Genomic DNA, 55,800 nt, shown 5'->3' with positions numbered 1-55,800 from the left:
CCGGCTTCATCACTCCACAGCACTGACGACCGATCCGACAGCACACATCGGCCGAGGTCCGGAAATCAACCGCGCGGCAGCGCGTTGTCGTCACCCGAAACCTCGCACAGTCGGCTCGCAGAGCCAGACACCCGTCCCGATAGCGGCGATGTCCGTCGCGTGTGTGCTGAGTTCACCGCGGCGGCGCACGAGCGTGGCTGGAACGTCGATTCTGTTCAGGGCAGCGAGCCCTTCTGCCCTCTCCTCGTTCACGTACCCACTCGAGGAATCGCCGCGCGCAAGGTGGTCGCGTTGTTCGACCGTGCGGCCGCGCGCGACTTCGTCGAGGTCTACGCGCAGAGTCGGACGTCCGCAAGACCGACCTGCTCGACCAGCCACAGCTGGCGCCCTTTCCGGGCCCGCGGTTCGGTTCGCGTCGACGGCGGTTGCAGCGCGAGCGCCACGCGGGGTAGCAGTGGCGTGGATAGCTCGCCCGGCGCGGCGGCCGTTGATCACGCGCTGCAGGGTGGCCGCCGCGTTTAGGGTCACTTTCTTTTGCCCGCGGTTCTGATGCCGTCGATGAGGATCTCGAACATGGGCGTTGTGCCGTCGGGGTCGGGGGCGTCCTCGTTCGCGAGCAGGATTCCGAGCACCAGTCGCAGGATGCGTGACAGTCCGACGTCGGCTCTAATCTGGCCGCTGGCTTGCGCACGTCGCAGGAGAGTCTCGCCTGCTTCGTGCATCGCGGCGTGCTTCTGCTGGATTGAGGAGCCTTCCTCGTGGCGCATGTTCATGACCGAGGCCCCCATGCTCCGCCCTCGTGCGCCGTATTCGAGCTGCAGGCGCAGCCAGCGGATCAGCGTCTCCGCGGGGTCAGGATCGTCGCGCCAGTCCTCCGCGCGCTGCCTCAGCTCGTCCGCGTCGTCGGCGAACAGCGTCTGAAACAATGCCTGGCGGGTGGGGAAGTGGTTATAGAGCGTGCCGATGGCCACCCCGGCGTGTCGGGCGACCTCCTCCAACGCCAGGTCCCGGCCGTGGTCGTCAATCAGGATCCGCGCCGCGTTCAGCAGCTTCTGTCGGTTTCGCCGGGCGTCCGCGCGCCGCGGCAGCCTGTCGATTGCCTCGCTCATCTGTGCTCCAGTCCTTGACCCGCTATCAAGCCTTGCAAAATGAGGCTACCTCACTCTATGATGTTGAGGACGCCTCAACTTAGGGCGGGTTCATTTCATTCGTTTAGGAGGACGCAAAATGACCAACTCAATGAAAGACCGGGTCGCCGTGGTGACCGGGGCGCAACGCGGCGTCGGGTACGGCATCGCGCAGGAGTTCCTGGCTGAGGGCGCGACGGTCGTGTTGACCGACGTCGACCAGGACGGACTCGATGACGCGGTGGCCCAGCTTGGCCCGCACGCGAGCGGGCTGGTCGCCGACGTCACCAGCCTCGATGACATGACCAACCTTTACCGCACAGTGGTCAAGCGGCACGGGCGCCTGGACGCCGTCGTCGCCAACGCTGGCGTCGGCGACAGCTCACCGCTGGGCTCCATCACCGAGAAGCAGTTCGACTTCATCTTCGGGGTCAACACCAAGGGCGTGCTATTCACCGTCCAGGCTGCGTTGCCCCACCTGTGCGAGGCGGCCACGGTCGTCGTCATCGGCTCGACCGCCTCCATCCAAGCGCTTCCCGGGATGAGCCTCTACGGCGGCTCCAAAGCCGCGATCCGCCAGTTCGTGCGGGCCTGGATCCAGGAAGTGCACGGCGCCGGGATCCGGATCAACGTCCTCAGCCCCGGTGCAGTCGACACACCCTCGCTGCGGATAGCCCTCGCAGGGGCCGCCGGAGCCGACCAGGTCGATGCCGAGGTCGCGAAGATGGGCGAGGGCAACCCCATCGGCCGCCTGGGCGACGCCCGCGAAATCGGCAGGTCCGCGGTCTTTCTCAGCAGTGACGCCTCCAGCTTCATCACCGGCGTCGAACTGTTTTGCGACGGCGGAATGGCCCAAACCGGATGAGCGCCACCCTGAGCGCCACCAGAGTGACCGCATCTGACGAGGCGACGCGGTCTGCCGCGCCAACACTTCGCGACAAAGTCGTCGTCGTCACCGGAGCTGCCGCGGGGATCGGCGCCGAAACGGCGCGGGTCCTCGCCGGTGGCGCGGCGAAGGTCGTCCTAGCTGACCGGCACGCAGAGGGTCTGCGTGTCCTCGCCGAGGAGATAGTGGGCGCTGGTGGCAGTGACCTTCCGCGAGACTGACGTCACGCACCGAAAGGACGTGGCCGCACTTATCCAGCACGCCAAGGACACCTACGGCAGGGTCGACGTCCTCGTCAGCAACGCCGGCGTCGGCCCGATCTCACCCCTCGACGACCTGCGCGTCGAGGAGTGGGAGCAGATGATCGACGTCAACATCAAAGGCCTCCTCTACGGCATCGCCGCGGCGTTGCCCCTATTCCGTCAACAAGGCTCCGGACACTTCGTCAACCTGGCCTCGACCGCCGCCTACGTCACGAGCCCCAACCAGGCGGTCTACTCCGGAACCAAGCACGCCGTCGTGGCCATCTCGGAGGGATTGCGTAAAGAGGCTGGACCGAACCTCAAAGTCACCATCATCTCGCCCGGTTTCGTGCAGACGGGGTTCGTGGAAAGTGTCTCGAACCCAGAGGTGCGCGCCGAACTCATGACATCGCGGGACACCTTCGCGCTCCCACCGCGGGTGATCGGCCGGGCCATCGCCTTCGCCATCGAGCAACCCGACGACGTCGACGTCAACGAGATTGTGATCCGCTCGACGGCTCAGAGCTGACCGGTGGTGCCACGACCCCCAGACGTTGGCGCTGAGGGGGAGCGACGCGTTTGGGTGGTCAGGTCAGGTCGTGTTCGTAGGCGAAGACCACGATCTGGACTCGGTCGCGTAGCGCGAGTTTGCGCAGGATGCTGCCAACGTGGGTCTTGATCGTTGATTCGCTGAGAAATATGCGCTGGCTGATTTCACTGTTGCTCAGTCCTCGGGCGACCTCGCCGAGGACTTCGCGTTCTTTAGCGGTCAGGGTCAGGTACCGAGAGGTGGGTGCCGCTCGCGAATGTCGGCGGTCAAGCAACGTAACGAGTTCGTTCGGAGCGATCACAGCGTTGCCGGCGTGCACGGTCCGGATGCAAGCGGCGAGAAAGTCCGGCGTGGTGTCCTTGAGAAGGAAGCCGCTGGCGCCGAGCCGGATCGCGGTCGCGGCCTGATCGTCGAGGTTAAACGTCGTCAACACGATCACGCGGGTGGCGCGGCTTCGAGCAGCGATGCTGCTCGAAGCAAAGATGTGGCGCGTTGCCTCGACACCGTCCATGACGGGCATTCGGATGTCCATCAGCACCACATCAGGCTCGAGTTCGGCCACGAGCGTGACCGCTTCTCTCCCATTCGCCGCCTGAGCCACGACGTCGAGATCGGGCTGGGCGGATAACGTCGCCGATACTCCCGAGCGGAACAGGGCTTGGTCATCGGCGACAAGGACGCGGATCGGCGCCGTCATGAGCTGGCGCGAAATTGGATCAGCGGGATGCAGGCGGTTGCCGTGAACAGGCCAGTGTTTCCGTCGTCGGGTGGGCTTAGAAGTAGCGTGCCGTCCATTTCCTTCAGGCGGGAGCGCATACCCTCCACGCCCATTCCGTCGCTGTCCGTGGTGAGCGGCTCGTCCGGGGCGAGCCGGGGGGAGTTGACGACCCTAAAGGAGTATGAGGTTGCCGACCACGTGTGTACGAGTCCGATGCGACGTCCAGGCTGGCCGTGCTTGATGGCGTTGGTGAGCATTTCTTGCAGCACTCGATACAGCGTGTCCTGGGCTTGCGGAGTGAGCTCGACCGGTGCGCCGACGGTACTTTCCCGGATGTCATGTCCCGCGGCCCGGGAGCGATCGACGAGGTCGTTCAAGTCGGGGCTGGGAGTGCTAATGCTGGTGCGTTCGCGGGTGTCCTGGAGCACCTGGCGCACTTCGCCGAGGGAAGTGCGCGCGACGGCGGCGATGTTTTCCAGCGCCGCCTGGACCGGGCCGTCGCGGTCTCCGGCGCCGATCTGGGCCGCATCCGCCTGAGCGATGATCACGGCCAGCGAGTGTCCCACCATGTCATGGACGTCTCGGGCGAGTCGCACCTGCTCTGAATGCAATTGCTCGCTGAGCTCGGCCTCTGCGGCCCACGTCTGGGCGCGTTCTCGTTCCACCGCGGTGCGGCGATACCGGGCGTTGATCCGCACCACGAGCCCGAGCGTCCAGGGGATACCGAGACCCGAGGTGCCGAGCAGGAAGGCGCTCGTCAGGCCGACGCCGGTGTGACGTAGCAGGGGAACGGCGATGTCGATGGCGGACGGAAGTACGGTGCTGTGACTCAACACGTAGTACTCGATCAGTGCCGCGCCGACGGGCACAGAGATGCCGCCCAGCCAGATCGTGAGTCGGCGCCCGTACCGGGCGGTCCCGTAGGCAACCAGAAGCACTCCAGCTTGAGCCCCGAGCAGATCGCTGACGCTCAGCGCCTGGACGCCGCCGGCTATCCACACCAACGCCAGCGCCACCGCCGGGGCGCGGCGAAACAGACCAACCCCCGCGGAGGTCAGAATCACGATTGCCGATACCGCCACGCTGTCCGTTGAGCTGGCAGCGACATTCCACAGCCCAACCCCGGCCCAAGCCAGACTGAGGGCAGCGTCGGGCAGGTACCGCAAACCGCGGCGCTCCGACTGTCGTTGCCCGCCCACAGAACTACAGCTACCACAGATGGCGACCGCCACGACGGGTTCTCGACCGCGAGTGGAATAGGGCGGCACTGCAGGAGGAGTAGCGCGGTACTTGCGGTCGATTCGACCGGGTCTTGTTCCTGCGATCGTGACTGGTATGGATCACGCGCAGTTTCGGGCACATCCGCCTCGGGCCCCTGACATCTCGTCCCGGCACTTGTCGCACCCGCTCGTCCGGGCGGTTGTGATGGCAACAGTCGCAGGCCTTCTGCTGGGGCCTGTGGATTTGCTGGCCCAGACCACGCTGCCTTACCCGTGGGCGAACCTCGCCAACTCCGGCGCTGTTTGGGCCCTGGCCGCGTTCGTTCTGGGAGCAACGCTGCGACCAGCCGCGGCGAGCGCGGCCGCCGGAATCGTGCTACTGCCTATCGCAGTCGAGAGTTACTACCTTGCGGGCGTGATCTTCCGCCACGACAGCACAAGCACGTTGTGGAGTTCCACGACTGGACTGTGGCTGGTCCTCGCGGTCATCGTCGGCTCCCTGTTCGGCCTTGCCGGGAGTGTCGTGCGTAGCCCCCGGCGCGCCGCCCGGTTCGCAGCGGCGGCCAGTGCTGGCTCCATATTCCTGCTAGAAGCACTCGCAATACTCGCTCGTTCACGCGCCGACGGCGGCTCGAACCATGCCGGACAGACCGTCGTCATCGAGATCGCGCTCGCCCTTGCCGTCCCTCTGATCACACTGGCCCTGACCCGACACCGACGGTAGGCCGCACCAACACGGGCTGGTGTCGAGCGTCAGGCAGGACGGAACGAGAGTTCGGCGGGCTGTGACGGCGATAGTTCGCAGCGGTCGGTCGACGCCGCGACGAGGTCAGCCGGCGCCCCGCGGGCCGCCTGACCCATCAGATGGTGAGCCCCGATCCTGTTCGCGGGGTGCCGCCTGGCTGGTACCAGCAGGGCTAGCCCCGGTACCTCAGGAGGACGCGCGGCAGACCGCCGCCCTCATACCTTTCGCCTATGACGCTACTGATTGGCGACCCGGCGGTGGCCAACATTCCGGTGTGCGACAGCGGTGAGCCGCTTGTCGTACTGGAGCGCGGGCTCTCAATTGGCGGGCGTGAGGGAATTTGCGTCCGTTCCGGGATCGCCGCTCGGTTGGGGCAGGCCCGCGCCCTTCTTCCGCCCGGTTACGGATTGGCGGTGGTCGACGGCTTCCGCCCAGCCTCACGTCAGCAGGCCATCATCGACGCCTACACCGATGAGCTTCGCCGCGGTGATGCAAGTTTGCCGGGCGCGATGTTGGACCGGTTGGTGAGCCGTCATGTGGCGCCTCTCGCCACCGCACCGCATGTGGCGGGCGCCGCGGTTGACCTCACGCTGACGCTCGACGGCGAGCCGGTCTGGATGGGTTCGGAACTGGATGCGACCCCGGAACAGAGTGACGGGCGCTGCTTCACCGACGCGCCGGGCCTGGACGACGTTGTGCGCGGCCGGCGCAAGGTGCTCGCGATCGCCCTCGTCGGGGCCGGGTTGGTGAATTATCCGACTGAGTGGTGGCATTGGAGCCACGGTGATCGGTACTGGGCGGCGGTGACGGGCGCGCCGCACGCGGTGTATGGACCGGTCGTGCCCGAGTATGCGAGCGGGCCGATGTCGGCGTGACTGCCGCCCGACCCGGTCGACGGCTCGTGCCGCGCATGAGCGCGTCGTGCCTGCAGGTCGACCTCAACGCCATCACCGCCAACGCCGTGTTGCTGAAGGCGCGCGCTCGGGGGGCGCTGATGGCCGTCGTTAAGGCCGAGGGTTTCGGACTCGGCGCCGTGGATGTCGCTCGCGCGGCGCTGGCGGGGGGAGCCTCTCAGCTTGGTGTGACCTCGGTCGAGGAGGCGTTGGATTTGCGACGGGAGGGTCTGACCGTGCCGGTCCTGTCGTGGCTCAACCCCGTTGACGCCGATTTCGATGCCGCGATTCGCGCCGGTGTCGCGCTCGCAGTTCCAGGACGCCAACACCTTGACGCCGTTGTCCGCGCGGGACGTCGGTGCGCTCGGCCCGCGGTGGTGCACCTTCACGCCGACTGCGGCTTGGCCCGCGATGGCGCCCCGCCCGAGATGTGGTGGTCGCTTGCTAGCTCGGCCCGGCGCGCACAGGTCCGCGGCGAGGTCCGCGTCGCGGGCGTCATGGGCCATCTCGCGCGGGCCGACACCGGACCTGACAACGCGGGGCGAGCGTCGTTTCAGCGGTTCGTCGACGTCATTAGCCGAGCCGGGTTGGGACCGGTTCCGCGGCACCTCGCGGCAACATCGGCCACGCTCACGGATCCGGCGAGCCACTTTGACGTGTGCCGGGTGGGCGCTGGCTTGGTCGGAATCGACCCGTCGGGTTCCACGCAGCTTCGGGCCACTGCCCGCTGGACGGCGAAGGTCGTCGCCGTGCGCGACGTACCCGAAGGCACCGGGATCGGATACGGCCACACCTTCACAACCTCAGGCCCGACCCGGCTGGCGAACTTAGCGATCGGGTATGGCGACGGCGTCCCCCGCGTTGCGTCTGGGCGAGCGCAGGTCCAGCTCAATGGACACCGATGCGACATTGTGGGGCGGGTGTCGATGGACCAAACCGTCGTGGACGTCCGGGACGATCTAACCGTCAAGATCGGAGATGAGGCGATCGTTTTCGGCGCGGGCGAAGACGGTGAGCCCACGCTGTCCGACTGGGCCGGGTGGGCCGACACGATCCCCCACGAAATCCTCACCGGCATCGGCTCTCGGGTGCCCCGCATCGCCACACGAGTGGCCGCGGCGACCTGGTGAGCACCCGCGTCGCGGTGATCGGCGGCGGCCGCAGCTCCGAGCACGAGGTGTCACTCGCCTCGGCGGCGGGCGTCGCCGACGCCCTTCGCGAGGGCGGGTTCGACGTCGTGACGTTGACGGTCGCCCGCGACGGGCTCTGGTGGCACGACGGTGCCCAGCTCGGGACCACGGTGGCCGCCACGGTGGCCGCCGCAGTGCTCGTGCTGGGCGCGGTGGACGCAGTCGTGCCGATGGTCCACGGTCGCCACGGCGAGGACGGCACGCTTGCGGCGCTGTGCGACCTAGCCGGGCTGGCTTGCGTGGGCTCCCCGCTGCGGGCCGGAGCGCTTGCGATGGACAAGTGGGTCACCAAGCTGGTGGCGCATGCGCTCGGAATCGACGTCGCGGCGGGTCGGCTGATCACCCCAGCCGACGTCAACACCGTGAGTTGGACTGCTCCTGTGGTGGTGAAACCGGTTGCGGCCGGATCCAGCCACGGGGTCTCTCTCGTCACGACGGCGGACGGACTCGCACCGGCGCTGGACCGGGCCTTCGCCCTCGATGACCGGGTGCTCATCGAGCAGCGCGTGATCGGCCAGGAGGTGGATGTCGCGGTATTCCGCCGCGCCGACGGGACACTGCGGGCCAGCGCTGCGTTGGAGATCCTCACCGCGGGGGGTGTGTTCGACACCGAACGCAAGTACGGCGCTGACACGGTGTTCCGGTGTCCTGCCCAGATAGATGAGGATGACGCCGAGGCGCTGAAGGAGGCAGCGAAGGCGCTGTATGCGGCGCTGGGCTGTGAGGGTGTCGCGCGGTTCGACTTTTTCCTTACCGACGCCGGCTCAGTGCTGAACGAGGTAAACACCACGCCCGGCGCAACCGCGAAGTCTCAAGTGCCAGTGATGTACGCCGCCGACGGGCTTGAATTTCCGAACCTCGTGACCGCGCTGGTCGCGACGGCCGTCATGCAGCACGAGGTACAAAGAACTTCCCACAGGCCTACCTGACGGCGTCGTTCTTGCCTTCCCGCAGAGTGTGACCAGCTAAAGCAAGCCTTGCCCGACTGAGCGGCGATTGGGAGTCCCTGGTGGCCTCGGCTGTGGTCGCGGCTCAACTGGGTTGGGCTGGCGTCGTCCTTGGCTTCACAGCGCGAGGGTCTGGATGCCGGTGACGCGGAGAAGTTCGAGCTTGTCGGCGTCGGGGCTGCCGGGGCGTGCGGTGTAGACGACGATGCGCAGATCGGAGCCTGATGCCGTGAGGATGTCGCAGTCGACGGTGACGGGACCGACGGTCGGCGACCGGATGGTCTTGCGCTCCGAGGCCTGCGGGGCCACGGTGTAACCGTCCCAGAGTTCGGTAAACCGGTCGCTGGTCGCTGGTCGCTGGTCGCTCGGAGGTCAGTGATCATGCTGGCCAGTTCACGATCGCCGGGGTACCGGCCGGCGGCGTCGTGTAGATCGGAGACGATGCTCCGTGCGAAGTGGTCGTTCTCGAGATCGCTGCCGAGCACGGCGGATAGGTCGTCGAGGAAAAGGCGCCAGATCAGGTTGGCTTTACGTGCGGTTCGTTGTTGCCGCTCGTTGAACAGGGCCTGCCAGAGCGGGTTCGCGAGAAGCAGATCCCAGCTGGCGGTGTACACGCTGACCGGGGAATCGGCCAGCCGGTCGATGATGCGCTCCGACTCGTCGCGGCCCGCGGAGTCAGGGGCAGCCGCTGCCGTAGCACTGGTCGGGGTGGTTGCCGCTGATCGTCGTGTTCTTCGCCGTCACCTTCTCGGAGGCGTACAGCCCGCCGCCGAGCGCCTTGCCGTCGCCGTGCACTGAGAGGGAGTTGCCGGTCACCTTCACCCCGGTGAGGCGCAGCTGCACGGGCGGCCCGGAGAGGAACACACCGTCCCAGATGCCGCCGCCTTGAGCATCGGCCTTCGGCCCAGCCGCCACTCCTGAGTTCTTCTGCACGACATCGTCTTTCATCGTGAGCAGGCTGTTGTTGAAGACGCCGACGCCGACGACGAGAGCCTGCCCCTTCGGGCTGTAGGCGTACGCCTTGTTGCCGCTGATCGTCGTCCCGGTGACCGTGACCTGCCGCGGGTCGTTGAAGAAGTCGTAGACCGCCAGGCCCTCGGTCACCGAAGCGATGGCGTCCTTCGAGTAGCCGACCGTGATGGCCGCGACGTTGTCCACGATCCGGCTGTTCGTGAGCGTGCCCGGCCCGTCGAATTCCATCGCCGTCCCGCTCGGGCCCGGGTCGCTCGAGTCGGACGCCCGCGCGGTGACGACGTTGTGAGCCACGGTGATTTCGTTCATCGTGGCATCGCTGTTCCCGACCGTCATCGCGCCGTCGAAGCCGTAGATCTCGCCGTTGATGTCGTCGGCCGTCACGAGGTTGCCGGAGATGTCGGTCCGTTCGAGGACAGCCGGGCTGACGTTGTCGCCGATGTGGATGCCACCGCCGCTGGCATGCAGGTCGAGCACCGTGCCGTCGACCTTCGCCGGATAGGACGTCGTGAGGGCGGCGAGGTTGCCGTCCACCCGGCTGTCGCGAATGACCACGCCGCCGCTGAACACTCCGATGCCGCCGCCCTCGGAGGACCGGCCGATGTCGAGCGGATTGGCGATGTTTCCGGTGATGGTGCTGTGCTCGACCGTCAGCAGGCCCACCCCGCTGAAGATGCCGCCGCCGTCGGACTCACTGGCGTGGCCGGTGGCCGAGTTGTGCGCCACGGTGACGTGATCGAGGGTCAGGTTCCCGTCGTTCTGGATTCCGCCGCCGTAGGCGCCCGCGTAGGGACACGGGCCGTCGGGGCATTGGGTGTCGTCTGAGGGAATCGTCTTTCCGGGCATGACCTTGTTCCCGGACACAACGACATCCCGCAGGGTGACGGTCGCTCCGGGCGCACCGGTGTCGGGCTCCGGGATGTAGATGCCGCCGCCCAGACCATTTTCGTCGCCGGTCGTGACGCCGCCGGTCACGGTCAGCCCTTGGATGGTCACGGTGGTCGTCGACGACACGATCTCGATCACCGGTCCGCCGCCCCTCACGATCGAGCGGCTCGCTCCTTCGCCGACCAGCTTCAGGTCTTTGTTGATGATCACTCCGCCGGCGAAGACGCCCGCGTTCAGGTGCACCGTCGAGCCGGCCGGGGCCGCGCCGATCGCCTGCGCCAGCGTGGGGTAGCAGCCGGGACCGCCCACGCACGGATTGCTGCACGCCTGCGCGGCAACTGCCATGGACGTCAGCAACGTCATTGCAGCGGTCGCGGTCAGGACCACCAAACCGAATCGCTTCATGATCATCCCCAGTCGTCGTCGGAAACCCGTGGCCACGTTAGGTTTCGTCGACGCTTGCGCACATCAGTGCCCGCGCGGGTTCACGTCAGTGCAGGCACCGAAAGTCTCTGGGCGATAGGGAAGTCGCAGGGCTTTGTGGGACACCGCTAGCCGCGGATGTAGGCGAGCACAGCCCGCACGCGCCGGCTGCTGTCCGGGGACTCGGTCAGCCCCAGGTGCAGGAAGATGCTTCGCACGTGCGACTCCACGGTCCGCTGGCTGAGGTTCAGCAGTTCGCCGACGTAACCGTTCGAGTGCCCCTCCGCCATCAGCGCGAGGATCTGCCGCTCCCGCTCGGTCAGGTCGTCGAGCGGCCCCTTCACCCGGCTGCGGTTCATCAGCTTCGTGACCACGGCCGGATCGAGCACGCACTCACCCGCCGCCACCCGGCGCAGAGCGTCCACCAGCACTGCGGGGTGCGCGACCCGGTCCTTGAGCAGGTAGCCGCACCCACCCGGCGAGGACTCGAGCAGCGTCGACGCGTACCGCCCGTCCAGGTAGCTGGACAGCAGCAGGACGGCGCAGTCGGGGTGCTCCGACCGGATCTGCAGCGCGGCCCGCAACCCCTCGTCCGCATGCGTCGGCGGCATCTTGATGTCGACCAGCGCGACGTCCGGGCCGGTCGCCGCCACCGCTGCGAGAAGGCTCGCGGCGTCACCGGTCTCGGCGACCACATCGACGCCTTCGACGGTCAGCAGCTGCGCCAGCCCGGCCCGCAGCAGCAGCATGTCCTCGGCGATCACGACCCGCACGGCGCCCACCCCTCCACGACCAGGCCGGCCGCACCGGCGCCCGCGTCACCCGCCATACCTGAGAGGACGTTCAGGTCACCGCCCGAGGCGACGAACCGGTCGCCGACGTGCATCACGCGCGCCCGGAGGTCGGCGGCATCCGTCAATGCGGTGGTGAGCGTGATCCGCGCGGGCGCCGACTCGCCACCGTCCAGTTGGACCGCGAGGGCGGCGTTGGCGGGGTGCAATTGAACGACCTCGCCGACCAGGGTGTACGCGGCCATCCCGAAGGCGGCCGGGACGGCGCCCGCCAACCGGTCGGACACGACCAGCGGGCACGGGGTGCTGTCCCCGAGCTCCCGCAGCGCGGCGCCCACCCCTCCGTCTTGGAGGCTGGCCGGGAACAGTCCGTGGGCGACGTCGCGCAGCTCGTCGAGGGCGGCGTCGAGCTCCGCGTGCTCGGCCTCGAGCACGACTCCGGTCGCAGCCGAGGAGACGGCTAGCGACATGCCGAGCGCGATCAGACGCTGCTGCGCGCCGTCGTGCAGGTTCCGCTCGAGACGGCGCCGCTCGGTGTCGCCGTCGGCCACGATCCGAGCACGGACGGCGGCGGCCGTCCGCAGCTCGGCCCGCAACCGCGCCCGGGCGGCCAGGTACTCCAGAGCCAGACCGGCCGCGGCCGCCGACGACCTGACCAGCCAGGCGGACGTGGCCAGCCGCGGGTCGTAGCGGACGTCGGCGAACACCACCCCCTCGCGGCTCAGCAGGAGCGACGTCCGGTCGGCCGGCGGGACAGCGGGGCCGCCGTCCAGGTCCACGAGCGAGCCGTCGGCCCGGACGAAGGCGACCGCCAGGCCCGGGTCCGCAACCGCGTTCCGCAGCGACGCCAGCACCTCGGCCGGGTCGGGAACGGCACGCAGCACGATCCGGGCCATCCGCCGTCCTGCCGTGGCCTGCAGGTACAACGCGAACAGCGCCCCAGCGGCCAGCAGCGTCACGAAACCGGCCTGGACCAGCCAGATCCCGTGCTGCTCGGGATCCGCCTCGCCGAGCGGGAGGCCCAATCCGTGCACCGCGCCCACGAAGCTCAGCGCGGCGATCCCGGCGCCGGCCGCCAGCTGCGGCCACGAGAGCCGCCGGGCCAGCTGGGACGCACGCCGGCGGCGAGCTAATCCCACCCCCACGGCGACGGCTGCCCAGACCAGGGTCAACACCTGCCCCGCTCGCTCCAGCGCCTCGGCTGCTCCGTCGGCGGCGTGCACCTCGACTAGGTTCGCCGGGCAGGCGTAACAGCCGGCCCGGACCGGATCGAAGAGCATTGCCGGCAGCAGGCCGCCGACCACGACCACACCCACGAGCGCAGTCGTGATCGCCGCCGTCTCGACCCGATGAGACCTGACGAGCGGCCAGCTCACCCCGGCGGTCGCGGCGAAGAGGGGGGCGAGCCCGCCGAGCAGCAGGGACGCGGTGAGGACGAACGCGGACGACGGTTGCTCGACATCTACGAACGGGAGCGCCGCCGCTGCTGCCAGCAGCAGCCAGCCGCTGACCCGGGCCACACCGCGAGCGAGCAGGACCAAGCCGGCGACGGCCGCCGACAGCGCGGCCGCCCCGTCCGCCAGCACGGACCAACTGATCGACCAGCTCATCCCGGCCCCCACTCCGGAATCGGCCCCATCCCCATCTCGGAATCGTCGCAGGCATCGACGTGGTGTACTCCGCGCCATGGCGAATCGGCGCCCGATGTGGGGCATCGCGCCCGGCGTCGCATACCTCGCGGGCGCCGTCATCCTGCTGGGTGGCGTGGTGGCCGAGGTGTCCGCCCGGGACTCCGCCCCAGCGAAGCTCACGGATTGGGTCGTCGGCGCGGCCTTCGTCATCGCCGCCCTGTGCTCAATGACCGTACGGGGCTCAATGACGGTACGGGGCCCAATGACGACACGGGGCCCAATGACGACACGGGACCCGGATCACCCGGTCGACCCACGCGCTGTGCTCCTCGGCCTCGCCACCGCGACGCTCTGGTTCGCGGCCACGGCGGCGTCCTCCGCAAACCTCCCCACCGGGTGGCAGCGCCTCCTGGAGGTGGTCACCCTCGCCTACCGCGGCCCGCTGCTGCACTGGCTGCTCGTCCACGCCTCGGCCAACTCCTCGCCCAACGCCTCGTTCGATGTCCCGGGGCGGCCAGCGGACCGAGCCCGGCGCCGGGAGCGGTCATGGGTCGAGCGGGCAGCCCTCGGCTGCGGGTACGTGACAGCTCTGGTCGGCACCACAGGCGCCGTGGCCGGAACCGTTCTCGCCGCAGCGGTTCTCGCGATGCTCCTGTGGGCAGACGCCCTGCCGGCGGCACTTCTCGCCGTCCTGCTCGCCGTCTCGTGGACCGTGGCGGTGACGGGTCTGGCGCCCAATTCAGCGGCCGAGGGACTGACCGCGGTCGCCGCCATCGTCACCGCGGCCTACTTGTCCCGCTCGGCCCAGGATGGCGCCCTGGCCTCGGCCATCGACAACCTCGTGCTCGAGCTCGGTCCGAGGGACGGTCCGCAGTACCCCGTCTCGGCGTCATTGGCCGGCGCGCTGTCGGACCCGGAGCTACGCATCCGGGTGTTTGCGCCGGGCAGCGGCTGGCGCGACGAGATCGGTCGTCCGGTCGCTGATCCCACCGCGATCGCGGGTCAGCTCACAGCCGTGGAGACACCGGCCGGCGGGCGTGTCGTCCTGGTGCACGGCAGCCCGGGCGCCGCGGGTACCGGATTCTCCCGGGCCGCCGCCGCGGCGGCCGCCCTGGTCCTGGAGCGGGTCCAGGTCGAGACCGAGGTGCGCACCCGGGCGGACGACGTCCGGCGCTCGACGCTGCGGCTGCTCGGGGTCGACGACCGCGAGCGAACAGCGCTGGCCCGGCGACTCGAGGCTGGCCCGATCGCTCGGCTGGAGCGCCTCGGCGAAGCCCTCGCGGCTCGCGGCGGGCCGAACCTGGCGCCAGTCCGGGAAGAACTGCGCGCCGTCGTCGCTGAGCTGCACCGGCTGGCCTCGGGCCTGAACCCGGTCGTCGTCACCGAGGGCCAGCTCGAGGCGGTCCTGCACCGGGTGGCCACGAATAGCCCGCTGCCCGTGGCGCTCTCGGTGACGGGCGAGCTGGCGCGACTGCCGGAAGAGCGAGCGGCACTGGCTTACTTCCTGGTCTCCGAGTGCCTCACCAACACGATCCGCCACGCTCGAGCGAGCAGCGCTCGCTGCCTGGTCGAATCGCGCGCCGACACAGGCGTTCTCGTGGTCGAGGTGTGGGACGACGGGTGCGGCGGCGCATCCGTCGCGGCCGGTCGCGGGCTGCGTGGTCTGGCGGACCGGGTGGGCGCCGCGGGCGGCACGTTGGAGGTGAACAGCCCGGTCGGCGGCCCGACGTCCGTGCGAGCCGCAGTCCCGCTGATGACGGAAGGTCCTACAGCTCACGAGACCTTGCGCCAGGGGTAGGCGTAGATCGCCATGGAACCCTGGTCCTGGACCGACACGATCGTGAAACGCAGCACCCCCTTGTAGTAGCTCCACCGGGTCACCTCGTTATAGACCGTGGGGTCGGTGCCTATCGTGTAGATCAGCGTCAGCTCGTCGCCCTGGGCCTTCCAGGTGCCGATCGCCACCCCCTGGTCGGGGTAGTCCGGCTTCTGGGTTTGCTTCATCTTCCCGTCGCCGGTGAACGTCCAGGTAAAGGTGACGGTCTGGCTCCAGTCGCGCCCGGTGAGTCCTTGCGCCGCAAACTCTTCCGCGGTGACGGTGACGACGAAGGTGCCCGTCGGGAACGCGCTGCCGGCCGGAGTGCTGGTCTTTGCGCTCGGCGCCTTGTGGATGGCCCGGGCCTGGGCAGCCGTGGTCGCCACCTGGCAGTCGGCCGGCACCGATATGGCCATCGGCTCTACCCCCGCGCCGTTGATCTGGGTGGAGATCTGGCTCGCAGCCTTGCGCCCGGCGGCGTCCTGCGGGGTGGCCGACGCCGCCCGGGTGGCGATCGCCTGCAGGGCCGCGGCGCTCGGCCGCACGATCACTGCGCCAGTGCGGCACAGGTTCGTCAGCTCCGTCTGCTCCTGCGCCTGGACGTCGCTGAGGGCATGCGTCCTGGCGTCGGCCGCTGCGGCCGTCAGAGCGCGCCGGTCGGCTGTGCTCAGCTTCGCCCAGACCGCCGAATTGGCCATCAGCAGCTGGACCTTGGGGAACAGCCCGAACGAGGTCAGGTAGGGCGCGGCACCGGCGTAGTGGTTGTGGCTGATGTAGCTGGGCGACGTCTCGACGCCGTCCAGGGTGTTCTGGTCCAGACCCGACCCGGTCTGCCCGGACGTGAGCCCCGGAACTGGCGTTGCCCCGAGCGCGGATATCAACCGGGCGGTCTGGTCGCTCGCGTTGATGCGGATTCTGAGGCCCTTGAGGTCGTCGACGCTCAGGATCGGCTCGCGCGTGAGCAGCCGGCGCACCTCGTCGGGCACGAGCGCCAAACCGACCGTGCCGTAATGCGCCAGGTCGGCCAGCACCTTGCGCCCGATCGGGCCGTTCGCCAGCTGGTCGGTCGCCTCGGTCGTCGTGACGGCAAACGGCGCCTGCATCGCCTCGACGTCCGGGTCGCCGACGGCGGCCCAGTCCCGGGACGGCACATAGGCCAGCGGCACCTTCCCGCTCCGCACGTCACCGGCCAGTTTCGCCTCAGCGCCCGGGATGTCGGTGTAGTACGTGGTCTTGTCGACGTCGACCCGAATCCGGTGCTGCGAGATCCGGTCCACCGCCTGGACGAAATAGGCCAGCTCCGGGTCGACGGGATCCGCCGCCCCGATCCGCAGCACCGTGACGGACGGCGCCGGCGTGCCTGTCTTCGTGACGGCGCCGCAGCCGGCGAGCGTGATCGCGACCGCGGCCCCCGCGGCGATCAACACAGTCATCTTCATGCACCGCAGGGTGCCAAACCCGGAACCCTGGCACATCAGTGCGGGCACGCAACCAACTTGGCGCGAACGTCAGCGCCAGTTCGAAGTGCAATCTATCGTCGGTGTCAGGTCAGAGCGGCACGCGCGATGCGGTCCGCTGCCTACGTGCCCCGCGACTGCTTGCAGGTCGCGATTAGTCAGGAGGTTCGCGGTGCCGGACACAACCTGCCACATGTCCATCTCGTTGGACGGCTTCGTCGCCGGGCCGGATCAGAGCAGGGAGGACCCGCTGGGCAAGCGGGGACGCGAGCTGCACGGCTGGCACATCGGCGACCCGCGAGCCAACGACGCTGACAAAATCGCGACCGAGTGGCTGATGCGTCCCCGCGGTGCGTATGTGATGGGGCGGAACATGTTCGGCCCGATCCGCGGGGACTGGGATGCGGACTGGTCGGGCTGGTGGGGCCCTGAGCCGCCCTATCACGCGCCGGTGTTCGTGCTGACCCATCACCGCCATGAGCCGATCCAGCTGGACGGGGGGACGACCTTCCACTTCGTCACCGCGGGCTTCGACGCGGCCTACTCCGCAGCGTGCGAGGCCGCCGGGGACAACGGGGTGGACATCGCCGGTGGGGCATCGACCGTCCGGCAGGCGCTGGCGGCCGGGGTGATCGACGAGCTCACCCTCGACATCGCGCCCGTCCTGCTCGGGTCGGGCGAGCGAATCTTCGACGGCGTTGAGTCCTTCGGCTTCGAGCCCGCCGAAGTGCTTCACTCACCGCTGACCACCCACGTCCGCTATCGCCGCGTCGGCTGAGCAACCCCGCGCAGCACGGTCACCTGGGGTGGCCATCACGCCAATCGTGATGCCGCGATCCTCGCCGTGATCACATCGGTCCTGGCGACACGCCGCGCTTGCGAGCGCAAGCGGTCACTGGCCGCGCTCCGCGGCGATGACGATGCTGCGTAGCGCGTTGCCGACGGCGGGGATCTGACTGGGGGCGAGGTGCGCGAAGACACGCCTTCGCGCGCTGGCGAGGTGGCTCGGATATGCCTCGCGCAACCGGGACAGGCCGAGCTCGGTCAGCACGGCGACGAACCCCCGGCCGTCTCCGTCGCATCGTTGTTTGGTGATCAGCTCTTGCTTCTGGAGACGGTCGACGACGCGGGTGATCCTGCTGGCAGACATCCCCGTCGCCGAGGCCAGCTCCGCCATCCGCAGCTGTCGGTGCGGCGCCTCGGACAAGTTCATCAACGCGCCGTACTCGGTCAGCGACAGTCCGGTGTCCTGAAGAAGGTCCGCATCCAGGTCGCGAGGCAGCGCGATGGCGAGCCGGGTCAGCGCTCGCCAGAGGAGTTCCTCCTCGACGTCGAGCGGGGCCGGCGCGTCCATGACTGCAGTGTGACCCACATAGCTTGCGCAGGCAAGCACGATGCGTATAGCTTCTTGCTTACGCAAGGAAATGAGAGCTACTCGATTCCTAACCCGCAACCAAAGGATCGGCATGACCACCTCGACCACCGCAGTCCACATCCCGGCGACCGGCACGTACCGCGTCGACTCCGCCCACTCCGCGATCGGGTTCAGCGCCAAGCACATGTTCGGCACCGGAACGGTCACCGGCAGTTTTGCCGTCACCTCCGGTGACATCCGCGTCGCCGACCCGGTGACCGACTCCCAGGTGAGCGCCACGGCCGCCGCGCAGAGCTTCGACTCCGCGAACCCCAAGCGCGACGCCCAGGTCAAGTCCAAGAGCTTCCTGCACGCCGACGCCCACCCGCAGATCTTGTTTCGCTCCACCGGCATCACCCTGGCGGACGACCAGTTGATCCTTCGAGGCGAGATCACCGCCAGGGGCGCCGCGGCGCCGGTCGACCTGACCGTCATCGAATCACGCAGCGATGCCGCTGGCCTCACGCTGCGCGCGACCGGCAAGGTCGACCGCTACGCCCACGGGATCACCAAGATGAAGGGCATGGCCGGCCGATACCTGAGCCTCGACATCTCGGTCAGCGCCAGCCGCGTCTGATCGCCAGGTCCAGCCAAGGGGACGCGGACAGCTGCGGAACTCGGCATCGTCGCCGCTCCACCTGCACTCGCGGCCCCCAAGCCAATTCCTTGCTAACGCAATCACATAGATGCTAGCGTCCTTGCGTAAGCAAAAGCATTTCAGATCCCGAGTTCTCCCCGAGGACCCGGCCCCAGAAGGAGATTCCATGACCAAGATCGCGATCATCCTCGGCAGCACCCGCCCCGGACGCAACGGCAAGGCCGTCGCCGACTGGGTGTACGAACTCGCCGCCCAGCGCACCGACGCCCAGTTCGAACTCGTCGACCTGCTCGACTACAACCTGCCGCACCTCGACGAAGCGATCCCGCCGTCGATGGGCAACTACCAGAACGACCACACCAAAGCCTGGGCGGCGAAGGTCGCCGAGTTCGACGGCTACGTCTTCGTCACACCCGAGTACAACCACGGCACGTCCGGCGCGCTGAAGAACGCAATCGACTTCGTCTACGGCGAGTGGAACAACAAGGCCGCCGGGTTCGTGTCCTACGGCTCGGCCGGCGGGGTTCGGGCAGTCGAGCACCTGCGCCTTGTCGCCGCCGAACTGCAGATCGCCACCGTCCGCGCACAGGTGTCGTTCTCGCTCATGACGGACTTCGAGAACTTCTCCACCTTCGCTCCCAACCCCTACCACGCGCAGCCTGCGACCTTGATGCTCGACCAGCTCGTGGCCTGGAGTAATGCGCTGGCCTCACTCCGCGCCTGACCTGCACCACCGAAAAGGGCGGACTCAGGCGTCCACGTCGATCAGGCGTTCGGCATGTCCGAGAGGGGCGAACGGCGCGTCCGCGGCCCTACACGATCCGCGGCGGACATCGACGAACCCCGACGAAGCATCGAGGCCTTCACCTACGACGGCTTCTACCGGTCTGGCGATCTCGCAATGAAGCTGCGCGTCGGGGACGAATCCGGTTACGTCCTCGCCGACGCCGCCTTGGTCGCGATGCCCGACTCGCGGCTGGGCGAACGAGCGTGCGCGTTCGTCGTCGTCCGAGACAGGTTGGCCTCCCTCGTCGCCGAGACCAGCGAGTCGGTCGCGGAAAAACTCGCGACGATCCACCAGGCAAGACCCTCGACAGCACCACCCAGCTGCGCGAGATCACCGCGGCGCTGGTCACCGAACGGCTCGAGTCGCGAACGGTTCCGGCTGCTCGAGCGCTCAGAAGACTTCCTTCCCGAGCAGATTGGCCGCCAGCACCGCGCTGCCCGTCGCGCCCGTGCAGATTTCGGCGCTTCGGCTTACCTCGGCCCCCGCAAGAAGTCGCCGCACGTTTGCGAGAACCGCCTCGTGCGGGCTGTTCGGTCTGTGTGGCGATCGCGTGATAGCTGCGTGAGCGTCGCACTTCGCGGCGACCAGCGCGCTCACACTCGGCGGTGCGCTAACGCAATCGATGAGAGGCACCGCAGTGAGCACGGCACGCGTTGACAGGGTGGTGGTCGGTGTTACCGGCAGCCTCGGAAATCTCGCAGCACTGCACGCCGCGGTGGCCGAAGCGCGGCGGTGCGAGGCGCCGCTCGTCGTCGTGAACGCGTGGACGCCACCGGGCGGTGAAACCGGCTATCGCAGAGCCCCGTGGCGCCCGCTCCTGGACCTGTGTCGAGAGCAGGCCGCGGCGATCGTCGAGACCGCGATGTCCGACGCGTTCGGCGGCCCGCCCCCGGGCGTCACCATGTCCACGGTGCTGGCCCGCGGTCAAGCCGGCCAGATGCTCGTGCAGTTGGCCGGCCAGCCCGGGGATCTACTCGTCGTCGGCGCCGGCCGACGCGGCCGGTTCGCGCGGTTACGACACGGTGCAGTGGCCCGTTACTGCCTGACACACGCGTCGCGCCCGGTACTCGCCGTGCCACAGCCGGACCTGCTGCGCGCGCTGTCTTCCCGACCGCGGTTGCAGCCCTTCCGCGCCGCTACCGACCAACTTCGGCCGTGACCTCGACCGACGATGTGGTGTTGATGAGCCGGGCGACGTTGCGTCGTTCGAGGTTCGATCTGGAGTGTCAACGGTGACTCTCGCCGACCTGATCCCGTCACTGCGTAGTTCGCTGCCGCGACGCCTGGAACCAGGCTTGTGGCCGAGTTCTGCGCGTCACCTGCCCGGTGGCGACGTCTCATTCGGCGGCGTCGGCCTGCGCGAGCTCGCAACCCAGCGCCGCACCCCGACCGTCGTCGTGGACATGGCCGAACTTCATGCCCGCTGTCAGGACTTCCGCAGGGCGTTTCGCGACATCGACGTCATCGTCACCGGCGGCTCGCTTCTCGCCGAGGACACCGCCGCCGTGGTTCAGACGGAGGGGATGCGGCTCGGCATCTACTGCGAGGCGCAGCTGGCCACGGCAGTCGCTGCCGGGTTCCCTGTCGATCGCATGATCGTGCACGCCGCCCAGGGACGGCCCGCGGCTGTCCGCCGGGCCGCGTCGCTCGGCGTCGGTAGCGTTGTCATCGACAACCTCGAAGAGATCGACGCCCTGGCCAGGGCGCGGCCTGGCTTGTGCCCGCAGCGCGTGCTCGTGTCGATCAGGACCGGCACGGTCGACGGTGTCACCGACCTGTCCGCGCATCGCCGACCGACGCACGGGTTCTCGGTGGCGTCCGGCGAGGCCGCGGAGGCGGTGCGACGCGTTCTCGCCTGCCCTGGGTTGCAGCTTGTCGGCGTCCACTGCCGAGTTGAGTCTGCGTTCACGACTTCGACCCCGTTCGTGCATGCGTGCCGCGAAGGTCTCGACTTCCTGATGAATGTGCGGGTCGTGCACGGCGCCGAACTGTCCGAGATCCATGTGGGCGGCGGGCACGACGCGGTGGATGACCGTCACGCTGAGCCGGCTTCCTGCCAGACCGCGGCGGCCCTGCGACGTATCGTCGAACGGGTCTGCGCCGACCTCGGGGTTCCAGTTCCGCACGTCAGCGTCGAACCCGGCAACGCGCTCACTCGGACGGTGGCGACCACGCTGTGCCGGGTGACCGGAGTGCACCGCGTCGGCGAACTGATCCGCGTCGAAATCGATGACTGGGCAACTGGCTCGACACCGCTGGAGCGCCGTCAGGAGTCCCGGTCGGCACACCTGCTGAACCGCCTGTCAGCGCGGCCGGACGTGCACGTCGAGGTCGTCGCGGCCGACTGCAGCGATGCTCACGGCGTCACCCGGGTGATCGTCCACGACACGCTGCTTCCGGCCGACATCGCCGCCGGCGACTTGCTCGCCGTGCCGGGCACGGGGAACGATCCGCATTCCGCGCTGGCGCACCGCATTCCTCGGCCCGCGCTCGTCGCCGTCAGCGAAGGCGAGGCGTGGCCGCTCACCCCGCGCCAGCACGGCCAAGCCGCCCGGCTACACCACGACGTGGGCTGAGGAGCGGTGGTGACGACTACCTCGACGCACCACCTGGCCGACGCCGACGCCGGTGCCGCGCCCGAGCCCGCACCCGAGCCCGCACCTGAGCCCCCACTTGAGCCGGGGGTGGTTCCGCTCGAACCGGGAATCTGGCCGGCGTCCACTCGGCGCCTTTCGTGCGGCGACCTGTCAGTCGGCGGCGTTGGTCTGGTCGACATCGCCGCCGAACACGGCACGCCTGCCAACGTGCTCGACCTTGCTGAATTCCGGGCGCGCTGCGAGAACTATCGCCGTGCCCTCCCGGACACGGAGATCGCCTACGCCGGCAAGGCCCTGCTCACCCGAGCCGTCGTCGCGCTCGTGCATGAGCAGGGACTCGCGCTGGACGTGTGTTCCGAAGGCGAACTCGCACTCGCCGTCTCCGCCGGTTTCCCCGTCCAGCGGATCATCCTGCACGGCAACGCGAAGCCACCGACTTTGTTGTCGCTGGCCACCAAGCTGCGGGTGGGCCGCATCGTCGTCGACAACCTCGACGAGATCGAGATGCTCGCCCGTGCGGCACACCGAACGGCGCCGCAGCCCGTGCTGGTGCGGATCACTCCCGGCGTGGACGCCGGCACCCACCGGGCGATCACCACCGGCACCGAAGATCAGAAATTCGGTCTGTCGATCAAGTCGGGCGCCGCGGCTGCGGCGGTTCGCCGGATCCTCGCGCTGCCCGCCCTCCGGCTGGTCGGCCTGCATTGCCACATCGGGTCCCAGGTCTCGGCCGTCGAACCCTACGTCGAGGCCGTCCGTCGCACGGTGAATTTTCTGGCCGCCGTGCGCGACGAGCACGGGGTGACGCTCGAACAGCTGAACATCGGGGGCGGCCACGCCATCGCCTACACCCCGGCCGATGCCGAGATGCGCATCGATCGCCTCGCGTCGGCGGTGCGCGGCGCACTCGGCCATTCCTGCGCGCAGCACGACATGTCCGTGCCGCGGCTGACCGTCGAGCCCGGCCGAGCAATCGCCGGCCCGAGCGGGGTGACCGTCTACACGGTGCTCAATGTGAAGCACGCGGGCGCTCGCACCTGGGTCGCCGTCGACGGCGGGATGAGCGACAACCCGCGCCCCGCGCTCTACGGCGCGCGATACATCGCACGCCTCGTCGGAAGGGTCTCGAGCGCCGCAACCGAGCCCGTCACCGTCGTCGGCCGGCATTGCGAATCCGGAGACATCCTCATCGACAGCGTCCGACTCCCGGCCGACGTTCACGTCGGCGATCTGCTCGCAGTCCCCGCTACCGGCGCATACCAACACGCCATGGCGTCCAATTACAACCACACTCCACGCCCGCCCCTGGTCGGGGTCGACAACGGCCGAAGCCGAGTGCTCGTCCGTCGCGAAACGGTTGCCGACCTCCTGTCGCGCGACGTCGGGTAAAGGCGTCGTGCGGGTCGCCGACGGAACCGGCCGGCCTACCCGTCGCCGTAGCGGGCCACGTAGTCCCGGTTTCGCGCAGGATTGCCGTCGCGTACTTCGTGACCGTCCCGGTCGACGACGAGGACGGGACACCACGCGTGCTGGGTGAACCAGCTTGCCGCCGGACGCGAGGCACGCTCTCCTGAGGCGGCCGGCTGGTGGTCGTCGCCGGCGCCGAGCACGAGCAGCCCGGCAGTCCCGGTCTCACGCGTCAGATGGGTGTAGAGGCTGCCTCGTGCCAACCGGGTGTCGATGTCGATCTCTGGCGCAATGGACCTTGCAATGGAGGTGTAGTCGTCGAGCACACTGCGACCGAGGTGCTCGCCCGCCGCGACCAGTTCCTCGAGCGGCCTCGGGTCCAGGAGCCAGTCGACCTCGCGCACGACACGTACGATGCGCAATCGACGACGACGTGCCTGGGCGATCTGCGCCGCCCGCCGCAGGGCCTGATATCCGCTGATCCCGTATTCGGCGCCGACCACGATGTCACCGGCCGACAGGTCATGTCTGACCAGGTCGAGTTCGGCGAGCAATGCGGCGGTCCACGTGGACTCGTCGCCGTCAAGCTTGATCGACATGCGCATTCCCGAGTTCGCTGCCGGTCGTCATCTCTGACGTCGCGTCGTACCGGTCCGCCGGCGAACCGCATGCGTGCAGCTCGTCCGCCCAGCATCGTCCCGTAGTCGTCTCGACGGCTCTCATCGGGCCAGAGCGTCACACGATCCGCACGAGTTACTCACGGTACGGGACGGCGGATGAGTGTCACGCAGCTTCTGCGATCCGGTGTCGGCATCCGCACTCGGGCGCCGCCCTGGCCGCAAAAGGACCAGGATGGAGGGGTGACTCTTGATCCCGAGGAGCTCTTCGACCTCGACGCCGACCGGCCCGAGCTGTCTGGCGTGGTGCTGTTGCACGCTCTCGATGGCTTCGTCGACGCGGGCGCGGCGATGCGGCTGGCTCGTATGACGCTGCTGGCTGATGACGCGCCGGTAGTGGCCCGATTCGATGTCGACCAGCTGTACGACTATCGCGCGCGGCGTCCGATCATGCGCTTCGACGTCGATCGTTGGAGCGGCTATGACACGCCGCAGTTGGCGGTGCGGCTGCTGCACGACAGCGACGACACGCCCTACCTGTTGCTTGCCGGGCCGGAGCCCGACACCCAGTGGGAGCGATACGCGGCCGCGGTCGCGCTGCTCGTCGAGCGGCTCGGAGTGCGGCTGGTCATTGGGCTGGACGCGTTCCCGATGTCGGTGCCGCACAGCCGGCCGACGCCGATCATTGTGCACGGGTCACGGCGCGAGCTGTTTGCCGATCACCGCGCCTGGCTCGGCCAGATCGTGGTTCCGGCCAGCGCCTGCCACCTGGTCGAGTACCGCCTCGGCGCTGCCGGTGTCGACTCGCTCGGGATCGCCGCTCCCGTGCCGCCCTACTTGGCTCAGACCGAGTACCCGGCTGCCGCGCTCGCGCTGCTGCGTGAGGTCGGCGCGCGGGCCGGACTCCGCTTCGACACGTCCACACTCGAGGACGCCGAACGCGTGAACCGCCAAGTGATCGAGCGTGAGGTTGCGGGGTCGGAGGAGCTGCAAACGCTGATCGCCGCCCTCGAGCGGGATTACGACGCGGCGGCCCAGACCGCGCTCGCCCACGGCGACCTGCCGTCTGCCGAGGAGTTAGGCGCCGAGCTGGAGCGCTTCCTCGCCGACGAGTCCCGCGGCGAGCAAGGGTAGCGCCGGCTGGCCGGGTGTCGGCGGACCACCACACCGCTAGCCCACGCGGAGCGCCCGGTTCGGCTGCAGCACGCGAAGCGCGGGGCGGGCTGCCGCCGCCGCGGCCGGATCGAGCCCGGCGGCCAGCGTGAACGCGTTCACCCGACCGTCGCTGGACCCGATGTAGAGCGTCCCGTTCGCGACAGTCGGCGCCGCGAAGAAGTACGAGTCTCCGGCTGTGTACGTCCACAGGATCCCGCCGGACGAGGCGGCGAGGGCGTACACCTGGTCTGCGTAATTGCTCGCGTAGACCACGCCGTTGGCCACCGCCACCGACGCCCCGACCGAGCCGCCGGTCGTGGCGTCCCAGACGATGGCGCCGGTGCTCGAGTTCAGGGCGTACACGTGGCCGTTGCTGGCCCCGACGTAGACGACTCCGTTCGCCACCGCCGGCGAGGCGTACACGGTGGCCCCCAGCGCGTTGGTCCACACCAGGGCGCCGGTTGTCGCGTTCAGCGCGTAGAAGTTCGCGTCGTCCGAGCCGACGTAGACGACCCCGTTGACCACTGCGGGCACGCTCTCGACGATGCCGCCGGTCAGGTAGCGCCACACCAGCGCGCCCGTGGTCGCGTTCAGCGCGTAGACGTAGTCATCGTTCGAACCAACGTAGACGATGCCGCTCGACACCATCGGGGACGAGTAGATGGCCCCGCCCGTCGCGTAGGTCCAGACGAGGGCCCCGGTCGTCGCGTTCAGCGCGTAGATGCTGCTGTTTTTCGAGCCGAGGTAGACGATGCCGCCGGCGACCACCGGCGACGATGTCACCTCGGCGCCGAGCGCGTAGCTCCATTTCAGTGCGCCGCTCGTCGCGTTCAGCGCGTAGACCGTCCCGCTGTGCGTGCCGAGGTACACCAGTCCGCCGGACACGCTCGGGGTGCTGAGGCCACCGCCGGCCGCGGCGTAGGTCCAGCGCACCGCACCGGTGGTGGCGTCTACCGCGGACAGCCCCGAGGCATACGACAGGATGTAGGCCAACCCGCCGGACACTGTCACCGAGCTCTCGATGGCCGATCCGGGCGAGTAGCTCCAGGACCGACCCAGGCCCCCGACGTTCGAGGTGTTCAGGGTGTTCTCGTAGGCGTTGTAGCGCCCGCCGCTGGCCTTGTAGCCCAGCTGCGCCCAGTTGGTTCGGACGAGGAACGACGCCTGCGCCCCGATGCCGGAGTGCCGGCCCTCGGCGCTGATCCACGACGTCCCGGGTTGCGCCGACGCGGGCACGGCGAAGCCGCTGTAGGTGAACGTGCCGGTGGCGGTCGTGGCGACCACCGCGACGTCGGTCAGGCCGTAGTACAGGTCGACCAGTTCGTTGGCGCCGAATCCCGCCCCGTAGACGGTGGTGGTGGACGTCGGCGGTCCGGACGTCACCGTCAGCAGCAGGCTGGTGGTGACCGTGAACGTTCCCGCTGCCACTGTCGCGCCCGCCGAGGTCACCGTCACCGGCCCGGTGCTCGCGCCGGCGGGAACGGACACCGTGAGCTTCGCCGCTGACACCACGGTCGCCGGGGCCGAGACGCCGTTGAACTTGACGGTGGCCGGCGCGGTGAATCGCGCCCCGTTGATCGTCACCAGCGTGTGGAGCGGCCCGGAGGTCGGCGAGATGGACGAGACGGTCGGGGTCACCGTGAATGTGCCGGCGGCGACGGTCGAACCGGCCGAGGTGACGTTGACCGGCCCCGTGGTCGCGGCAGCCGGAACTGGCGCCGTGAGCTTCGTCGCCGACACCACGGTCGCGGTGGCGGCGGCCGCCCCGGTGAACGTCACGGTCGACGGCGAGGTGAAGCCGGTTCCGTTCACCGTGACCACCGTGCCCGGCGGGCCGGAGGTGGGGGACAGCGAGGTGACGGTCGCGGCGACAGCCAAGGGCTTGGGACTGGTGGCTTGCGCACTCGCCGAGGCGACCGTGACCCGCCCGGAGGTGGCCGTGGCTGGGACCACTGCCGTGATCCGTTTCGCCGAACTGACGGTGAAAGTCAACGGAGTCGTGCCCAACCTGACGCGGGTCACCCCGGACAGGCCGGTGCCGGCGATGGCGATCGTCCGGCCGGCGGCGGTCTGCACCGGCGACACCGACGTGATCGTCACCGCGGGAGCTGCAGCCACCGCTCTGGCATCGACACCGATGGCGGCGATCACGGTCGCGGCCACCATGACAACCCGCCGCACACTGTGCGTCCCTGCGCGCATCGCACGCCTCCCAATCCCCCGACTTGGGCAGAGGCTTCCACAGGTCTCGCTGTCTCTGCCAGCCAGCAGACGCGGTCCTGGGACAGCGCGGGATCAATCCGGGACATCGCTCGCGAAACGGCTCGAATTTCAGGCTTTGGTCATCACCTGGAGGCGTGTGTCGCGAGCCGAGCGGGACCAGTGACGTGCACCGGGCGCGATTCCGGACGGCCGAACAGCCAGCCCTGACCCAGATCGACGCCGAGGTCCCTCGCGGCCTGCGCCTGCTCGAGGGTCTCGACGCACTCGGCCAACACCAATCCGCCGTAGCTGTGGGTCATCTGCACGATCGCGTCGATCACGGCCCGGCTGACCGAGTTGGGCAGCGCCTGGACGAGTTCCTTGTCCAGCTTGACCACGTCCGGTCGAAGCAGCACGAGGTTGTTCAGCGACGAGAAGCCCGAGCCGAGATCGTCGAGAGCAACCTTGCAGCCGCGCTCGCGGTAGTAGTCGAAGACGTTGGACAGGTGGCCGATGTCGGCAATCTGCTCGCTTTCGGTGACCTCGAACACGAGTTGTTCCAGGCGAAGTCCTGCTTGCTCCGCTGCCTGTTCGGTCGTGCGCAGGCACACCTCAGGACGGTAGATCGAGGTCGGCACGAAGTTCACGAAGAGCTGAGAGGCGCCGAGCCAGTCGGCTGCGCCGCGCAGCGCCGACGTCCGTCCCACTCGATCCAGGATGGGCAACCATCCCGCTTGAGCCGCGGCGGCGAACATCTGATCGGGCATCACCGGCCCGTCAGGGGTGGTGGCCCGCAAGAGCGCTTCGTAGCCGATCACCGCGTTAGCCGCGCCGGCGTGCAACGAGACTATTGGCTGATACACCGAATGAAACGCGGTGAATTCGTCCGCTAAGAGCGGCACCAGGTCTGCGTGCTCGATCCGAGCGCTGGATTGCGCCAGCGTCGGCGCCGTGAGCGCGGCCGAGAGCAGCGCGTCGGGGTCCTCATCGACGACCACCATGGCGCGGATCTCGGCGGCCTCGACGCTCGACAAGGCTTGGCGGGCGGCCATCAGCAGAGCGGACGGGTTCGTCGTGTAGACCTCCAGCAGCCCCGGAGCACGTTGGGTGACCGACGCGCCCGCGTCCCTCAGCAGCGACCGCAACGTGGCGAGGCTGTGGCTGACCCGGGTTGCGAACAACATTCGATTTCCGACGGCGTTCGCGACGACGGTGCACGAGCAGCCGATGCAGGCGTGCGTCTTCGGTTCACTGTGCTGCGGCGAAGCTGAGCCGACCTCCGCCATGACCACTCCTTCTCGGCTGGCCTGAATGAGCGTGTCGGCCGCCGAGATTCCTATCGGCCGAGTCGCCGGAAAGCTGAGCGACGCAGCACGCAGACGTCTGTTTGACGGTGATGCTGGCGGGTTGACGTTGATCAGGATCATGTGCGTCGGGCAGAAGGTGACGACGACACGGTCAACCGCCGCGGCGGACGAGTCCGCTCTCGTAGGCGGCGATGACGGCTTGGACGCGATCGCGGACGTCGAGCTTGGCGAGCACCTTGGCGACGTGGGTTTTGACGGTGGCGGGGGACAGGTGCAGTTGGGCGGCGATCTCGGCGTTTGACAGGCCGCGCGCCAGGGCGATGAGCACGTCGACCTCCCGTTCGGTCAATACGTCCAACACGGCAGGCCTGGCGCCGGTTGGTGCGGGGCGAGCGACGAAGTCGTCGATGAGGCGTCGCACGATGCCTGGTGCGAGCAGTGCTTCACCGGCGAGAACGGTGTGGACGGCGCGGACGAGATCGACCGGCGACACGTCCTTGAGCAGGAACCCGCTCGCACCGGCGCGCAGCGCGTCGTAGACGTAGGTGTCCAGGTCGAAGGTGGTGAGCATCATGATCTTCGGACCGGCGCCGACAGCGGTCGAGAGCAGCGCGCGGGTCGCGGCGATCCCATCCAGGCGGGGCATCCGCACGTCCATGAGCACCAGGTCCGGACGCAACCGCCGGCCTAGGTCGACCGCCTCCTCACCGTCCGCGGCCTGACCGACGACCTCGAGGTCGGGCTGGGCGTCGAGGATCATGCCGAACCCGCTGCGGACGAGCGCCTGGTCATCAGCGATCAACAGCCGGATCATGGCCTGACCGGCAGTTCGGCCGTCACACGCCAGCCGCCCTCGGCCCGAGGCCCGGATTCCAGGCGACCGCCGTAAAGCGCCACCCTCTCGCGCATGCCAATCAGACCGTGCCCGACCGGGCCCGAGCCGCCGACGCCGCCGACCCCATCGTCGATGACATCGATCGTGAGGCGCGTCGACCGGTAGTCGAGAGTGACGGCCGCGGTGCGGGCCCGGGCGTGTTTGCGGATGTTGCTGAGGGACTCCTGCACCAACCGGTATGCCGCGACGTCGACCCCCGGCGGCAGGACGGGGCGCTCGCCGCGTTCGGCGACGGTGACCCCGAGGCCCGACTGGCGGGCGGCCGCCGCGAGCGCCTCGAGGCCGGCGAGCCCCGGCGCAGGAGCCAATGTCGAGCCGTCCGGATCGTCTGTTCGCAGGATCCCGAGCAGGTGACGCATCTCGACGAGCGCCTGTTGCCCGGTTGTGCGGATGTCGGCCAGTGCGGTGCGCGCCCGGCTGGACGGGTCGATGAACTGCTCCGCCGCCCCCGCCTGGACGACCATGACGCTGATGGAATGGGCGACGATGTCGTGCAGCTCGCGCGCGATCCGGGACCGCTCCTCCAGCACCGATGTCCGCGCCACCTCGCGCTGCTCGTGCTCGAGCTGCACGCTGAGCCGCCGCAACGCGGCCCGTTCGCTGAGCAACCGGCTCACCAGACGACCGACCAACCACGGCACAACCAGGAACACGACCGGCGTCAGGATCAGCCCGGCGACCCCGGCGTCGTTGTGCCGCACGTTCGCGACGGCGACCAGGACCAGCGCGACGATCAGCGCCGCCGCCGATCGTCGCCCCCGCGCGTAGGCGCCGAGCGAGTACCCGGCGACGAGACTCGCGATCACCATTCCGATCGGCAGGTCGGCCGAACGCGAGTAGGCCAGCGCGAGCGCCGCCGAGCTGACGACCAGCACCACCGCGACCGGCGCGCGTCTGCGCCACGCGAGGGGGACGGTGATCAGCACGCCGCACACGGCGAAGACGACCAGATCTCCTCGCCCGTCCGGGACGCGGCCGCCGACCACGCCAGCCAGCCAGAGCACCGTGAAGGCGCCAGCGATCAGCTCGTCGCGGCGCGTGCGGGCTGCGCGCACCCAGGAGACCGCAGAGATCACCGCATCAAGGTACGAGTCGCCGCCCGCAAAGGCATCGCCCGACCGGCGTGCCCGCCTCGGCCGGCTGGGCGACAAGTGTGTCCGCGAGGACCACGCGAGGTCCGTTCGCACGGGCGATCCGGTGATCGCCGCCGGCCGGTTGGCTGAGCTCGGCCGCGGACAGACCGCAATGCCTGACTTTGGAGGACACCATGGACCGATCGATTCGCCCCTACGCCCTGCTCGCGCTCGCCGCCGTCGTGATCGGCATCCTGGAAAACGTCTTCTTCGGCGCCGATCACGGCGGGGCCAAGCACGACGTCAGCGTCGCCTTCTTCCTGCTTGCCGTCGTCGGCGGTGTCGCGCTGGTCGCGCTCGGCGTCCTCGCGCTCGCCCGCCGAGTTCGCGGCGCCAACGTGTCATGACCCAGTGAGCGAATCGGGCTAAGGTCGCGGCCTGCCCTGCCGATGAAGGCTGGGTGTTCGCAGGAGGCGCAGTGCCAGGTTCACATCGGGTGCAAGGAACCGCGCGGCGTGCCGGAATCGCCGGTCTGCGTGCGACGCTTTCCGGGACGAAGCCGTCGGTGCGCGCCGTCTGCGCGGCCGCGTCGGTCGCCACGGCCGTGCTCGCTGTCCTCGCCGTCTCCTCCCCGGCCGGCGCCGCCACCCGGCCGGTGGTCACGGGGCTGTCCGTCCATCACGGCGCCTACTGGGGCGGTTCGCTCATCACAGTGCGCGGCCGCGGGTTCACCGGCGCCACCAAGGTCCGGTTCGGCGGGGCGACGGGTTATGGGCTGCACGTGATCTCGGATCGCAGGCTGACCGTGCGCGACCCTTGGCACGGCTACGCGAAGATCCACGTCCGCGTCGTGACGCGGGCGGGCGCCTCGGCGGCGACCAGGGCCAACGTGTTCACCTTTGCCCGGCCGACGATGAACACCCCGATCCAGGGCGGCCTGACAGCGCGGCAGGAGCAGCACATCTCGGCCAAGGTGCGCGCGAAGCACCGGAATGCTGCCACCGCCCATCACGCCCGCCGCTGGACCGCCGCGATGGGCGCCACGGCGCTCCGGCGCGCCAGGTCCTGGCTTGGCGTGCCGTACTCCTGGGCCGGCGGCAGCGGCGCCGGCCCGACCACCGGGGTCTGCGCGCACAACGGCGGCGACCTCGACTGCCACGTCATCGGCTTCGACTGCTCAGGTCTGGCGCTGTACTCCTGGTCGCCGTACAAGCACCTCGCCCACTACGCCGCGACCCAACACAACCAGGCCGGCCGGTTCCACCCGACGATCGGGCAGTTGATGCCCGGCGACCTCGTGTTCTTCTCCGGCTACCTCGCCAACGGCATCGGCCACGTCGCCGTCTACCAGGGCCACGGGATGGTGATCCAGGCCGAGCAGAGCGGCACGACAGTCATGAGGTCCCGGCTCGTCGACGTCATCGCGAACAGCGGGCGTTACCGGGGCGCGGTTCGGCCGATGTCCACCGGCCGGCAGGGCGCCATTCCACGCCTCACGGCGATGACCGCTCAGGTCGGGGTCGACGGCCAGGCGGTCACGATCCGCGGCGCCGGGCTCGCCAAAGCCACGTCGGTGTCTGTCGGCGGGGCGATGGTCTACTCGTTCACGAAACGCACCGCCACCGAACTCGTCGTGAAGGCGCCCGCGCACGCCGCGGGCCGGGTCTCCGTCACCGTGTCCAACGCCTGGGGAAGCGCCAAGCAAAGGCTGACCTACGTCGGGGCGCCGCAGATCTCGGCGCTGTCGACGAGCCAGGGCCCGGCCGCCGGCGGCAACCAGGTCGTGGTCACCGGACGGAACCTGGCGACGGTCACCCGGGTGACCGTAGGCGGGGCGGCGGTCTCCTTCGCGGCTGCCGGGTCGAACCGGCTGACGCTCACTATGCCGGCCCACGCGCCCGGCGCCGTGCCGGTCGTGCTGAGCTCGGCCTTCGGAACCTCGAACACCGCGCAGTACCGCTACCTCGCGCCCACCCCGACGCCAATGCCCACGTCGACGACGGCAGGCGCGGCCCGGTCCAACGGGTGACGAGAGCCACTCAATCGGAGTCCTCGTTCCGCTTAGTCTTTCAGGCAAGCGGAGGATTGCTTCCGTTACGACGGAGGTAAACATCGTGGAGTTCGAAGCGCCGCGCGTCCATCACCAGGTCACTTTCGCGGTGCTGGCAGCGGGTGTCGCCGCCTATGCGTTGCTGCAGTCCCTGGTCGTGCCGGTGCTGTCGACGCTGCAGGTCGATCTGCACACCACGCAGAACACGGTCACCTGGGTGCTGACCGCCTACCTGCTGTCCGCCTCGATCTTCACGCCCATCATGGGGCGGGTCGGCGACATGGTCGGCAAGGAGCGCGTCTTCGTCATCACCCTCGTCGCGCTCGCGATCGGTTCGCTGCTCGCGGCCGTCGCCACAAACATCTCGGTGATGATCGTGGCCCGGGTGATCCAGGGCGTGGGCGGCGGCGTCCTGCCGCTGGCGTTCGGCATCATTCGCGACGAGTTCCCGCGGGACAAGGTGTCCGGCGCGGTCGGCGCGCTCGCGTCGTTGACCGCCGTCGGCGCGGGCGCGGGCATCGTGGTCGCAGGACCGATCGTGGACGCGCTCGACTACCACTGGCTCTTCTGGCTGCCGATGATTCTGACGGTGGCCGCGGCGGTCGCGGCGCACTTCTTCGTGCCGGAATCGCCTGTCCGCAGCCCAGGTCGCATCAGCTGGCTACCTGCCGTGCTGCTGTCCGCGTGGCTCGTGGCACTGCTGGTCGCGTTGAGCCAGGCGCCGGTGTGGGGTTGGGGCTCAGCCAAGGTCATCGGCTTGTTGATCGCGGCAGTGGTCTTCATCGGGGCGTGGGCGGAGTCCGAACGCCGGGCGGTCACTCCGCTCATCGACCTCGCGATGATGGCCAAGCGCGCCGTCTGGACGAACAACCTGGTGGCTCTGCTGATCGGCGTGGGCATGTACGCGGTGTTCGCGTTCTTGCCCGAGTTCGTCCAGACGCCGACGTCGGCGGGCTACGGCTTCGGCGCGTCGATCACCCAGTCCGGGCTGATCCTGCTTCCGTCGTCGGTGACGATGTTCGTCGTCGGGCTCTACGCGGGACGCTTCGCGCAGCGGGTCGGCGGCAAGATGGTCGTCATCCTCGGCTGCGTCGTCAGCGTCGTCGCGATGGCCCTGCTCGCGTTCGCGCACGAGCAGAAATGGGAGCTGTTCCTGGCCACCGCCATCATGGGAATCGGCTTCGGGCTGGCGTTCTCCGCCATGTCCAGCCTGATCGTGCACGCCGTCCCGCCGGAGCAGACCGGCGTGGCGAGCGGCATGAACGCGAACATCCGCACCATCGGCGGGTCGATCGGCGCCGCGCTGATGGCGAGCATCGTGACGTCGCGGATCGAACCGAGCGGGCTGCCCAAGGAATCGGGCTACACAATCGGGTTCGCGATGCTCGCAGCCGCGCTCGTCGTCGCCGCCCTCGCTGCGGCCGCGATCCCGGCGGTCGCGCATGGCAGGTCGGCGCAGCTGCCGGAGGAGCCGGATCACGCCGAGTTGGCGATCGTCGCGGGCGGCACGGTTGTCGGAGACAAACCCGAGTGATCGGCGTCTGATGCCGGTCCAGTCCGCAACGAGGCCCATGCGGCGAGACGCCGCGCGGAACTACGAACGCGTGCTGGCGGCGGCCCGCGAGGTGCTCGACGAGCACGGCACCGACGCCACGATCGAGCTGATCGCCTCCCGGGCCGGGGTAGGCGTCGGGACCGTTTACCGCAGCTTCCCGACCAAAGAGGCTTTGGTGGACGAGTTGGTTCGACAGATCTTCACCGATCTCGTCGCCGCCGCCCGCAAGGCCTTGACCGAAACGAGCGGCACGGGACTGCGAACCCTCCTCTTCATCCTCGGTCGCGCGTTCACCAAGCACCGCGGATACGCCCACCTGCTCGTCGATCGTGCGCCCGCCGAGTGCGGCGCAGAGGTGCTGCGCGGGCTCATTGCCGAGTTGCTGGACGACGCCCAGGCGAACGGGCAGGTCGCGGCAGACATCACCCTCGGCGACGTCCTGGCCACGATCTGGGCGATCCGAGGGATCGTCGAGTCCAGCGGGACCGTGACGCCCCGCGCGTGGCAGCGGCACCTCGACTTGCAACTGCGTGCCTTTTCCGGAGCGGGTGGCGCCAGCCAGTTGCCGCCGCTCAGCGCGCAGCAGCTCAACCGCATCACCGCCGGCGGCCCCGGCGCGGTCGATGCGCCCGCCGAATAATCGCCGGCGCGCCGAGCGGTGAGGGCCGACTCGGCGAACCAGCCGCTCGCGCAGAGCGACCTCGGGTGAGCCTGCGATCCGGACAACTTTCGCCAGCTGCACGTCGACTCGACGATGTCGGCGATGCCGACGCCGCAGCCGCACTCAGCGCGCAGGGCTTCGGCACGCTCGGCGCCGACCACGCGTGGCTGGACACGGAGGCGCGCGCCAGGCAGGCGGCGACAGTCCCCGAGTGGCAGACCGGCTTCGCCGCGATGCTGCACTACGCGCAGCGGCAGGGTTGGCCGGACGAGGTCGGACCCGCGTGCGGGCGCACGTCGTCCGCTCATGACGGAATGGAGATCTCCGCGGGCCTGTCACCGCCTGTCAGACGACGGCTCGTGCCGTAGACGATCCGGAAGCTGATAGTCGGCTCGCACCTCGGCCCGGCCGGTGAGCACGTCGATGGTCTTCACGACGTCGACCGCGCCGGCGACGTCGTGGACCCGGACGATGTTGCCCGGCTCGACTGCGAAGTGCGCGAGCGCGGCGAGCGTCGCCGGCCCGCGCTGCGCCGGCGCGGTGCTCGTGATCGCCCCGAGGAAGTCCTTCCTCGAGATCGCCAGCAACACCGGCCGGCCGAGGGCGCGGACGTCGCCCAGCCGCCGCATGACCTCGATCGTCTGGTGCGGCGTCTTGCCGAAGTCGGGTCCCGGATCGAGGATGATCGATTCGCGCGGCACGCCCAGTTGCTCGGCGTGCCGCATTCGCTCGGCGAGAAAGTCCACGACGTCGGCGGCGACGTCTGCGTAGAAGTCCGGATCCTGCAGCGACGTTTTGGGCCGCGCGCGGGTGTGCATGACGACCAAGGCGATCTGCGCCGCCGCGCACAGCGTCGCGATCTGCGGGTAGAGCAGGCCGCTGACGTCGTTGATGATCGACGCGCCAGCCGCGATGACCGCCTCGGCGACGAGCGGCTTGTACGTGTCGACGCTGACCAGCACATCGGGGTGTCGTTCGGCGATCCACTCGACGATCGGCACGACGCTGTCGCGCTCCTCGGCGGCGTCGGTCTCTGGCAGGCCGGTGATCGCGGACTGCCCGCCGACGTCGATCACGTCGGCGCCGGCGGCCACGAGCGCGTCGGCCAGCCGGAGCCGGTCGTCGAGGGTGCGGTAGCGGCCGGCGTCGGAGAACGAATTTTGGCTCGCGTTGACGACGCCCATCACGAGCGTGCTCCGCACCTCGATGCTGCGGCCGCGGACAAGCAGCGTCGGAGCGGCCACCACCTCACGCTAGCAACGGGGCCGGCGCGGCCCGCTCAGCCGCTGGCGAGAGTCGCGCCGGTGCGCGCGCTGCGCGTGCGTTTGACCGCGTACATGGCCTGGTCTGCCTGCCGTACAGCGGTGTGGCACGTCCCGTCCGGAACGAGGGGCGCCCAACCGATCGATGCGGGCGCGCCAGCCGCGGCGAGCGCGTCGGCGAGCCGCTCGGCGAGCACTGGGGCCAGCGTGGTCGGGCAGTTCGCGAGGACGATGCCGAACTCGTCGCCGCCGATGCGGGCCAGGTAATCGCGGTCGCGGGTATTCGCGCGCATCACCTGCGCCGCGGTGCACAGCAGCGCGTCGCCCGCGGCGTGGCCGCCGGGCCCGTCGTTGACCTGTTTGAGACCGTCCAGGTCGACGATGATCACGACGGTCGGGTCAGCGTAGTCGCCGTACTCGGCGTCGAGGCGCGCGAGCGCCTCCTGCCACCCGCGCCGGTTGGGGACGCCGGTGAGCGGGTCGGTCGTCGCCTCGGTGCGGATGGAGCGGGAGACGTGCTCCGCGTCGGCCAGCGCCCGGTCGCCGGTGAGCACGATGTGCAGCACGTTGCTCAGCATCGCCAGCAGCGGTTCGTGCTCGGCGAGGTCAGGTCGACAGGCCGGGTCCAGGCCGCAGATCGCGCCGAACAACGAGCCGTCCGCGTCGACGATCGGCATCCCGGCATAGGCGCCGATGTCGATGACCTCGTTCACCGGCGCCTGGGCGTAGACCTCGATCGCGGCCGCGTCCGTCGCGATGCGCGGGCCGGCGCCGGCGACCATGTGCACGCAGTAGGAGTCCTGCCAGGCGTGGCTGCCGCCTTGCTGCAGGCCGTACTCGTTCTCGCCGAGGTAAAGGTAGGTCTGCCGGTCGTTCTCGACCCTGGTCACCGACCACAGGCCCATCGGGACGTGCTCCTGCAGATAGGCCAGCACCTGCTGCGAGGCCGCGGCGAAGTTGGTGCCCGCGCTCTCGGCTGTCGAGCTGAGCTCCACCTGCATTCCCTTCTTCTGGTCGACCAACGGTCCTTCGGTGTTCGTGTCGGCCTGTACTTCTGATCGGCAGCCGACGCCGAAACCATGATGGCTGAAAGGTCATGGAAATTCACCGATGTCGATGACGACGGCGCGGACGTTCGCCCATCCCTCGAACGATCCGATCGCTGACTACCAGCGACGACGTTGCGGAAGGGACGACCACGAGCTGGCGCGAGCGCCGGCCGTACCGCTGTACAGGGCGACCAGGACCGCAGCGGCGGCGATCTCAAGCAGCACGGTCGGAAAGCGGCTGACATGCAGCAGTCGGTAGCCGACGAAGCCGCCGAGCAGCGAGCCGATCCAGCCGAGCAGGATCGTCGCGAGCACGCTGATGTTCTGCCGGCCGGGCAACACAAGGCGCGCGAGGCCGCCGATTATCAAGCCGACCACGGCGACGCTGAGCAGCGTCCAGATCGTGTAGCCGATGAGCGGCAGCACGATGAGCAGCAGGATCAGGACCGCGAGGATCACGAGCAGCATGGCCCAACGCTACGTCGTGGCGCTGTGCGGTCGCGGCCGTCGGCGACGTGCTCGCGACTTTCGGCCGACGCGGCCGACGCGGCCGGGCGTGCGTCAGGCCGTGTCGAGCACGAACACGTCCCCGCGGGTGATCGGCACCGGCTGGCCGTCGACGCCGAGTCCGTCGATCTCCACCTCCGGACTGCCGACGACGACGTCGATGTGCGTGTTCGACTGGTTCAGCCCGGACTCGATCCGCTGCTCCGGCGACAGCTCGGTGCCCCGCTCGAACGTCGTGGGGTAGCCATTGCCCCATGCGACGTGCGAGCCGATGTTCTCGTCGAAGAGCATGTCGCTGTAGGTCAGGCCGGTGCGCCGGACGGCCGAATCGCCGTCGACGATCGCCACCTCGCCGAGATGCCGCGCGCGCGGGATCCGCTCGAGCTGCGCGTGCACCGCGTCCTCCCCGCGAGTGGCCGACGCGGCGCGGATCTCGCCGTCCCCGAACTCGAGCTTCAACCCGTCGACGAGCGTGTTCACCGTCATGAGGAAGAACGGCGCGGTCGTCGACAGCGCGCCGTCCGCGCGTCGCCAGTCCGGCGCTGTGAACACTTCCTCGGTCGGCATGTTCGCCACGAACTCGACGCCGTCGGCGTTCGGCATGCCGCCGGACATCCAGCGCGAGGACGGCGTCAGGCCGACGGTCAGATCGGTGCCGGGACCGTGGAAGCGGATGCGGTCGAAGCCGCGCGCGTTGAGCAGGTCGCGGCGCAGCGCGAGCTTGGCCAGGTGCTGGCGCCACGCGTCGACCGGGTCTTCCTGGTCGAGGCGCATCGCCATCGCGACCGCCCGCCACAGCCGGTCGACGTCCGGCTCGCCGAACACCGTCTGCGCCCAGGCCGGGTTCGGCGCGCCCACCACCGTCCAGGCCACGAGATTGGAGGAGACGATCGGCAGGAACTCCTTGATCATCGCGAGCGGCATGGAGTCTGCGAGGCGAGCCGGATCCGCGCCGTCCATCAGCGTCGGGTGCGGGTTGCCGGTCAGCGAGATCAACGCCGGCCGATCTTCCCGCCAGGCGCGCACGCCCTCGAGCTGATGGGGGAGCACCCGGCCCAACTGCTCGCGCGGCGCGTAGTCGACGGCGGCGCGGGTGAGGACGGGGTCGGTGTAGTCGATCGACACATGGCTCGCGCCGACGCGGTACGCGGCCGCGGCGATCGCGCGAGCCACCGGCGCGTGCTCGACCATGCCGCGGATCACGACGCGCTGGCCGAGCTGGACGTTCACCCCGACCCGGACCACGAGCGTCGCGTACGCCTCGATCAGCGCGTCGAGCGGCTCGCGCACAGCAGACGGGGCGGCCGGCGGCCGGGTGGCCGGCACGTCGGCGGCGGGCTTGGCGGCGGGCGGCTCGGCGGCCTGGATAGCGGCCGGCTCGGCAGGCGTGGCGTCGTTGGGCGGCGGCATGGTGCCAGCGTCGCCGCCCGTCCCGACGCACGTCAAACTCCGGCGCCGCATCGACACGACGCGCTGAGCGGGCACACAGGAAATGCCAAGACCCCGCCCAGGCGTTGTGTCGATGATGGTTGCGAGACCTTGGAGATGATCTGCATGAGCGCGTCGCTCAACGCCTTCCCGTCCCACTCCGCCGAGCCGCGGCTCGACGCCGCGCACCTCGCTTGGAACACCGTCGCGAGCTACGACGAGTACGCCGCCGCCCAACGGGCGGTCGACCGGCTGTCCGATGACGGCTTCCCCGTGGAGCACCTCGACATCATCGGTTCCGACCTGCGCCTGGTGGAGCGGGTCACCGGCCGCCTGACCAAGGGCCGCGCGGCAGCGGCAGGCGCGGCGAGCGGCGCCTGGTTCGGTCTGTTGATGGGCCTGCTGCTCGGGATCTTCACCAATGGCGCGTGGGCCGGTTTGCTCGTCGCCGGATTGCTCATCGGCACGGCCTGGGGCGGCCTGTTCGGCTTCTTCGGCCACGCCGCCACCCGCGGAGCGCGCGACTTCGCCTCGGCGCGATCGCTGGTCGCGACGCGATACGACCTGGTGGCCCGCGACGGCTACGCCGACGCGGCGCGCAGCGGCCTGCAGCAGGCGGGCCTGCTCCACGTCGAGTGAGCGGCGCCGGCCAATCGCTTGACTGCGTGCCAGACCGGTAGTTCGCACGAGCTGCGGAGGCACGCCGCTCAGCCGCAGCGCGAGTTGTCCTCGCTGGAACGGCGTCTGGACCGGCGACGCGCGGACAACTCGTGGATGGACGACGGGTCACTCGTTGGGAAGCGGTGTTCGCGCCGTCGATCGCTCAGATGCCCCGCCGGCCGGCCGACAGTCCATTAAGTCAGTGTGAGCTGGGCGTGAGTTGAGGACCTAAGTCCTGTTATTCGATGATCTGAAAGTAGTCAGCACTTCACCTTGACTTTACGTCGCCGGTCGTTGCATGATTGGCTTGTCGCCAACAAATATCGAGGAAATCGGGTGGATCCCCCGCTCACCCGAGCTCCTCACCGGCGACGAACCAGCTGCGGCGGTCCCCCGCTCGTCGCAGTCAGCACCAAGTGTCGGAAGCCCCGGTGAATCCCCCGCTCACCGGGGCTTCCGCATGTTCTGGGCCGGACACATGCGTGTTGCTCTGGATGCCGGCGCACGGGAGGCCAGCCACCGGGCGATCGCGGTGGTGACTCAGCGCTTACGGCTGCGCCGCCGGGTGCGCTCGGTGAAGCGCGTCAACGCGGAGTCGGCGCTGCCGAGCACCCGAGCGGGACGCGCTTGCGGGTTTCGGCTGGCGGCCGCGACCGCCAACCGGTGCACGACCGCCCGGGCGAGCGGCAGGCCGATCGCGAGCAGCAGCCACATCCGCAGCCGGCGGGACAGGAACAGCCACATGTCGCCTCGTCCTCCCTGATCGCTCATCCGCGCGCCGAGTCGGGTATCCGGCGGCCACATCGTGTCCCGCGTGCCTACCCGCAGACCCGCGGACGCAATCCTCGCCACCGGTGTATGCTTGCCGACAGGCAAGTAATGACAGGAGGCGGTCGATGATGATCGCTGAAGAGGACATCGTCCGGCTGCGCATCGCGCTCGGCCGGATCGCCCGCCAGGTCGACCGGCAGGTCGCCGGCGACGGCATGACCCGCAGCCAGCTGTCCGTGCTCGGCTCAGTCGCCCGCGCAAAGTCGGTGCGGATGAGCGAGCTCGCCGACGTCGAGGGCGTCAACCCGACGATGCTCTCGCGCATCGTCGGCAAACTCGAGGCGCAGGGCCTGGTCTTGCGCAGCCAGCTGGCCGACGACCGGCGCGGCGTCAGCGTCGCCATCACCGCGGACGGCGCCCGGCTGCACAGCAGGCTGCGCCGGCAACGGACCAAGCTGTTCGCCGAGCGGCTTGCCGGCCTGCCCGACGAACACGTCGCAGCGCTGGCGCACGCCGTGCCGGCGCTGGAGTCGCTGGCCGAGGCGATGCTCGCCGCCGTCCGCCCCGCCGACGCGCTGGTCGGCCGGTGACTGCGGCGCAGCTGGGCCGGCAGACGTTCTCCTCACTCGCGAACCGCAACTTTCGCCGCTATTTCACCGGCCAGGCGGTGTCGATGATCGGCACCTGGATGCAGACGGTCGCGCAGTCCTGGCTGGTCCTGCAGCTCAGCGGATCCGGCTCGGCGCTCGGCTTCGTCGTCGCGCTGCAGACGCTGCCGATCATGCTGCTCGGTCCGTACGGGGGAGTGGTCGCCGACCGCGTCGACAAGCGGCGGCTGATGATCGGGCTGCAGTCGATGATGGGCGTCCTCGCCCTGGTGCTCGGCCTGTTGACGGTCACCCATTCCGTGCAGCTGTGGCAGGTGTACGTCCTCGCCTTGCTGCTCGGCCTGAACAACACCTTCGAGAATCCGGCCCGTCAGTCGTTCGTGCTCGAGATGGTCGGGCCGGCCGAGCTGCGCAACGCCGTCAGCCTGAACTCCGTGCTTGTCAACGCCGCCCGCGCCGTCGGGCCAGCGATAGCTGGCGTCATCATCGCCGTCGGCGGGACGGGCATCTGCTTCCTGATCAACGCGGTTAGCTTCATCGCGGTCGTCGTGTCGCTGACGCGGCTGGACGTCGCCAAGTTGAGCCCCAGCACGCCTGCGCCGCGCGCGAAGCGCCAGGTGCGCGACGGGCTGCGTTATGTCGCCCGAACCCCCGACCTCGGCGGCCCACTGCTGATGATGGCGTTGGTGGGCTGCCTCGCCTACGAGTTCCAGGTCGTCCTGCCGGTCGTCGCGGACAAGACGTTCCACGGCGGGTCGACGGCGTACGGGTTCATGACGGCCGCGATGGGCGTCGGCGCCGTGGTCGGCGGCCTGTTCGTCGCCGCCCGCGGCCGCACCGGCCTGCGTTCCTTGACGATGTCGGCGCTCGTCTTCGGCGTGCTGCTGACGGTGGCCGCGCTGGCCTGGACGCTGTGGCTCGAGCTGATCGCGCTCGCGTTCGTCGGCGCGGCGAGCGTGGGCTTCCTGTCGAGGGGCAACTCGACCCTGCAGCTCGCGGCCGACCCGAGCATGCGCGGCCGGGTGATGGCCTTGTGGGCGGTCGCGTTCCTGGGCTCGACGCCGATCGGCGGCCCGATCGCCGGCTGGGTCGCGGACGGGCTCGGTGGCCGCGCCGGCCTCGCGCTCGGCGCGATCGCCTGCGTCGTGGCGGCGGCCGTCGGTGGCGTCGTGGTGGTGCGCACCGACCGCCGCTCGGCGGGTGCGAAGCAACCGGCGCCGCAGCTCGCGGCCGTCGCCGACTGACGCTCGGCGCGCCCGGTTTCCCGGCAGGGAGCGTCGGGCAGGCTGACGCCACTGACGCCATCGGCGTCGGCGGGCGAGCGGGGGATGCGGACATGGGCCTGACGGTCGCGGTGACGGGCCCGACCGGCGAGATCGGCGTCTCGGCGGTGACCGCGCTCGAACAGCGCGACGAGGTGGAGCGCGTCATCGGGATGGCCCGGCGCGAGTTCGACCCGGCCGCGCACGGCTGGACGAAGGCCGAATACCGCCGCGGCGACATCCTCGACCGCGACGCCGTCGATGACCTGGTGGCCGACGCCGACGTCGTCGTGCACCTCGCCTACGTGATCATGGGCTCGCGCGCGGAGAGCCGCCGAGTCAACCTCGACGGCACGCGCAACGTCTTCGCGGCCACCGTCGAGGCGCCCCGCCCGCGCCGGCTGGTGTACACGTCGTCCGTGGCGGCCTACGGCTATCACGCGGACAACCCCTCGCCGCTGACCGAGGACGTGCCGACCCGCGGCTCGGCCGAGCACTATTACTCGGCACAGAAGGCCGAGTGCGAACAAGCGCTGCGGGAGCTGACCGACGGCGCCGAGCTGGACGTGTACGTGCTGCGGCCGTGCATCGTCGCCGGGCCCAAGGCCACCGCGCTGCGGGACTCGATGCCCTGGCGGCAGCTGGCCGATAGGGCGCCCGCCCCGTTGCGCGCGGTCTTGGCCACCGCACAGGGCCTGCTGCCGTTGCTGCCCGACCCGGGCGTGCCGCTGCAACTCGTGCACCACGACGACGTCGCCGACGCCATCGCGCTCGCCGCCACCGGCGCGGGGGCGCCCGGCGCCTACAACCTCGCCGCGGACGGCACGATCTCGCTCACCGACGTGGCGCACGCGACTGGCACGCGGTCGCTGCGGGTGCCGGCGGCGACCGCGACTGCGGCGTCTGCGCTGCTCGCCCGGCTGCCGCTGGTGCCGGCCGCGGCCGAGTGGATCCACGTCGCCCGGACGCCGGTGCTGATGGACACCCGGCGGGCGCGAGCGCAGCTGGGTTGGCGTCCGGCGCACAGCAGCGCCGACACCCTGGCCGCCATGGTCGCCGGCAGCTGAACCCCATGGGCGAACTCGAGGTGCTGGCGTTCACGCCAACCGCCGAGCAGTACGCGTGGACCTTCGGCGGCCGGGCCCCGATCGCGCGCATACCGCCGGGTACGGTGCTCGAGGTCTACACCGAGGACTGCTTCGCCGGACGGGTGCGCAGCGCGTCCGATCTGGTCAGCGAGGTCTGCGAGTTCCCGTTCCTCAACCCGCAGACCGGGCCGTTCTATGTCGAGGGCGCAGAGCCTGGCGACACCGTCGCCGTGCATTTCGTGTCGATCGAGCCGGCGCGTGACTGGGGCGCGTCGACGACGGTGCCGCTGTTCGGGGCGCTGACGTCCACGCACGCCACAGCGACCTTGCAGCCGCCGCTGCCCGAGCGGGTGTGGATCTGGGACCTCGACCTGGAGCGCAGGTTGTGCCGCTTCGCCGCGCTGGACAGCGACGCGACGGTCGATCTGCCGCTGGAGCCGATGCACGGCACCGTCGGCGTGGCGCCGGCCAACCTCGAGGTGCGCTCGGCGCTCGTGCCGGATGCGTTCGGCGGCAACATGGACACGCCGGAGATGCGCGCCGGCGTCACGTGCTACCTGGGCGTCAACGTCGAGGGGGCGCTGGTCAGCCTCGGCGACGGGCATGCCCGGCAGGGCGAGGGGGAGACCTGCGGCGTCGCGGTGGAGACGGCGATGAACTCGGTGATCGTCGTCGACCTGATCAAGGGCGTGCCGACGCCGTGGCCGCGGCTGGAGTCCGACGACTACCTGATGTCCACCGGCTCGGCGCGGCCGCTGGAAGACGCGTTCCGCATCGCGCAACACGACCTGCTGCGGTGGGTGTCGGCCGAGTGCGGGCTGTCCGAGCTGGACGCCTACCAGTTGCTGACGCAGGCGGTGGAGTCGCCGCTCGCGAACGTCTGCGACACCAACTACACGTCGGTCGCGAAGGTCCGCAAGGCATACCTGCCGGGTCTCCGGTCGCAGTACGACGCGCACGCGCGGCTGCGCGAGCAGGCGCGGCAGTACCTCGCCGCGCGTTGATCGCCGGGCACGACGCCGGCGCGGCACACTGGGCCGATGCCGATCACGATGCTGCAGACCGTCCTCGACGCCGTCGACATCCGCGCGCTCGCCGAGTTCTACCGCCAGCTGCTCGACCTCGACTATCGCCCCGGCGACGAGCCGCCGGTCGACGCCGGCCCCGACGACACCGACGACACCGACTGGATCGTGATCCAGCGCGCCGACGGCAGCGGCCGCCTCGCGTTCCAGCAGGTCGAGGAGCTCCCCGAGCCGACGTGGCCGACCGGTCCGGTCCCGCAGATGCTGCACCTGGACCTGACCGCGCCGACGATGGACGAGCTGCGCGCCGCCGACCGCCGGGCGCTCGACCTGGGGGCCCGCCTGCTCTACGACCGGTGGGACGATCCGGAGGAGCCGTTGCGGGTGTACGCCGACCCGGCCGGGCACCCGTTCTGCATCTTCCTGGCGTGACGCCGCCAGGCCGCGAGACATGACCTGCGACACCACGCCGGGCGCTACGTTGCTCAGATGACCCAGCCGCAGCAACAGCGCCGCGGTCGGCGGATCGCGATGAGCGGCGCCGAGCGCGACGCGTTCCTCGCCGAGCAGCACACCTGCCGCGTCGCGACCGTCGGCCCGCACGGTCCGCACGCGACGCCGCTGTGGTTCACCTGGGACGGCGGCTGCCTGTGGCTCTATTCGATCGTGCGCAGCCAGCGGTGGGCCGACGTCGGCCGGGACCCGCGGGTCGGCGTCGTGGTCGACGCGGGCGTCGAGTATCTCGAGCTGCGCGGCGTCGAGCTCACCGGCTCGGTCGAGGTGGTCGGCGAGGCGCCGCGCACCGGCGAGCCGAACAGCGAGCTCGCGAGTGTCGAACGCGCATTCGCGACGAAGTACTTCGCCGGCACGCCGGACCTGCACCACGACGGCCGACACGGTTGGCTGCGGCTGCGACCGGCCAAGATCGCGAGTTGGGACTTCCGCAAGCTCGCCGCCGGCGGCTGACCGGCTTTGCCACTGGAACGGCAAGCGGCAGACGCCCGATCGAGGTAGTGGCGAGTCGGCAGGCCGCACTCCATGGAAGCAGGGTCAGATCCAATCCAGGGCGTGCCCGTGTTGTCCTGTCCACGCCGTGGGGCGTCCGTCCACCGCGAGCAGGAAACGGTCGGCGTGGCCGGCTGGGTCGGCGTCCACCACGACGCCAGGGGATTCGTTCGACATCCACACGACCGGACGTCCCAGTTCGGGTAAGCCGTGAACGAACCGACGTCGGTCGTCTTGACCCAGGTAGGCGAGCACGGCGGAATGGAAGACGACCACGGTCGCGTCGGCCGGGGCTTCGTGCACGAGCGGCTGAAGGTCGGTGAGCAGGTCGCCGGCGATCACGACCGGCGGGTCGAGGCGAGCGATTCGCAACGCGGCCGAGAGGATGTCGAATCGCTCGCGTTGCTCCGGCCAGACCAACGCCGCCAGCCAGCGCGCATGCTCGTCGTTCGCGGCGTCGAGCGGGTTGAGGTCGAGACCTCGTCGCCACACGATGCGCGGCAGCTCGGCCGGCAGCGGGGCCGGCCCGGTGACCGTGCAGCTCAGCGTCAACGCGGATTGCCCGATCTCGACTGTGCCGTTGCGGGTCTCGTATCGGTAGGCATACCGATCCGGCAGCAGGCATAGGCCCGCGCTCGCCCCGACCTCGATCAGCGCCAGCGGACCCGGCAGGGCGCCGAGCGCCGGAAGCAGCGTCGCGCAGCGGCGGGCTTCGTTCGTCTGGGTGCGGTGGGTCAGCACGACGGCCTCGACCGCCGACCAGTTCGCCGCGGTCCAATCGAGAAAGGCGGTCGGGTCGTCGACCGGTCCGCCGAGCAGACGCACGGCGCCGAGCAGCAGGTTGGGCTGACGCTTCGGCGACGGCAGCGCGTCCAGACGCCCCAGGATCGCGGGATCGCCGGCGACGGCGAACGCGATCGCCTGATACGACGGCGACACCTCCGCGAAGGCCTGTCTGGCCATCAGCACATATTGCTCAGCCGCGGAGAGCCGGTGTCCCGTCCAATCCGCCACGCTTACGAACCGTACAACCGCCGAGTCGGCAGCCGGGCGAATGATCAGCCAGCCGCAGCGGCGCCGACGGATTCAGCTGGTTCGACGAAGACGTCGGACGTTGTCGCGGACGAGCGTTCTGCGCGCTCTCGCCGGACCGGGTCTTGAACAGCGTGGAGTGGCCGGTGACTGTCGCCGAAATGCTCAGGTTCGACCGTCCCGTGCCGATGGATCAGGCATGACGCGGATCGGAGATGGCGACGTCCGCTCGTTGCCGACGCGACACGCGAAATTGTCGCTGAGTCGAGACTCCCGACACCCCAGCCCGGAGGCTAGTGTTAGGTCCGTGTCAGATGACGGACGCAGCGCCCCTCGTGTAGCGGCGTCTGGCGTCCTGCCCCGACCGACGGTGCGCATCCTGGGCACGCACGGCGTCCCGGCCAATTACGGCGGCTTCGAGACCGCTGCGGAAAACGTCGGTCTGTTCCTCGCCCGGCAGGGCTGGCGGGTCGTCGTCTACTGCCAGGTCGAGGGCGCCGGCCCGATCCGCGAGGACGTCTGGCGCGGCATGGAGCGGGTGCTCATCCCGGTCGACCTCGAGGGGTGGCGCGGCACGTCCAAGTTCGACCTGATTTCGATCCGGCACGCGGCCAGGTACGACGACGTATGCCTGACCTTCGGATACAACACCGCGATCTTCAACATTGTCCAGCGAGCCAAGCGCATCCCGCTGGTGATCAACATGGACGGCATCGAGTGGTCGCGCGAGCGCTGGGGCAAGGCTCGCCAGGCGATCCTGTATGTCAACGAGCGCATTGCCTGCGTGGTCGGCAACCACCTCATCGCCGACCATCCGGAGATCGAGGTCTACCTCTCGCGCAAGGCGCCCAAGCGCAAGATCAGCATGGTGACCTACGGCGCGCACGCCGTGGCGGCCGCCCCGGTTGAGGCGGTGGAGAAGTTCGGCCTGACGCCCGGCAAGTACGCGACGGTGATTTGCCGGCCGATCCCGGAGAACTCGATCCTGGAGCTCGTCCAGGGCTTCTCCGCCAAGCCGCGCGGCCGGCAGCTCGCAGTGCTCGGCGCATACACGCCGGACACCGACCCTTACCACCGCCAAGTGATGGAGGCCGCCAGCGACGAGGTCGTCTTCCTCGGCCCCGTCTATGAGCCGAGCATCGTCCAGGCGCTGCGTTTCCACTCCTTCGTGTACCTACACGGGCACACGGTCGGCGGGACTAACCCCTCGCTGGTCGAGGCGATGGCCGCCGGCAATCCAGTTATCGCCTATGACAACCCGTTCAATCGGTGGACCGCGGGAGATGCTGCTGTCTACTCACGCGGGGCGGAAGATGTGTCACTGCTACTGGGCGAGTTGCTCGCCGACCCTGATCGTCTGCAGGCGATGAGTGCTGCTGCCCGCGCGCGGCACGCGGCGGAGTTCACCTGGGAGCACATCGCAGGGCAGTACGAACAGATTCTTTGGCGCTACGCCGCTGCGCCAGTTTCCGCCCGCTAACGTGATGGGAATGCACCGCATGTTGAGAGGCGCACTGGTCGGCGTCGGCAAGATGGGCCTGTCTCATCAGTCGATACTGAATGCTCATCCGGATGTCGAGCTGGTGGGGATATGTGACTCCTCGAGCTATCTGCTTGGCGTCCTGGGCAAGTACACCGGGGTTCCGACGTACAGCAACTACGAGAAAATGCTGGACGAGGCGAAGCCCGACTTCGTGTTGATCGCCACGCCGTCGAAGCTGCATGGGCAGATGGCGCGGGCGGCAATCGAGCGCGGCGTGCACATCTTCTGCGAGAAGCCGTTCTGCCTGTCGGCCGAGGAGGGCGCCGCGCTCGCCGCGGCCGCGACGGCACGCGACATCGTCACCCAGGTGGGCTACCACAACCGGTTCGTCGGCGCGTTCCAAGAGGTGAAGCGGCTGATCGACCTCGGCGGCATCGGCGAGGTGACGCACGTGCTGGCCGAGGCGTATGGCCCGGTCGTGTTGAAGCCGCAGGGCGGCACGTGGCGCAGCAAGAGCTCCGAGGGCGGCGGCTGTTTGTACGACTACGCCGCGCACCCGATCAACCTCGTCAACTGGTACCTCGGCGAGCCGGTCGGCGTCGGCGGCACCGTGCTCAACCGGGTGTTCTCGCGCGAGATCGACGACGAGGTCTCCAGCACCATGTACTACTCCGGCGGGCGCACCGCGCAGTTGTCGGTCAACTGGTCAGATGAGTCGGTGCGCAAGATGACCACGCGGATCACAGCGTGGGGCACCGGCGGCCGGATCTTCGCCGACCGCCAGGAGTGCCAGGCGTTCCTGCGGCAGCCGCACCCCGACCTGCCCGACTACACCGCCGGCTGGAACGTGCGCTACACCACGGAGCTGACCAAGCCGGTCGACTTCTATCTGCGCGGCGAGGAGTACAGCGCGCAGATCGACCACTTCGTCTCTTCCGTGTCGGCGGGCAAGCTGGACGTCGAGCACGACTTCGGGTCGGCCGCGGTCACCGACAAGGTCATGGGCATGATGGTCGCCGACTCGGCCCGCGGCCCGCGGGTCGCCGGCGACGAGGCCGCCGGCACGTGGACAGCCGCCCCGGCTTCCGCGCCGACGATCCACTCGCTCGTCGCCGAGCGCGGCCGCGAGTGGGCCGCGCGCGGCGCTGCGGCAGTCAAGCGATATCGGGCCGCCCGCGCCCAGCGCACGGGAGGCCGGTCATGACCGCCGTCGTCCCCGAGAAGTACACGATGGACCGCCTGCTGTTCGGCGACAACCAGTTCTTCGGCGTGAACCACATGTCCGAGGAGAAGGCGCGCGCCCAGGCGATCCGCTTCCAGTCGGTCGACGCGATCATGGACGTGCTCGACGCCGCGTATGACGAGGGGGTGCACACGTTCATGTGCACCACGCATGACCGGATCGCCGACGTCGCCGGCCGAGTGCGCGCCGACCCGGCCCGGTATTCGGACTTCACCTTCTTCCCCGGCATGCCGTATGCGCACAAGTACGCGAACGCCGTCACCGAGGACGGGATGATCGGCGCGATGCGTCGGTTCACGCCGGACACCGGGTTCTTCGACGCGGCGATGCGTGGCACGAGCTCGATCGCCCGCAAAGACATCGACGGCCTGATGACGTTGCTGATCGACGCCGAGATGAAGATGTTCGACGGGCTGCGCACGCCGGTGATCTGGCTGCAGAACGTCGTCGTCGACCTCTTGCTCGGGCTGGGCTTCAAAGCCGCGTTCAGCGTCTTCGCCGAGCACGTCAAAGCCAAGTTCGGCGCCGAGCCGGGATTCATCACGATGAACCTGCCGCGGCTGCTCGACACGCTGGACGAGGCGGGCGTCGAGAACCCGATCGTCTGCGCGAACATCAACAAGATCGGCTTCCGGATGTCCGGCGGCGTCGCCAGCTACCACCAGGCGCTGTCCGAGCGGAAGTTCCGGGCCGTCGCGATGTCGGTCTACGCGTCGGGCGCGATCCCGGCCGACGAGGCGATCGCGTGGATCTGCGAGCAGCCCAACATCGAGTCGATCGTGTTCGGCGCGTCGAGCCGCGGGAACATCCGCAACACGCGCGAGCTCGTCGACCGGTACTGGCCGAGCCGGTGACGATCCAGGTGACTGCCGGTCCCGAGGCCGGTCGGGGCAACTACCGCGACTCGGTGGACGCGCTCGCCTCCGCTCAGAAACCGTCCTACGGCGCTCCGGCCTATTCGGTTTTCGTCAACCGGCCGGCCGGGCGCTATCTGGCGGCCGGCGCGCACCAGCTCGGGCTGACCCCGAACGCCGTCACCCTGCTGAGCGCGCTCTGCTCCTACATCGCGATCGCTTGCCTGGCGCTGCTGCGGCCCACCGTCGGCACGGGCGTCGTCGTCGGCGTGCTGCTCATGCTCGGTTACGCGCTCGACTCCGCCGACGGCCAGCTCGCCCGGCTGCGCGGCGGCGGCAGCCGGCTCGGCGAGTGGCTCGACCACATGGTCGACTCGATCAAGATCTCGTCCCTGCACCTGGCCGTGCTGATCACCGTGTTCCGGTACTTCGGGTTTCGCCCCGGCTGGCTGCTCGTGCCGATCGGCTACGCAGTGGTCTCCGCGGTCACGTTCTTCGGCATGATCCTCATCGACCAGCTGCGGGCGGGTGTGATCGCCAAGGCGACCCGACCCGGCGACGTGTCGCAGCGGCGTGCGCTGGCCCGTTCGCTCGCCGTGCTGCCCAATGACTACGGCTTCCTCTGCGTGGTGTTCCTGCTGCTCGGGTTCCATCATCTCTTCTTCGGCGTCTACGCCGCGTTGCTCGTGTGCAATGTGGGATTCCTCGGCCTCGCCCTGCGCAAGTGGGCCCGGCAGATGAAGGCCGTCGACGAGCTGAGCTCGCCGAGCCCGTGAGCCTGCGCAGGCGCCCGGTTTCGCGGCGGCGCGCCGACACGGTGCTCATCGCCAACCCCGGCGCGGACCTCTACGGGTCGGACCGGATGGTGCTGGAGTCGGTGTCGGCGCTGCGTTCTGCGGGCCGGTCGGTATGGGTGACGCTGCCCGCCGACGGTCCGCTCGTCGCCGAGCTGAAGGCGCGTGGCGCCGAAGTGGCGATCTGCCCGACGCCTATCGTGCGCAAGGCCCTCGCCTCGCCCCGCGGGCTGGTCACGCTTGTGTCGGAGACCGCGCGCAGTCTGCGTCCGAGTCTGGCGCTGCTGCGCCGGGTGCGACCGGATGTCGTGTACGTCAACACGATCACGCCGCCGTTGTGGATCGTGCTCGCGCGCCTGCTGCGGCGGCCGTGCGTGGTGCACGTGCACGAGGCCGAGGCCAGCGCGTCCAGGGGGATGCTGCTCGCGCTCAACGCGCCCTTGCTGTTCGCCAACCGGTTGATCGTCAACAGCCAGTTCAGCCTGGGCGTGTTGAACGCGACGCTGCCGCGGCTGATGAAGAAGTCGATCGTGGTCTACAACTCGATCGCCGGGCCGCCTGCCGTGACACCGGCGCGCGAGACGATCGACGGCCCGCTGCGGATCGTCTACGTGGGCCGGCTGTCGCCACGCAAGGGCCCGGACGTCGCCGTCGAGGCGCTGGGCATCCTGCGCTCGCGCGGCGTCGCCGCACAGCTCGACCTCGTCGGCGCGGTGTTCCCCGGCTACGAGTGGTTCGAGCAGCAGCTTCGCGCGCGGGTCGCCGAGCTCGGGCTGGATGGTTGCGTGACGTTCAGCGGCTTCCAGCCCGACCGCTGGCCGGCGACCGCCGCGGCGGACGTCGTCGTGGTGCCCTCGACCGTGGACGAGCCGTTCGGCAACACCGCCGTCGAGGCGATTTTGGCGGCCCGGCCGTTGGTCGTCAGCGGCATCGCCGGCCTGGTCGAGGCGTCGGACGGTTTCGCCGCGGCAATCCGCGTGCCGGCGGCCGATCCCAACGCGCTGGCCGACGCCTTGATCGAGGTCGCGGACCGATGGGACGTGTACACCGCAGCGGCTGCCGCGGACGCGCCGGCAGCGGTCAAGCGCTACTCGGCGTCGGCGTACGCCGACGCCATCGCACGCATCGTCGACCAAGTCGCCTAGCCGTCCGGCTAGCCGTCCGTCCAGCCCTCACCCGCCGTCGGCGGACAGCATCTCGAACGAGTTGTGCGTGCCGAAGCGTCGCTGGTGGTAGGTCAGCGGCGGCAGGTCGAGGTGTCCGGCGGCGACGATGTCGCCGAGCGCCAAGGTGTGGTCGCCGCCGCGCACCAGCCGCGCGACGTCGCAGGCGAGCCAGCCGACGCAGCCGCGCACGCGGGGCAGCTCGGCGTCGAGATCCCACGCCACGTCGGCGAACTTGTCCGTGCCCTTGCGGGCGAACACCGACGCGATCTCGCTCTGCTCGCTGCTCAACACGTTGACGCCGAACCGGCGGGTGCGCCGGATCAACTTGAGCAGATCAGAGTTGCGGTCCAGCGACACCACCACCATCGGCGGGTCCAGCGAGAGCGAGGTGAACGCGCTCACCGTCGTGCCGTGCGGCCGTTCGCCGTCCATGCAGGTGACAACGGCCACCGGCGTCGCCACCGCGCCCATCACCGCCCGGAACGCGTCCGAGTCCAGCTCAGCGACCACCGCGAGGGCTGGGTCTACCGACTCGGAGTCACCCACGATGAAATCTCCTGTCGTAATCCACCCGGCTGACCTTCTCAGAATCCGATTCGTCCCACCGGGCCAGTGCACCCCGCCGGTCGACGGCAGCCAGGCCGCACGACATAAGGGTCAGCCGTCGCGACGGCAGGTGTTGCGGCACTCGCCCAGGCCCCCGACGCGGGTGACGACGACGTCGCCGTCGTTGAGATAGCGCGGCGGCTTGCGGGCGTTGCCCACCCCGCCCGGCGTCCCGGAGACGATCAGGTCGCCCGGCTGCAGCGTGATGATCGTCGAGATGTAGGAGACGAGCTCGGCCGGCTTGAACAGCAGGTCTGAGATGTCGGACTGCTGCATGACCTCGCCGTTCACCTCGCAGGTGATCTCGCCGGCGGACCCGTCGAACTCGTCGGCGGTGACCAGGTGCGGACCCACCGGCGTCGTGCCCTCGAAAATCTTGCCCTGCAGCCATTCGATCGTGCGGTTCTGGAATTCGCGCGCGCTGATGTCGTTCACGACGGTGTAGCCGGCGATGCCCGCGGCCGCGTCGGCCGCCGAAACCCGGCGCATGGCCGAGCCGATGACCACGCCGAGCTCGGCCTCCCAATCCATCCGGTCGTCCTCCACCGGCAACGCGATCTCATCGTGCGCGCCGATGAGAGTGGCGGGGAACTTCGCGAAAAGCGTCGGATATTCGGGCAGCTCACGGCCGGTCTCGAGGATGTGGTTGCGGTAATTGAGGCCGACGCAGAACGTCTTGCCCGGCCTCGGCAGCAGGGTCGCGTAGTCGAGGCTGTCCACCGGGCGGGTCGCGCCTGCGGCCTGCGCCCGCTGGCGCCAATCCGCGTAGGCGAACAGCGCGCTGAGGTCCGGAACGCCGAGCTCGACAGCCCGATCGCCGTCGATGCGCACGGCCGCGGTCCCGCCGCCGGTCCGGATGGTGGCAAGGCGCACGGAACTCTCCTCAGCTCGACGACATTCGGCAGTGTATTAGCCGCTGACGCGCGAACCTGCTCGGCTGGCGGCGGGTCCGCTCGAGCTCGGCGATGCCCCGCCTGGCGTAGCTGCACGTTACGGCCGGGCCTGCTGCGATGTCGCCGCCGAGGGCGCGAGGTCGCCGAGCCCCAGCTGGCGCCGGGGCGCCGCCGGGAACGGAGTGCTCGTCTCGACCGTCAGGTCGACAGCGACGTGCACGAGCTCGCCGGAGGTCAGCAACCGCCAGCCGGCGTCGCCGTCCATCGGTTCGCTCGCGAGGATGACGCTCGGCTGCTCGGCGAACTGCTCGCAGCGGGCGCGGATGCGGTCGGTCCGGACGTCGAGCGTCTGCGCTGTCGCCGCACGATGGCGAGCGTCGCCGCCGGCAGAGCGCTCCAACAGCCACAGCTCGTTGGTGGCCGGATACCGCAACGCCCATAGGTCGCTGGCGGTGGCCAGGATGAAATTGACGCTGTAGACCGGCAGCTGGTCGGCAATCCACCCGATCGCCTCGGTCAGCCCAGCCCGGATGTCGCCGCCGTTGCGGGCGATCTCGGCGGTGATCAAGGCGAACACCCGCTCGCTGTCCGTCTCGCCCTGGACGAGCCCGTCCGCGCCCAGCTCGGCCAGCCGAGCGTCGAGCAGGTCGAGGCCCTCGACCACCCCGTTGTGCGCGAACAGCCGGCCGTCCTGCTCGAAGGGATGGGTGTTCGCCTGGGTGTGCGCGCCGGTGCTCGCGTGCCGGACGTGCGCGACGAACGTGGTGCCGCGCAGCTCCCGGGCCGCCGAGGCGAACTCGGTGTCGTCCCACGCGGCGATCGGCTGCTTGTCGACGTGCGGCCGGCCGGCCGGATCGAAGACGCCGATGCCGGCGCCGTCGGGGTTGCGGTGGCTTTGCGCGGCCAAACTGTCCGGCGCGTCGAGCAGCCAGAACGTCGCCGAGACGGCAGCGGCGCCGGCATGCAGGCCGAACAAGCGGCACATCAGCGCGCCTGCGCCGAGCCGAGCGCAAGCGAGCGGTGCGTCGGCCCCATGACGCCAGCTTGCACCACGCGCGCTGCCCGGAGTCGAGCGCGGGGCCGCGCGGTGGCGATTACCCCGGTGAACGCATCAGGTAGGCGCGAAAGCCGTGGCCGGACGCGATGAGCTTGCCGCGGCGCCTGATCTCGCGGCGCGTTTGCCCGCTCAGCCCAGTCGCGTGCCGAATGAGGAGCACCGCGTCGCCGGAGGTGAGGTAACGAAGCGCGTCGCGCTGCCATTTCGCGTTCTTGGTGCGCCTTGCCGGGCCGTTGTCGTCCGGCGCGTCGACGTCGTACGTGCGGCCAGTCACGTCCACCCAGTCCGGGCAGCCGCGTGCCAGATTGCGGCTGAGCAGGTTCAACTCGATCAGCGCGGCCGGCGAGTCGCTGACGACGCACCGCGCGGCACGCAGGTCCGCCGCGACGCCGTTCGCGTCGAACCGCCTGGTGAGCCCGCGGTGGCGGACGACCATCGCGCTGGCGCTGATCGCTGCCACCAGCAGCACCGTGGACGCCGCGGCAAGCGGGCCGACCCTGCGCCGGCCCGGCCGGTCGGCGCCAGCGACGCTCGCGGTGCGGGCGGTCGCCGGCGAGTCGTCCTGGATTCGCGGGCCGACGGCCGCGGCGAGCGTCAACGCGAGACCGACGGCGGCGAAGTCCGCGTAGAAGGCGAAGTACGACGGCGCGGCAGCGAGCGTGCCGAGCTGAACCAGCGCGATCACGACCGCGATGCGGTAGGCCCGCCTGCGCCATGCGCAGACCGCGACCACTGCGACCAGCACGACAAACAATGCCACCACGATGCTCTGCAAGAGACCGGGAGCTCCTCGCAGGGCAGAACTCACCGCGCTGAGCGAGGTCAGCCTGGTCGGCCGCGACGACATGCTGCCGTTGCGTCCCAATTGGTCGGTGACGACCATCCGCCACATCTGGCCGGGCGCCACGGCGAAGAATGGGGCGTTCACCGCGACGAGCGCCGCCGCGGCGCCAGCCGCGACCCATGCGCCGGCCTGTCGGCCGCGCCGGCGGAACTGCCAGGCGACGACGACGGCCACCGGCACGATCCACCAGATCTTGACGTCTGCGGCATATCCGAGTGCGAGGCCGCCGGCGATCAGCGTGCGTCTTCGTTCGGCACCCCGGCCGCTGAGCAGCAGCAGGCCGATGAGGAACGTGGCGTTGCCCAACGGCTCCAGCCGCACCGCGATCTCTGAGCTCGCCGAGCTGAAC

The 55,800-nt window shown here is 69.6% G+C and carries 55 protein-coding genes and 5 pseudogenes (2 of these 60 running past the window's edge); 33 read left to right on the top strand and 27 right to left on the bottom strand.

The features are described from left to right. Positions 1–26: the 3' end of a response regulator gene (locus ACFFBG_RS11350; RefSeq protein ID WP_375478670.1), read on the top strand. Its footprint begins 664 nt before the window's first position; the window shows 26 of its 690 coding nt (coding positions 665–690); the start codon falls outside the window, past its left edge; it ends in the stop codon at positions 24–26. A gap of 498 nt (positions 27–524) precedes the next feature. Here the strand turns inward: ACFFBG_RS11350 and ACFFBG_RS11345 are convergent, their stop codons facing one another. Beyond that, positions 525–1,109, bottom strand: coding sequence for a TetR/AcrR family transcriptional regulator (locus ACFFBG_RS11345; protein WP_375478668.1), 585 nt, complete (start codon positions 1,107–1,109; stop codon positions 525–527). Between the two features lie 148 nt (positions 1,110–1,257). On the opposite strand from ACFFBG_RS11345, the gene ACFFBG_RS11340 reads away from it, so the two are divergent. Continuing rightward, positions 1,258–1,992, top strand: a complete 735-nt coding sequence (locus tag ACFFBG_RS11340; protein ID WP_375478666.1) for an SDR family NAD(P)-dependent oxidoreductase — start codon at positions 1,258–1,260, stop codon at positions 1,990–1,992. Positions 1,993–2,015: 23 nt separating this feature from the next. Beyond that, positions 2,016–2,784: pseudogene (locus ACFFBG_RS11335) on the top strand (SDR family oxidoreductase). A gap of 58 nt (positions 2,785–2,842) precedes the next feature. Here the strand turns inward: ACFFBG_RS11335 and ACFFBG_RS11330 are convergent. Next, a complete protein-coding gene (locus ACFFBG_RS11330; RefSeq protein WP_375478664.1) occupies positions 2,843–3,502 on the bottom strand; it encodes a response regulator in 660 nt (219 codons plus the stop codon). Beyond that, on the bottom strand, positions 3,499–4,605 hold the full coding sequence (locus ACFFBG_RS11325) for a sensor histidine kinase (RefSeq protein WP_375478662.1): 1,107 nt from the start codon (positions 4,603–4,605) through the stop codon (positions 3,499–3,501). Before ACFFBG_RS11325 ends, ACFFBG_RS11330 begins: the two co-directional genes overlap by 4 nt. Positions 4,606–4,858: 253 nt before the next feature. Here ACFFBG_RS11325 and ACFFBG_RS11320 point away from each other — a divergent pair, with 253 nt between their 5' ends. From ACFFBG_RS11320 to ACFFBG_RS11305, 4 genes are all read left to right on the top strand, one after another. Continuing rightward, positions 4,859–5,467, top strand: coding sequence for a DUF6518 family protein (locus ACFFBG_RS11320; RefSeq protein ID WP_375478660.1), 609 nt, complete (start codon positions 4,859–4,861; stop codon positions 5,465–5,467). 251 nt (positions 5,468–5,718) lie between these two features. Then, the gene (locus tag ACFFBG_RS11315; RefSeq protein WP_375478658.1) at positions 5,719–6,363 is read left to right on the top strand and encodes a M15 family metallopeptidase; all 645 of its coding nucleotides are present in this window, start codon (positions 5,719–5,721) and stop codon (positions 6,361–6,363) included. A 35-nt stretch (positions 6,364–6,398) separates the two neighbouring features. Further along, the gene (gene alr, locus ACFFBG_RS11310; RefSeq protein WP_375478738.1) at positions 6,399–7,511 is read left to right on the top strand and encodes an alanine racemase; all 1,113 of its coding nucleotides are present in this window, start codon (positions 6,399–6,401) and stop codon (positions 7,509–7,511) included. Continuing rightward, positions 7,508–8,500 carry a D-alanine--D-alanine ligase gene (locus ACFFBG_RS11305; protein WP_375478656.1) on the top strand — a complete coding sequence of 331 codons (993 nt, stop codon included), beginning with the start codon at positions 7,508–7,510 and terminating at the stop codon, positions 8,498–8,500. Before alr ends, ACFFBG_RS11305 begins: the two co-directional genes overlap by 4 nt. Before the next feature lie 135 nt (positions 8,501–8,635). Here the strand turns inward: ACFFBG_RS11305 and ACFFBG_RS11300 are convergent. The 5 genes and pseudogenes from ACFFBG_RS11300 to ACFFBG_RS11280 form a co-directional block, all read right to left on the bottom strand. Then, positions 8,636–8,857 (bottom strand): annotated as a pseudogene (locus ACFFBG_RS11300) (transcriptional regulator); the annotation flags it as partial. A 38-nt stretch (positions 8,858–8,895) separates the two neighbouring features. Next, positions 8,896–9,168: pseudogene (locus ACFFBG_RS11295) on the bottom strand (transcriptional regulator); the annotation flags it as partial. Between the two features lie 25 nt (positions 9,169–9,193). Continuing rightward, positions 9,194–10,789 carry a hypothetical protein gene (locus ACFFBG_RS11290; RefSeq protein WP_375478655.1) on the bottom strand — a complete coding sequence of 532 codons (1,596 nt, stop codon included), beginning with the start codon at positions 10,787–10,789 and terminating at the stop codon, positions 9,194–9,196. 140 nt (positions 10,790–10,929) lie between these two features. Continuing rightward, entirely contained in the window at positions 10,930–11,574 is a 645-nt protein-coding gene (locus ACFFBG_RS11285) for a response regulator (RefSeq protein ID WP_375478653.1), read from the bottom strand. Then, complete coding sequence (locus ACFFBG_RS11280; RefSeq protein ID WP_375478651.1) at positions 11,562–13,202, bottom strand: histidine kinase; 1,641 nt, start codon at positions 13,200–13,202, stop codon at positions 11,562–11,564. Before ACFFBG_RS11280 ends, ACFFBG_RS11285 begins: the two co-directional genes overlap by 13 nt. A 301-nt stretch (positions 13,203–13,503) precedes the next feature. Here ACFFBG_RS11280 and ACFFBG_RS11275 point away from each other — a divergent pair, with 301 nt between their 5' ends. After that, positions 13,504–15,021, top strand: a complete 1,518-nt coding sequence (locus tag ACFFBG_RS11275; protein WP_375478649.1) for a sensor histidine kinase — start codon at positions 13,504–13,506, stop codon at positions 15,019–15,021. Here the strand turns inward: ACFFBG_RS11275 and dctP are convergent. Next, positions 14,997–16,478, bottom strand: coding sequence for a TRAP transporter substrate-binding protein DctP (dctP, locus tag ACFFBG_RS11270; RefSeq protein ID WP_375478647.1), 1,482 nt, complete (start codon positions 16,476–16,478; stop codon positions 14,997–14,999). The two genes, ACFFBG_RS11275 and dctP, sit on opposite strands and share 25 nt — an antisense overlap. 190 nt (positions 16,479–16,668) lie before the next feature. On the opposite strand from dctP, the gene ACFFBG_RS11265 reads away from it, so the two are divergent. Further along, the gene (locus tag ACFFBG_RS11265; RefSeq protein ID WP_375478645.1) at positions 16,669–17,274 is read left to right on the top strand and encodes a dihydrofolate reductase family protein; all 606 of its coding nucleotides are present in this window, start codon (positions 16,669–16,671) and stop codon (positions 17,272–17,274) included. A 114-nt stretch (positions 17,275–17,388) separates the two neighbouring features. Here ACFFBG_RS11265 and ACFFBG_RS11260 read toward each other — a convergent pair whose 3' ends face one another. After that, a complete protein-coding gene (locus ACFFBG_RS11260) occupies positions 17,389–17,850 on the bottom strand; it encodes a MarR family winged helix-turn-helix transcriptional regulator (RefSeq protein ID WP_375478643.1) in 462 nt (153 codons plus the stop codon). Between the two features lie 112 nt (positions 17,851–17,962). On the opposite strand from ACFFBG_RS11260, the gene ACFFBG_RS11255 reads away from it, so the two are divergent. After that, entirely contained in the window at positions 17,963–18,487 is a 525-nt protein-coding gene (locus ACFFBG_RS11255; RefSeq protein ID WP_375478641.1) for a YceI family protein, read from the top strand. Between the two features lie 187 nt (positions 18,488–18,674). Then, positions 18,675–19,232: an NADPH-dependent FMN reductase gene (locus tag ACFFBG_RS11250; protein WP_375478639.1), complete on the top strand. Its 558-nt coding sequence runs from the start codon at positions 18,675–18,677 to the stop codon at positions 19,230–19,232. 24 nt (positions 19,233–19,256) lie between these two features. Here the strand turns inward: ACFFBG_RS11250 and ACFFBG_RS11245 are convergent, their stop codons facing one another. Further along, positions 19,257–19,586, bottom strand: a complete 330-nt coding sequence (locus ACFFBG_RS11245) for a hypothetical protein (protein WP_375478637.1) — start codon at positions 19,584–19,586, stop codon at positions 19,257–19,259. Between the two features lie 370 nt (positions 19,587–19,956). Here ACFFBG_RS11245 and ACFFBG_RS11240 point away from each other — a divergent pair, with 370 nt between their 5' ends. From ACFFBG_RS11240 to lysA, 4 genes and pseudogenes are all read left to right on the top strand, one after another. Further along, a complete protein-coding gene (locus ACFFBG_RS11240; protein WP_375478635.1) occupies positions 19,957–20,454 on the top strand; it encodes a universal stress protein in 498 nt (165 codons plus the stop codon). A 244-nt stretch (positions 20,455–20,698) separates the two neighbouring features. Next, a pseudogene (locus ACFFBG_RS11235) lies at positions 20,699–21,391 on the top strand (hypothetical protein); the annotation flags it as partial. 96 nt (positions 21,392–21,487) lie between these two features. After that, the gene (locus tag ACFFBG_RS11230; RefSeq protein ID WP_375478744.1) at positions 21,488–21,871 is read left to right on the top strand and encodes a hypothetical protein; all 384 of its coding nucleotides are present in this window, start codon (positions 21,488–21,490) and stop codon (positions 21,869–21,871) included. Between the two features lie 33 nt (positions 21,872–21,904). Further along, a complete protein-coding gene (gene lysA, locus ACFFBG_RS11225) occupies positions 21,905–23,281 on the top strand; it encodes a diaminopimelate decarboxylase (RefSeq protein ID WP_375478736.1) in 1,377 nt (458 codons plus the stop codon). 35 nt (positions 23,282–23,316) lie between these two features. Here lysA and ACFFBG_RS11220 read toward each other — a convergent pair whose 3' ends face one another. Beyond that, on the bottom strand, positions 23,317–23,904 hold the full coding sequence (locus ACFFBG_RS11220; protein ID WP_375478633.1) for a hypothetical protein: 588 nt from the start codon (positions 23,902–23,904) through the stop codon (positions 23,317–23,319). Positions 23,905–24,159: 255 nt separating this feature from the next. Here ACFFBG_RS11220 and ACFFBG_RS11215 point away from each other — a divergent pair, with 255 nt between their 5' ends. After that, complete coding sequence (locus ACFFBG_RS11215; RefSeq protein WP_375478631.1) at positions 24,160–25,050, top strand: PAC2 family protein; 891 nt, start codon at positions 24,160–24,162, stop codon at positions 25,048–25,050. A 36-nt stretch (positions 25,051–25,086) separates the two neighbouring features. On the opposite strand, the gene ACFFBG_RS11210 is transcribed toward ACFFBG_RS11215, so the two are convergent. The 5 genes and pseudogenes from ACFFBG_RS11210 to ACFFBG_RS11190 all read right to left on the bottom strand — a co-directional run bounded on the left by ACFFBG_RS11210 (position 25,087) and on the right by ACFFBG_RS11190 (position 30,551). Then, complete coding sequence (locus ACFFBG_RS11210) at positions 25,087–26,709, bottom strand: PQQ-binding-like beta-propeller repeat protein (RefSeq protein ID WP_375478734.1); 1,623 nt, start codon at positions 26,707–26,709, stop codon at positions 25,087–25,089. A gap of 60 nt (positions 26,710–26,769) precedes the next feature. Next, a pseudogene (locus ACFFBG_RS11205) lies at positions 26,770–27,237 on the bottom strand (IPT/TIG domain-containing protein); the annotation flags it as partial. A gap of 179 nt (positions 27,238–27,416) precedes the next feature. Continuing rightward, on the bottom strand, positions 27,417–28,559 hold the full coding sequence (locus tag ACFFBG_RS11200; protein WP_375478629.1) for an EAL domain-containing protein: 1,143 nt from the start codon (positions 28,557–28,559) through the stop codon (positions 27,417–27,419). A gap of 172 nt (positions 28,560–28,731) precedes the next feature. Further along, entirely contained in the window at positions 28,732–29,394 is a 663-nt protein-coding gene (locus ACFFBG_RS11195; protein WP_375478627.1) for a response regulator, read from the bottom strand. Further along, positions 29,391–30,551 (bottom strand): sensor histidine kinase, encoded by a 1,161-nt coding sequence (locus ACFFBG_RS11190; RefSeq protein ID WP_375478625.1) that lies wholly within the window; start codon positions 30,549–30,551, stop codon positions 29,391–29,393. Before ACFFBG_RS11190 ends, ACFFBG_RS11195 begins: the two co-directional genes overlap by 4 nt. A gap of 191 nt (positions 30,552–30,742) precedes the next feature. Here ACFFBG_RS11190 and ACFFBG_RS11185 point away from each other — a divergent pair, with 191 nt between their 5' ends. From ACFFBG_RS11185 to ACFFBG_RS11165, 5 genes are all read left to right on the top strand, one after another. Next, positions 30,743–30,955 (top strand): hypothetical protein, encoded by a 213-nt coding sequence (locus ACFFBG_RS11185; RefSeq protein WP_375478623.1) that lies wholly within the window; start codon positions 30,743–30,745, stop codon positions 30,953–30,955. 158 nt (positions 30,956–31,113) lie between these two features. Beyond that, positions 31,114–32,577, top strand: coding sequence for an IPT/TIG domain-containing protein (locus ACFFBG_RS11180; RefSeq protein ID WP_375478621.1), 1,464 nt, complete (start codon positions 31,114–31,116; stop codon positions 32,575–32,577). An 85-nt stretch (positions 32,578–32,662) separates the two neighbouring features. Continuing rightward, a complete protein-coding gene (locus ACFFBG_RS11175) occupies positions 32,663–34,132 on the top strand; it encodes an MFS transporter (protein WP_375478619.1) in 1,470 nt (489 codons plus the stop codon). A 37-nt stretch (positions 34,133–34,169) separates the two neighbouring features. Beyond that, entirely contained in the window at positions 34,170–34,793 is a 624-nt protein-coding gene (locus ACFFBG_RS11170; protein WP_375478617.1) for a TetR/AcrR family transcriptional regulator, read from the top strand. A gap of 65 nt (positions 34,794–34,858) precedes the next feature. After that, positions 34,859–35,182, top strand: coding sequence for a hypothetical protein (locus ACFFBG_RS11165; protein ID WP_375478616.1), 324 nt, complete (start codon positions 34,859–34,861; stop codon positions 35,180–35,182). Here the strand turns inward: ACFFBG_RS11165 and folP are convergent. From folP to ACFFBG_RS11145, 4 genes are all read right to left on the bottom strand, one after another. Further along, positions 35,150–36,058, bottom strand: coding sequence for a dihydropteroate synthase (gene folP / locus ACFFBG_RS11160; RefSeq protein WP_375478614.1), 909 nt, complete (start codon positions 36,056–36,058; stop codon positions 35,150–35,152). The genes ACFFBG_RS11165 and folP overlap by 33 nt on opposite strands. 35 nt (positions 36,059–36,093) lie before the next feature. Continuing rightward, entirely contained in the window at positions 36,094–37,077 is a 984-nt protein-coding gene (locus tag ACFFBG_RS11155; RefSeq protein WP_375478612.1) for a GGDEF domain-containing protein, read from the bottom strand. 165 nt (positions 37,078–37,242) lie between these two features. Next, positions 37,243–37,593 carry a GlsB/YeaQ/YmgE family stress response membrane protein gene (locus ACFFBG_RS11150; RefSeq protein WP_375478610.1) on the bottom strand — a complete coding sequence of 117 codons (351 nt, stop codon included), beginning with the start codon at positions 37,591–37,593 and terminating at the stop codon, positions 37,243–37,245. A gap of 93 nt (positions 37,594–37,686) precedes the next feature. Further along, positions 37,687–39,042 (bottom strand): aminopeptidase, encoded by a 1,356-nt coding sequence (locus ACFFBG_RS11145; RefSeq protein ID WP_375478608.1) that lies wholly within the window; start codon positions 39,040–39,042, stop codon positions 37,687–37,689. A 144-nt stretch (positions 39,043–39,186) separates the two neighbouring features. Between ACFFBG_RS11145 and ACFFBG_RS11140 the strand changes: the two genes are divergently transcribed. Further along, a complete protein-coding gene (locus tag ACFFBG_RS11140; RefSeq protein WP_375478606.1) occupies positions 39,187–39,699 on the top strand; it encodes a general stress protein in 513 nt (170 codons plus the stop codon). 561 nt (positions 39,700–40,260) lie between these two features. Here ACFFBG_RS11140 and ACFFBG_RS11135 read toward each other — a convergent pair. Continuing rightward, entirely contained in the window at positions 40,261–40,491 is a 231-nt protein-coding gene (locus ACFFBG_RS11135; RefSeq protein WP_375478604.1) for a hypothetical protein, read from the bottom strand. 125 nt (positions 40,492–40,616) lie between these two features. On the opposite strand from ACFFBG_RS11135, the gene ACFFBG_RS11130 reads away from it, so the two are divergent. The 6 genes from ACFFBG_RS11130 (at position 40,617) to ACFFBG_RS11105 (ending at position 45,440) form a co-directional block, all read left to right on the top strand. Continuing rightward, on the top strand, positions 40,617–41,081 hold the full coding sequence (locus ACFFBG_RS11130) for a MarR family winged helix-turn-helix transcriptional regulator (protein WP_375478602.1): 465 nt from the start codon (positions 40,617–40,619) through the stop codon (positions 41,079–41,081). Further along, positions 41,078–42,343, top strand: coding sequence for an MFS transporter (locus ACFFBG_RS11125; protein WP_375478600.1), 1,266 nt, complete (start codon positions 41,078–41,080; stop codon positions 42,341–42,343). The genes ACFFBG_RS11130 and ACFFBG_RS11125 overlap by 4 nt, the downstream gene beginning before the upstream one ends. A gap of 92 nt (positions 42,344–42,435) precedes the next feature. Next, the gene (locus ACFFBG_RS11120) at positions 42,436–43,428 is read left to right on the top strand and encodes an NAD-dependent epimerase/dehydratase family protein (protein ID WP_375478598.1); all 993 of its coding nucleotides are present in this window, start codon (positions 42,436–42,438) and stop codon (positions 43,426–43,428) included. A 5-nt stretch (positions 43,429–43,433) separates the two neighbouring features. After that, positions 43,434–44,453 (top strand): acetamidase/formamidase family protein, encoded by a 1,020-nt coding sequence (locus ACFFBG_RS11115; protein WP_375478596.1) that lies wholly within the window; start codon positions 43,434–43,436, stop codon positions 44,451–44,453. Between the two features lie 36 nt (positions 44,454–44,489). Then, positions 44,490–44,906 carry a VOC family protein gene (locus tag ACFFBG_RS11110; protein ID WP_375478594.1) on the top strand — a complete coding sequence of 139 codons (417 nt, stop codon included), beginning with the start codon at positions 44,490–44,492 and terminating at the stop codon, positions 44,904–44,906. 57 nt (positions 44,907–44,963) lie between these two features. Next, entirely contained in the window at positions 44,964–45,440 is a 477-nt protein-coding gene (locus ACFFBG_RS11105) for a pyridoxamine 5'-phosphate oxidase family protein (RefSeq protein ID WP_375478592.1), read from the top strand. A gap of 84 nt (positions 45,441–45,524) precedes the next feature. Here ACFFBG_RS11105 and ACFFBG_RS11100 read toward each other — a convergent pair whose 3' ends face one another. Next, positions 45,525–46,493 (bottom strand): DUF2332 domain-containing protein, encoded by a 969-nt coding sequence (locus ACFFBG_RS11100; protein ID WP_375478590.1) that lies wholly within the window; start codon positions 46,491–46,493, stop codon positions 45,525–45,527. Between the two features lie 388 nt (positions 46,494–46,881). On the opposite strand from ACFFBG_RS11100, the gene ACFFBG_RS11095 reads away from it, so the two are divergent. The 5 genes from ACFFBG_RS11095 to ACFFBG_RS11075 are packed head-to-tail and all read left to right on the top strand — an operon-like array spanning position 46,882 to position 52,030. Further along, positions 46,882–47,991, top strand: coding sequence for a DUF1972 domain-containing protein (locus ACFFBG_RS11095; protein ID WP_375478588.1), 1,110 nt, complete (start codon positions 46,882–46,884; stop codon positions 47,989–47,991). 10 nt (positions 47,992–48,001) lie between these two features. Next, entirely contained in the window at positions 48,002–49,198 is a 1,197-nt protein-coding gene (locus ACFFBG_RS11090; protein ID WP_375478586.1) for a Gfo/Idh/MocA family protein, read from the top strand. A gap of 26 nt (positions 49,199–49,224) precedes the next feature. Beyond that, positions 49,225–50,091, top strand: coding sequence for a hypothetical protein (locus ACFFBG_RS11085; protein WP_375478732.1), 867 nt, complete (start codon positions 49,225–49,227; stop codon positions 50,089–50,091). After that, positions 50,088–50,867 (top strand): CDP-alcohol phosphatidyltransferase family protein, encoded by a 780-nt coding sequence (locus ACFFBG_RS11080; protein ID WP_375478584.1) that lies wholly within the window; start codon positions 50,088–50,090, stop codon positions 50,865–50,867. The genes ACFFBG_RS11085 and ACFFBG_RS11080 overlap by 4 nt, the downstream gene beginning before the upstream one ends. Next, on the top strand, positions 50,864–52,030 hold the full coding sequence (locus tag ACFFBG_RS11075) for a glycosyltransferase family 4 protein (protein ID WP_375478582.1): 1,167 nt from the start codon (positions 50,864–50,866) through the stop codon (positions 52,028–52,030). Before ACFFBG_RS11080 ends, ACFFBG_RS11075 begins: the two co-directional genes overlap by 4 nt. 27 nt (positions 52,031–52,057) lie before the next feature. Here ACFFBG_RS11075 and ACFFBG_RS11070 read toward each other — a convergent pair whose 3' ends face one another. The 4 genes from ACFFBG_RS11070 to ACFFBG_RS11055 form a co-directional block, all read right to left on the bottom strand. Then, positions 52,058–52,522, bottom strand: coding sequence for a flavin reductase family protein (locus tag ACFFBG_RS11070; RefSeq protein WP_375478730.1), 465 nt, complete (start codon positions 52,520–52,522; stop codon positions 52,058–52,060). A 186-nt stretch (positions 52,523–52,708) separates the two neighbouring features. Further along, on the bottom strand, positions 52,709–53,530 hold the full coding sequence (locus ACFFBG_RS11065; protein WP_375478580.1) for a fumarylacetoacetate hydrolase family protein: 822 nt from the start codon (positions 53,528–53,530) through the stop codon (positions 52,709–52,711). 117 nt (positions 53,531–53,647) lie between these two features. Next, positions 53,648–54,535 (bottom strand): class II glutamine amidotransferase, encoded by an 888-nt coding sequence (locus ACFFBG_RS11060; protein ID WP_375478578.1) that lies wholly within the window; start codon positions 54,533–54,535, stop codon positions 53,648–53,650. Between the two features lie 109 nt (positions 54,536–54,644). Beyond that, positions 54,645–55,800, bottom strand: the 3' portion of a protein-coding gene (locus ACFFBG_RS11055) for a glycosyltransferase 87 family protein (RefSeq protein WP_375478576.1). Its footprint extends 392 nt past the window's final position; only the last 1,156 of its 1,548 coding nucleotides appear in the window; its start codon lies off the right edge, out of view; its stop codon occupies positions 54,645–54,647.

Origin of the sequence: uncultured Jatrophihabitans sp., from assembly GCF_964251945.1 — a bacterium.
Lineage (GTDB): Bacteria > Actinomycetota > Actinomycetes > Mycobacteriales > Jatrophihabitantaceae > Jatrophihabitans.
Note: the sequence above shows the minus strand (reverse complement) of the source record. Positions and strands in the feature narration are given on the sequence as shown.

Bases quoted from the DNA above. Each gene is read 5' to 3' on its own strand.
- ACFFBG_RS11345 (WP_375478668.1), bottom strand. From the start codon at position 1,109: ATGAGCGAGGCAATCGACAGGCTGCCGCGGCGCGCGGACGCCCGGCGA.
- ACFFBG_RS11330 (WP_375478664.1), bottom strand. From the start codon at position 3,502: ATGACGGCGCCGATCCGCGTCCTTGTCGCCGATGACCAAGCCCTGTTC.
- ACFFBG_RS11320 (WP_375478660.1), top strand. From the start codon at position 4,859: ATGGATCACGCGCAGTTTCGGGCACATCCGCCTCGGGCCCCTGACATC.
- ACFFBG_RS11315 (WP_375478658.1), top strand. From the start codon at position 5,719: ATGACGCTACTGATTGGCGACCCGGCGGTGGCCAACATTCCGGTGTGC.
- alr (WP_375478738.1), top strand. From the start codon at position 6,399: ATGAGCGCGTCGTGCCTGCAGGTCGACCTCAACGCCATCACCGCCAAC.
- ACFFBG_RS11290 (WP_375478655.1), bottom strand. From the start codon at position 10,789: ATGATCATGAAGCGATTCGGTTTGGTGGTCCTGACCGCGACCGCTGCA.
- ACFFBG_RS11280 (WP_375478651.1), bottom strand. From the start codon at position 13,202: ATGAGCTGGTCGATCAGTTGGTCCGTGCTGGCGGACGGGGCGGCCGCG.
- ACFFBG_RS11275 (WP_375478649.1), top strand. From the start codon at position 13,504: ATGACGACACGGGACCCGGATCACCCGGTCGACCCACGCGCTGTGCTC.
- dctP (WP_375478647.1), bottom strand. From the start codon at position 16,478: ATGAAGATGACTGTGTTGATCGCCGCGGGGGCCGCGGTCGCGATCACG.
- ACFFBG_RS11260 (WP_375478643.1), bottom strand. From the start codon at position 17,850: ATGGACGCGCCGGCCCCGCTCGACGTCGAGGAGGAACTCCTCTGGCGA.
- ACFFBG_RS11255 (WP_375478641.1), top strand. From the start codon at position 17,963: ATGACCACCTCGACCACCGCAGTCCACATCCCGGCGACCGGCACGTAC.
- ACFFBG_RS11250 (WP_375478639.1), top strand. From the start codon at position 18,675: ATGACCAAGATCGCGATCATCCTCGGCAGCACCCGCCCCGGACGCAAC.
- ACFFBG_RS11220 (WP_375478633.1), bottom strand. From the start codon at position 23,904: ATGCGCATGTCGATCAAGCTTGACGGCGACGAGTCCACGTGGACCGCC.
- ACFFBG_RS11200 (WP_375478629.1), bottom strand. From the start codon at position 28,559: ATGGCGGAGGTCGGCTCAGCTTCGCCGCAGCACAGTGAACCGAAGACG.
- ACFFBG_RS11195 (WP_375478627.1), bottom strand. From the start codon at position 29,394: ATGATCCGGCTGTTGATCGCTGATGACCAGGCGCTCGTCCGCAGCGGG.
- ACFFBG_RS11185 (WP_375478623.1), top strand. From the start codon at position 30,743: ATGGACCGATCGATTCGCCCCTACGCCCTGCTCGCGCTCGCCGCCGTC.
- ACFFBG_RS11170 (WP_375478617.1), top strand. From the start codon at position 34,170: ATGCGGCGAGACGCCGCGCGGAACTACGAACGCGTGCTGGCGGCGGCC.
- ACFFBG_RS11155 (WP_375478612.1), bottom strand. From the start codon at position 37,077: ATGCAGGTGGAGCTCAGCTCGACAGCCGAGAGCGCGGGCACCAACTTC.
- ACFFBG_RS11150 (WP_375478610.1), bottom strand. From the start codon at position 37,593: ATGCTGCTCGTGATCCTCGCGGTCCTGATCCTGCTGCTCATCGTGCTG.
- ACFFBG_RS11145 (WP_375478608.1), bottom strand. From the start codon at position 39,042: ATGCCGCCGCCCAACGACGCCACGCCTGCCGAGCCGGCCGCTATCCAG.
- ACFFBG_RS11140 (WP_375478606.1), top strand. From the start codon at position 39,187: ATGAGCGCGTCGCTCAACGCCTTCCCGTCCCACTCCGCCGAGCCGCGG.
- ACFFBG_RS11135 (WP_375478604.1), bottom strand. From the start codon at position 40,491: ATGAGCGATCAGGGAGGACGAGGCGACATGTGGCTGTTCCTGTCCCGC.
- ACFFBG_RS11130 (WP_375478602.1), top strand. From the start codon at position 40,617: ATGATGATCGCTGAAGAGGACATCGTCCGGCTGCGCATCGCGCTCGGC.
- ACFFBG_RS11120 (WP_375478598.1), top strand. From the start codon at position 42,436: ATGGGCCTGACGGTCGCGGTGACGGGCCCGACCGGCGAGATCGGCGTC.
- ACFFBG_RS11115 (WP_375478596.1), top strand. From the start codon at position 43,434: ATGGGCGAACTCGAGGTGCTGGCGTTCACGCCAACCGCCGAGCAGTAC.
- ACFFBG_RS11110 (WP_375478594.1), top strand. From the start codon at position 44,490: ATGCCGATCACGATGCTGCAGACCGTCCTCGACGCCGTCGACATCCGC.
- ACFFBG_RS11105 (WP_375478592.1), top strand. From the start codon at position 44,964: ATGACCCAGCCGCAGCAACAGCGCCGCGGTCGGCGGATCGCGATGAGC.
- ACFFBG_RS11090 (WP_375478586.1), top strand. From the start codon at position 48,002: ATGCACCGCATGTTGAGAGGCGCACTGGTCGGCGTCGGCAAGATGGGC.
- ACFFBG_RS11085 (WP_375478732.1), top strand. From the start codon at position 49,225: ATGGACCGCCTGCTGTTCGGCGACAACCAGTTCTTCGGCGTGAACCAC.
- ACFFBG_RS11070 (WP_375478730.1), bottom strand. From the start codon at position 52,522: ATGGGCGCGGTGGCGACGCCGGTGGCCGTTGTCACCTGCATGGACGGC.
- ACFFBG_RS11060 (WP_375478578.1), bottom strand. From the start codon at position 54,535: ATGTGCCGCTTGTTCGGCCTGCATGCCGGCGCCGCTGCCGTCTCGGCG.